55 protein-coding genes (2 of these 55 running past the window's edge) are annotated in these 56,310 nt (G+C 62.5%); 19 read left to right on the top strand and 36 right to left on the bottom strand.

What is annotated here, in order from left to right:
• The 10 genes from DKW65_RS13420 to DKW65_RS13375 form a co-directional block, all read right to left on the bottom strand.
• On the bottom strand, window positions 1–2,019 hold the 5' portion of the coding sequence (locus DKW65_RS13420) for an OsmC domain/YcaO domain-containing protein (protein WP_111657924.1). Its footprint begins 165 nt before the window's first position; the window shows 2,019 of its 2,184 coding nt (coding positions 1–2,019); the start codon lies at window positions 2,017–2,019; the stop codon falls past the left edge of the window.
• A 99-nt stretch (window positions 2,020–2,118) separates the two neighbouring features.
• Window positions 2,119–2,484, bottom strand: coding sequence for a DoxX family protein (locus DKW65_RS13415; RefSeq protein ID WP_111657923.1), 366 nt, complete (start codon window positions 2,482–2,484; stop codon window positions 2,119–2,121).
• The gene (locus DKW65_RS13410) at window positions 2,481–2,927 is read right to left on the bottom strand and encodes an SRPBCC family protein (RefSeq protein ID WP_111657922.1); all 447 of its coding nucleotides are present in this window, start codon (window positions 2,925–2,927) and stop codon (window positions 2,481–2,483) included. The genes DKW65_RS13415 and DKW65_RS13410 overlap by 4 nt, the downstream gene beginning before the upstream one ends.
• Window positions 2,924–3,247, bottom strand: coding sequence for an ArsR/SmtB family transcription factor (locus tag DKW65_RS13405; protein WP_111657921.1), 324 nt, complete (start codon window positions 3,245–3,247; stop codon window positions 2,924–2,926). The genes DKW65_RS13410 and DKW65_RS13405 overlap by 4 nt, the downstream gene beginning before the upstream one ends.
• 88 nt (window positions 3,248–3,335) lie before the next feature.
• Window positions 3,336–4,103 (bottom strand): phosphodiesterase, encoded by a 768-nt coding sequence (locus DKW65_RS13400; protein WP_162925870.1) that lies wholly within the window; start codon window positions 4,101–4,103, stop codon window positions 3,336–3,338.
• Window positions 4,103–5,290 (bottom strand): MFS transporter, encoded by a 1,188-nt coding sequence (locus DKW65_RS13395; protein ID WP_111657946.1) that lies wholly within the window; start codon window positions 5,288–5,290, stop codon window positions 4,103–4,105. Before DKW65_RS13395 ends, DKW65_RS13400 begins: the two co-directional genes overlap by 1 nt.
• 115 nt (window positions 5,291–5,405) lie before the next feature.
• A complete protein-coding gene (locus DKW65_RS13390) occupies window positions 5,406–5,807 on the bottom strand; it encodes a PadR family transcriptional regulator (RefSeq protein ID WP_211315806.1) in 402 nt (133 codons plus the stop codon).
• Window positions 5,808–5,864: 57 nt separating this feature from the next.
• Window positions 5,865–6,146: a type II toxin-antitoxin system RelE/ParE family toxin gene (locus tag DKW65_RS13385; protein ID WP_111657919.1), complete on the bottom strand. Its 282-nt coding sequence runs from the start codon at window positions 6,144–6,146 to the stop codon at window positions 5,865–5,867.
• Window positions 6,143–6,415: a CopG family ribbon-helix-helix protein gene (locus tag DKW65_RS13380; protein WP_111657918.1), complete on the bottom strand. Its 273-nt coding sequence runs from the start codon at window positions 6,413–6,415 to the stop codon at window positions 6,143–6,145. Before DKW65_RS13380 ends, DKW65_RS13385 begins: the two co-directional genes overlap by 4 nt.
• A gap of 120 nt (window positions 6,416–6,535) precedes the next feature.
• On the bottom strand, window positions 6,536–9,151 hold the full coding sequence (locus DKW65_RS13375) for a DUF6351 family protein (RefSeq protein ID WP_111657917.1): 2,616 nt from the start codon (window positions 9,149–9,151) through the stop codon (window positions 6,536–6,538).
• 222 nt (window positions 9,152–9,373) lie between these two features.
• On the opposite strand from DKW65_RS13375, the gene DKW65_RS13370 reads away from it, so the two are divergent.
• Window positions 9,374–9,952, top strand: coding sequence for a hypothetical protein (locus DKW65_RS13370; RefSeq protein ID WP_111657916.1), 579 nt, complete (start codon window positions 9,374–9,376; stop codon window positions 9,950–9,952).
• Window positions 9,953–10,005: 53 nt separating this feature from the next.
• The gene (trmY, locus tag DKW65_RS13365) at window positions 10,006–10,602 is read left to right on the top strand and encodes a tRNA (pseudouridine(54)-N(1))-methyltransferase TrmY (RefSeq protein WP_111657915.1); all 597 of its coding nucleotides are present in this window, start codon (window positions 10,006–10,008) and stop codon (window positions 10,600–10,602) included.
• 15 nt (window positions 10,603–10,617) lie between these two features.
• Here trmY and DKW65_RS13360 read toward each other — a convergent pair whose 3' ends face one another.
• Window positions 10,618–11,103, bottom strand: coding sequence for a MarR family winged helix-turn-helix transcriptional regulator (locus DKW65_RS13360; RefSeq protein ID WP_111657944.1), 486 nt, complete (start codon window positions 11,101–11,103; stop codon window positions 10,618–10,620).
• Window positions 11,104–11,192: 89 nt separating this feature from the next.
• Here DKW65_RS13360 and DKW65_RS13355 point away from each other — a divergent pair, with 89 nt between their 5' ends.
• Together DKW65_RS13355 and DKW65_RS13350 are read left to right on the top strand one after the other, a co-directional pair.
• On the top strand, window positions 11,193–12,092 hold the full coding sequence (locus DKW65_RS13355; protein ID WP_245932518.1) for a DMT family transporter: 900 nt from the start codon (window positions 11,193–11,195) through the stop codon (window positions 12,090–12,092).
• Window positions 12,093–12,120: 28 nt separating this feature from the next.
• Window positions 12,121–12,762, top strand: coding sequence for an NAD(P)-dependent oxidoreductase (locus DKW65_RS13350; RefSeq protein ID WP_111657913.1), 642 nt, complete (start codon window positions 12,121–12,123; stop codon window positions 12,760–12,762).
• A gap of 13 nt (window positions 12,763–12,775) precedes the next feature.
• Here the strand turns inward: DKW65_RS13350 and DKW65_RS13345 are convergent, their stop codons facing one another.
• From DKW65_RS13345 to DKW65_RS13335, 3 genes are all read right to left on the bottom strand, one after another.
• A complete protein-coding gene (locus tag DKW65_RS13345) occupies window positions 12,776–13,690 on the bottom strand; it encodes a pirin family protein (RefSeq protein ID WP_111657912.1) in 915 nt (304 codons plus the stop codon).
• A gap of 31 nt (window positions 13,691–13,721) precedes the next feature.
• Entirely contained in the window at window positions 13,722–14,174 is a 453-nt protein-coding gene (locus tag DKW65_RS13340) for a DoxX family protein (RefSeq protein ID WP_111657911.1), read from the bottom strand.
• 131 nt (window positions 14,175–14,305) lie between these two features.
• Entirely contained in the window at window positions 14,306–14,857 is a 552-nt protein-coding gene (locus DKW65_RS13335; protein ID WP_111657910.1) for a dihydrofolate reductase family protein, read from the bottom strand.
• A gap of 142 nt (window positions 14,858–14,999) precedes the next feature.
• Here DKW65_RS13335 and DKW65_RS13330 point away from each other — a divergent pair, with 142 nt between their 5' ends.
• Complete coding sequence (locus DKW65_RS13330) at window positions 15,000–15,275, top strand: YebG family protein (RefSeq protein ID WP_111657909.1); 276 nt, start codon at window positions 15,000–15,002, stop codon at window positions 15,273–15,275.
• On the opposite strand, the gene DKW65_RS13325 is transcribed toward DKW65_RS13330, so the two are convergent.
• The 12 genes from DKW65_RS13325 to pilG form a co-directional block, all read right to left on the bottom strand.
• Window positions 15,268–15,807 carry a cytochrome b gene (locus tag DKW65_RS13325; RefSeq protein ID WP_111657908.1) on the bottom strand — a complete coding sequence of 180 codons (540 nt, stop codon included), beginning with the start codon at window positions 15,805–15,807 and terminating at the stop codon, window positions 15,268–15,270. The genes DKW65_RS13330 and DKW65_RS13325 overlap by 8 nt on opposite strands.
• A gap of 132 nt (window positions 15,808–15,939) precedes the next feature.
• Window positions 15,940–16,857: an SEL1-like repeat protein gene (locus DKW65_RS15940; protein ID WP_162925869.1), complete on the bottom strand. Its 918-nt coding sequence runs from the start codon at window positions 16,855–16,857 to the stop codon at window positions 15,940–15,942.
• Window positions 16,858–16,878: 21 nt separating this feature from the next.
• Window positions 16,879–17,865 (bottom strand): lysophospholipid acyltransferase family protein, encoded by a 987-nt coding sequence (locus DKW65_RS13315; protein ID WP_111657906.1) that lies wholly within the window; start codon window positions 17,863–17,865, stop codon window positions 16,879–16,881.
• Window positions 17,866–17,903: 38 nt separating this feature from the next.
• Window positions 17,904–18,893: an MBL fold metallo-hydrolase gene (locus DKW65_RS13310; RefSeq protein WP_111657905.1), complete on the bottom strand. Its 990-nt coding sequence runs from the start codon at window positions 18,891–18,893 to the stop codon at window positions 17,904–17,906.
• Window positions 18,890–19,345, bottom strand: a complete 456-nt coding sequence (locus DKW65_RS13305) for a chemotaxis protein CheW (RefSeq protein ID WP_245932516.1) — start codon at window positions 19,343–19,345, stop codon at window positions 18,890–18,892. Before DKW65_RS13305 ends, DKW65_RS13310 begins: the two co-directional genes overlap by 4 nt.
• Window positions 19,342–20,382, bottom strand: coding sequence for a chemotaxis protein CheB (locus DKW65_RS13300; protein WP_111657903.1), 1,041 nt, complete (start codon window positions 20,380–20,382; stop codon window positions 19,342–19,344). Before DKW65_RS13300 ends, DKW65_RS13305 begins: the two co-directional genes overlap by 4 nt.
• Window positions 20,383–20,400: 18 nt before the next feature.
• Window positions 20,401–27,126 (bottom strand): hybrid sensor histidine kinase/response regulator, encoded by a 6,726-nt coding sequence (locus DKW65_RS13295; RefSeq protein WP_111657902.1) that lies wholly within the window; start codon window positions 27,124–27,126, stop codon window positions 20,401–20,403.
• A gap of 12 nt (window positions 27,127–27,138) precedes the next feature.
• Window positions 27,139–28,020, bottom strand: coding sequence for a CheR family methyltransferase (locus tag DKW65_RS13290; RefSeq protein WP_111657901.1), 882 nt, complete (start codon window positions 28,018–28,020; stop codon window positions 27,139–27,141).
• 32 nt (window positions 28,021–28,052) lie between these two features.
• On the bottom strand, window positions 28,053–30,077 hold the full coding sequence (locus tag DKW65_RS13285; protein ID WP_111657900.1) for a methyl-accepting chemotaxis protein: 2,025 nt from the start codon (window positions 30,075–30,077) through the stop codon (window positions 28,053–28,055).
• 76 nt (window positions 30,078–30,153) lie between these two features.
• On the bottom strand, window positions 30,154–30,699 hold the full coding sequence (locus tag DKW65_RS13280) for a chemotaxis protein CheW (RefSeq protein ID WP_111657899.1): 546 nt from the start codon (window positions 30,697–30,699) through the stop codon (window positions 30,154–30,156).
• Window positions 30,700–30,721: 22 nt separating this feature from the next.
• Window positions 30,722–31,090, bottom strand: coding sequence for a twitching motility response regulator PilH (gene pilH / locus DKW65_RS13275; protein WP_111657898.1), 369 nt, complete (start codon window positions 31,088–31,090; stop codon window positions 30,722–30,724).
• A gap of 41 nt (window positions 31,091–31,131) precedes the next feature.
• On the bottom strand, window positions 31,132–31,515 hold the full coding sequence (gene pilG, locus DKW65_RS13270) for a twitching motility response regulator PilG (RefSeq protein WP_111657897.1): 384 nt from the start codon (window positions 31,513–31,515) through the stop codon (window positions 31,132–31,134).
• A 225-nt stretch (window positions 31,516–31,740) separates the two neighbouring features.
• Between pilG and gshB the strand changes: the two genes are divergently transcribed.
• From gshB to DKW65_RS13235, 7 genes are all read left to right on the top strand, one after another.
• Window positions 31,741–32,706 carry a glutathione synthase gene (gene gshB, locus DKW65_RS13265; RefSeq protein ID WP_111657896.1) on the top strand — a complete coding sequence of 322 codons (966 nt, stop codon included), beginning with the start codon at window positions 31,741–31,743 and terminating at the stop codon, window positions 32,704–32,706.
• 94 nt (window positions 32,707–32,800) lie between these two features.
• Window positions 32,801–33,679: an energy transducer TonB gene (locus tag DKW65_RS13260; RefSeq protein ID WP_111657895.1), complete on the top strand. Its 879-nt coding sequence runs from the start codon at window positions 32,801–32,803 to the stop codon at window positions 33,677–33,679.
• Window positions 33,680–33,726: 47 nt separating this feature from the next.
• The gene (locus tag DKW65_RS13255) at window positions 33,727–34,299 is read left to right on the top strand and encodes a YqgE/AlgH family protein (RefSeq protein ID WP_111657894.1); all 573 of its coding nucleotides are present in this window, start codon (window positions 33,727–33,729) and stop codon (window positions 34,297–34,299) included.
• A gap of 4 nt (window positions 34,300–34,303) precedes the next feature.
• Window positions 34,304–34,732 (top strand): Holliday junction resolvase RuvX, encoded by a 429-nt coding sequence (ruvX, locus tag DKW65_RS13250; RefSeq protein ID WP_111657893.1) that lies wholly within the window; start codon window positions 34,304–34,306, stop codon window positions 34,730–34,732.
• Window positions 34,729–35,283 carry a bifunctional pyr operon transcriptional regulator/uracil phosphoribosyltransferase PyrR gene (pyrR, locus tag DKW65_RS13245; RefSeq protein ID WP_281271669.1) on the top strand — a complete coding sequence of 185 codons (555 nt, stop codon included), beginning with the start codon at window positions 34,729–34,731 and terminating at the stop codon, window positions 35,281–35,283. The genes ruvX and pyrR overlap by 4 nt, the downstream gene beginning before the upstream one ends.
• Entirely contained in the window at window positions 35,280–36,293 is a 1,014-nt protein-coding gene (locus tag DKW65_RS13240) for an aspartate carbamoyltransferase catalytic subunit (protein WP_111657892.1), read from the top strand. The genes pyrR and DKW65_RS13240 overlap by 4 nt, the downstream gene beginning before the upstream one ends.
• Entirely contained in the window at window positions 36,277–37,560 is a 1,284-nt protein-coding gene (locus DKW65_RS13235; RefSeq protein ID WP_111657891.1) for a dihydroorotase, read from the top strand. The genes DKW65_RS13240 and DKW65_RS13235 overlap by 17 nt, the downstream gene beginning before the upstream one ends.
• Here the strand turns inward: DKW65_RS13235 and DKW65_RS13230 are convergent, their stop codons facing one another.
• A complete protein-coding gene (locus tag DKW65_RS13230; protein ID WP_111657890.1) occupies window positions 37,561–38,598 on the bottom strand; it encodes an NAD(P)H-dependent flavin oxidoreductase in 1,038 nt (345 codons plus the stop codon).
• A gap of 182 nt (window positions 38,599–38,780) precedes the next feature.
• Between DKW65_RS13230 and DKW65_RS13225 the strand changes: the two genes are divergently transcribed.
• Entirely contained in the window at window positions 38,781–40,715 is a 1,935-nt protein-coding gene (locus tag DKW65_RS13225) for a metallophosphoesterase family protein (RefSeq protein ID WP_111657889.1), read from the top strand.
• Between the two features lie 132 nt (window positions 40,716–40,847).
• A complete protein-coding gene (locus tag DKW65_RS13220; protein ID WP_111657888.1) occupies window positions 40,848–43,691 on the top strand; it encodes a PAS domain-containing protein in 2,844 nt (947 codons plus the stop codon).
• Here the strand turns inward: DKW65_RS13220 and DKW65_RS13215 are convergent.
• The 3 genes from DKW65_RS13215 to DKW65_RS13205 are packed head-to-tail and all read right to left on the bottom strand — an operon-like array spanning window position 43,657 to window position 45,440.
• Complete coding sequence (locus DKW65_RS13215; RefSeq protein ID WP_111657887.1) at window positions 43,657–44,199, bottom strand: DUF4136 domain-containing protein; 543 nt, start codon at window positions 44,197–44,199, stop codon at window positions 43,657–43,659. The two genes, DKW65_RS13220 and DKW65_RS13215, sit on opposite strands and share 35 nt — an antisense overlap.
• 55 nt (window positions 44,200–44,254) lie before the next feature.
• On the bottom strand, window positions 44,255–44,533 hold the full coding sequence (locus DKW65_RS13210; protein WP_111657886.1) for a DUF1653 domain-containing protein: 279 nt from the start codon (window positions 44,531–44,533) through the stop codon (window positions 44,255–44,257).
• Complete coding sequence (locus DKW65_RS13205) at window positions 44,520–45,440, bottom strand: LysR family transcriptional regulator (protein WP_111657885.1); 921 nt, start codon at window positions 45,438–45,440, stop codon at window positions 44,520–44,522. The genes DKW65_RS13210 and DKW65_RS13205 overlap by 14 nt, the downstream gene beginning before the upstream one ends.
• A 165-nt stretch (window positions 45,441–45,605) precedes the next feature.
• On the opposite strand from DKW65_RS13205, the gene DKW65_RS13200 reads away from it, so the two are divergent.
• Both DKW65_RS13200 and DKW65_RS13195 read left to right on the top strand, forming a co-directional pair.
• On the top strand, window positions 45,606–46,601 hold the full coding sequence (locus DKW65_RS13200) for a glutathione S-transferase family protein (RefSeq protein WP_111657884.1): 996 nt from the start codon (window positions 45,606–45,608) through the stop codon (window positions 46,599–46,601).
• 29 nt (window positions 46,602–46,630) lie between these two features.
• On the top strand, window positions 46,631–47,491 hold the full coding sequence (locus DKW65_RS13195) for a pirin family protein (protein ID WP_111657883.1): 861 nt from the start codon (window positions 46,631–46,633) through the stop codon (window positions 47,489–47,491).
• Between the two features lie 30 nt (window positions 47,492–47,521).
• On the opposite strand, the gene DKW65_RS13190 is transcribed toward DKW65_RS13195, so the two are convergent.
• From DKW65_RS13190 to DKW65_RS13180, 4 genes are all read right to left on the bottom strand, one after another.
• Window positions 47,522–48,274, bottom strand: coding sequence for a hypothetical protein (locus DKW65_RS13190; protein ID WP_111657882.1), 753 nt, complete (start codon window positions 48,272–48,274; stop codon window positions 47,522–47,524).
• A 30-nt stretch (window positions 48,275–48,304) separates the two neighbouring features.
• The gene (locus DKW65_RS15935; protein ID WP_162925868.1) at window positions 48,305–48,496 is read right to left on the bottom strand and encodes a hypothetical protein; all 192 of its coding nucleotides are present in this window, start codon (window positions 48,494–48,496) and stop codon (window positions 48,305–48,307) included.
• A gap of 110 nt (window positions 48,497–48,606) precedes the next feature.
• Entirely contained in the window at window positions 48,607–49,728 is a 1,122-nt protein-coding gene (locus DKW65_RS13185) for a PilT/PilU family type 4a pilus ATPase (RefSeq protein ID WP_111657881.1), read from the bottom strand.
• 11 nt (window positions 49,729–49,739) lie between these two features.
• Window positions 49,740–50,774 (bottom strand): type IV pilus twitching motility protein PilT, encoded by a 1,035-nt coding sequence (locus DKW65_RS13180; RefSeq protein ID WP_111657880.1) that lies wholly within the window; start codon window positions 50,772–50,774, stop codon window positions 49,740–49,742.
• A 148-nt stretch (window positions 50,775–50,922) separates the two neighbouring features.
• Between DKW65_RS13180 and DKW65_RS13175 the strand changes: the two genes are divergently transcribed.
• The 3 genes from DKW65_RS13175 (at window position 50,923) to DKW65_RS13165 (ending at window position 53,123) form a co-directional block, all read left to right on the top strand.
• Window positions 50,923–51,603, top strand: coding sequence for a YggS family pyridoxal phosphate-dependent enzyme (locus tag DKW65_RS13175; RefSeq protein WP_111657879.1), 681 nt, complete (start codon window positions 50,923–50,925; stop codon window positions 51,601–51,603).
• Window positions 51,604–51,663: 60 nt separating this feature from the next.
• The gene (gene proC / locus DKW65_RS13170; protein ID WP_111657878.1) at window positions 51,664–52,473 is read left to right on the top strand and encodes a pyrroline-5-carboxylate reductase; all 810 of its coding nucleotides are present in this window, start codon (window positions 51,664–51,666) and stop codon (window positions 52,471–52,473) included.
• A gap of 110 nt (window positions 52,474–52,583) precedes the next feature.
• A complete protein-coding gene (locus tag DKW65_RS13165; RefSeq protein WP_111657877.1) occupies window positions 52,584–53,123 on the top strand; it encodes a YggT family protein in 540 nt (179 codons plus the stop codon).
• Between the two features lie 10 nt (window positions 53,124–53,133).
• On the opposite strand, the gene DKW65_RS13160 is transcribed toward DKW65_RS13165, so the two are convergent.
• On the bottom strand, window positions 53,134–54,243 hold the full coding sequence (locus DKW65_RS13160; RefSeq protein ID WP_111657876.1) for a TRAP transporter substrate-binding protein: 1,110 nt from the start codon (window positions 54,241–54,243) through the stop codon (window positions 53,134–53,136).
• Between the two features lie 59 nt (window positions 54,244–54,302).
• A protein-coding gene (gene uvrD / locus DKW65_RS13155; protein ID WP_111657875.1) for a DNA helicase II crosses the window boundary here: on the bottom strand, window positions 54,303–56,310 show its 3' portion. The gene runs 149 nt beyond the window's last position; 2,008 of the gene's 2,157 nt are visible here — the last part of the coding sequence; the start codon falls outside the window, past its right edge; its stop codon occupies window positions 54,303–54,305.

Here is a 56,310-nt window from a genome sequence, read left to right as displayed (position 1 = left end):
CATGCGGGTCAGGTTGTGCAGGTAATCGTCCAGCGCCAGTTCGTCGTCCAGGAGAATGGTGAGCACGGCCTGCATGGCCTGGTAGAAGCGGCCGCGTTCCACGGTGTTGTCGTTGTATTGCAGGAACATTTCGACGTGTTCCAGCGCTGCGTCGTGGTCGCCCAGTGCCAGGTGGATGAGGAGTTTCAGCTCCAGGATGGTGAGCTGGCCCCATACGGTGTTTTCGTCAAACTCGATACCGATCAGGGTGATGATATCCATGTGTTCGTCGAGCTGGCTTTCTTCCAGGCGGTCGAGCAGTGCGGTGAGTTGCCGTTTGTTCAGGCTGTGCAGGTTCAGGATGTCTTCGCGGAACAGCAGGGCCTTGTTGGTGTTGTCCCACACCAGGTCTTCCACCGGATAGACCTCGGAATAGCCGGGCACCAGGATGCGGCACACGGGGGCGCCCAGGTCGGTGTGCACGGCCATGTAGCATTCCAGGTCCTGCTCTTCCAGCAAGCCGAACAGGGTGGCGGCTTCTTCCTCGGTGCTGCCGGCAAAGTTCCAGTGCACAAAGTCGACATCGGCCTTGCTGCTGAAAAAGCGCCATGAGATCAGGCCGGAGGAGTCGATAAAGTGTTCCACAAAGTTGTTCGGCTCGGTCACGGCCAGGCTGTTGAAGGTAGGCGCCATGAAGTCATTCAAACCTTCGAAGCTGCGGCCTTGCAGCAGCTCGGTCAGGCTGCGTTCCAGTGCTACTTCAAAGCTGGGATGGGCGCCGAAGGAGGCAAACACGCCGCCGGTGCGGGGGTTCATCAGGGTTACGCACATCACCGGGTACTGGCCGCCCAGGGAGGCATCTTTCACCAGCACGGGGAAGCCCTGGGCTTCCAGGGCCTGCACGCCTTCGAGAATGGCGGGGTATTGTTCCAGCACGCTCTGCGGTACATCCGGAAGGGTGATTTCCTCTTCGATGATCTGGCGCTTCACGGCGCGCTCGAAAATTTCGGAGAGACATTGCACCTGGGCTTCCTGCAGGGTGTTGCCGGCGCTCATGCCGTTGCTCAGGTAGAGATTTTCGATCAGGTTCGAGGGGAAATAGACGGTGTCGCCGTCAGACCGACGCTCAAACGGGAGCGCCACGATGCCGCGCTCGCTGTTCCCGGAGTTGGTGTCGATCAGGTTCGAGGCACGCAGTTCGCCGTCGGGGTCATAGATGTCGCGGCAGTAGTCGTCCAGCAGGCCGTCGGGCAGGGCGTCGTCCGGGCCGGGCTGGAACCATTTTTCATTCGGGTAGTGGACGAATGTGCTGTTGGCGATCTCGGGGCCGAAGAACTGGTCGTTGTAGAAAAAGTTGCAGCTCAGGCGCTCGATAAACTCGCCCAACGCGGAGCACAGGGCGCTTTCTTTGGTGGCGCCCTTGCCGTTGGTAAAGCACATGGGTGAGGCGGCATCGCGGATATGCAGTGACCAGACGTGCGGCACAATATTGCGCCAGGAGGCAATCTCGATCTTCATGCCGAGGTCGGCCAGCATCGCGGTCATGTTGGCGATGGTCTGCTCCAGGGGCAGGTCCTTGCCTTCGATCCAGGTCTGTTGCGCCGGGTCGGGCACGGCCATCAGCAGGGCCTGGGCGTCTTCGTCGATACTCTCGACGGTTTCGATCTGGAAATCCGGCCCGGCCTGCACCACTTTCTTGACGGTGCAGCGGTCAATGGCGCGCAGGATGCCCTGGCGATCCTTGTCGGAAAGGCCTTCCGGCAGCTCCACCTGAATGCGGAAGATCTGCTTGTAGCGATTTTCCGGGTCGACGATGTTGTTCTGCGACAGGCGGATATTGTCGGTGGGGATATCGCGGGTGTTGCAGTACACCTTGACGAAATAGGCCGCGCACAGCGCCGAGGACGCGAGGAAGTAATCGAACGGCCCGGGCGCCGAGCCGTCGCCCTTGTAGCGAATCGGCTGGTCGGAAATCACCTTGAAGTCGTCGAACAGGGCCTCCAGGCGGAGGTTGTCGAGATAATTGACCTTGATTTCCATGAGCGGGCACCGGGGTATTTCAGGGCCGCACATTATCCGGGTTTTAGGTGCTGCCGTCTTGCCCCCTGCCCCTGCTGCTGCCCTGCTGCTGCCCTTCTGTTAAAGCGGCTTGAGCACAAACCTGCCATAGGCAATGAACGCGCACACGGCGGCCACCACCAGCCAGTAGATCATCTGACCGTGATTCGCATCACCGGAGGCCAGGTGCAGGCCGCAGTACAGCAACATGACAGCGGCGATGCAGAGCGCCGCCATGGGCGCCAGCAGCGCTGCCGGTTTGTACAGGGCTGGCAGAATCAGCGCCACGCTCAGAAACAGTTCGAATACGCCAAGCCCGAGCCAGGCGCCTTGCGGAATGGCCTGTAATGAGGGCACGGTTTGCACCGAGTTGGAGAATTTCCAGACGGCGCCCATCACGGTGTGAAACGCGAGCAGACCTTGCAAGATCCAAAGTGTGATATTCACTGTTGTACGCCCTCTTCCTCGTTTTCCAGAACTCGCTCCAGTGCCGCCATGAATCGCGGCCACCCGGCTTTGGCGCCCATGTAGTACCGCGCCTGCTGCGGGTAGTCCGGCGAATCCGCCGATGCAAAGCCCGCTTGCTCCATGCGCAGCAGGGTGCCTTTGGCGGTAGGCGTCAGGGTCCAGTGGACCACGCTCTTCAGCGCGCCCGATTCCCAGGTGTACGACAGCGCCTGGTGTTGCGCGAGCTCCAGAACGCGGCACTCGACGGCGCCCCAATCAAACTGCAATGCGAAGCAGTGCCCCACTGCCGCGCTGAAGTCTGTCTTGGTCAGCCAGGCCTCCATCAGGTGGGGCTGGGTCAGCGCGCGCCAGACTTTTTCTGGCGGATGCAGCAGCTCTCGCTCGACCACCACAGACTGAGTGTCTTCAGCACGTTTATTCATTGGTCCATCCCCTGTAGCACCCGTTCGAGGTCGTCAAAGCGCGCCAGCCAGAACGCGGTCATCTGCTGGGTCCACTCTTTCAGCGGGTTCAGCGCGGCTGGCTGGGCGCGGTAGTGCGTTTGCCGTCCCTCATGGCGGTCGCTGACCAGCCCGGCCTGCTTCAGTATCCCGAGGTGCTTCGACACCGCCGGTTGCGACACGCCGGCCTCGGCGGTCAGCGCGCCGACAGTCAGGTCGCCGTGACGACACAACCGCTCAAAAATGGCGCGCCGGGTCGGGTCAGCCAGGGCCTTGAAGAGTGTTTCGTGAGCTTGCAGCATTGCGGAAACCCATAACCATGAAGTTATGGATGAAATCATAATCATCGGGTTATGAATTGGTCAAGTCATCTGTGTCCGGCATTACTCGTCAAAGCTGCTGGACCGCATTGATCACCACGCTGTCGCCGTCCAGCAGGATAACGCCGTACGTCGGCGCGCCCGGATAACGCGTCAAACGGTCGCTGACCATATCGAAGCGCAACGGCAGATGGGTGCTGTCCAGCACCGTGAAGGGGTGGCCCGCCCAGCGTCCGCTGACATTGCGATGCAGATGGCCGCACAGCAGCTGGGTCGGTGCGGCGCGGGCGCGCAGTAGTCGCGAAAACGCATTATCCGGATCGCGCAGGCGCAACCGGTCCAGGGGCGGCATGCCGATGGCCACGGGGGGATGGTGCATGAAGATCAACACCGGGCTTGCGCCGGCGCGTTGCAATTGCGCCGCCAGCCACGCCAGTCGGGCAGGACAAAGTTCGCCGTGATGGCCAGTCTCTGCCTGAGTATCCAGGTAGATAAGGTGGGTGCCATCCAGTTCCTCGGCGAATTGCAGGAAGCCTTCGGTCACAGGCACCCGGGGGAACACTTCCCGAAGGTTGTCGCGCTTGTCGTGATTGCCCACCAGCAAGCGCCAGGGAATCGGGAAATCCTGCAGCACGTCCCGCAGCACCTGATAGCTTTGCACACTGCCGGATTGCACCAGATCGCCGGTAAGAATCAGGCGGTCTGCATCCTCGTGCTGATCTCGCAGTTCATTTAATACTGCGTGGAGTCGCGGTAAGGGATCGACGTGCTGTGGCCAGGGGTGACCGGGTTCTACCAGATGCAGGTCGGTAATCCAGAGCAGTTTGTGTGTGTTCATCATTGCGCTCCCTGTCGCAAATCAGTGGCGAGGGCTTGCCTCATCAAATAGTGCAGCAAGGTGAGTGCGCCCAGGGCCACCAGCCCGAGCGCGGCGGACACAGCGAGCGCCCCGCTGCCAAGACGTTCGATCAGCAAGGCAAACAGAAAAGGTGAAAACGCCTGGCCAAAGCGCGCCGGTGCCATCAGCCAGCCCTGACGCCGGCCATAGCCCCGGGGGCCGAAAATGGCCAGCGGCAAGGTGCCTTTGGCAATGGTGAGAATGCCGTTGCCGGCGCCGTGCAGCAGGGTGAACAGCGCTGCCGCCGGTGCACCGAAGAGCAGCATGGCCATGGCGCCCAGAGGATGGGCGGCGCTGGCCAGCCGGGCGGAGACCAGGGGGTGAAAACGCCGCAGCAGGGAAAATTCCAGAAACCGGGCCGCCACCTGCGCCGGGCCGACCAATGCGGCCAGCGCAATGGCGGTCGTGGCGGTGTGCCCGGCTTCTTGCAGCAGACGCGGCAGATGCGCCGCCATGGCGGTACTGAGTATCCACGTAATGGCGAAAACAAGCGCCAGCAGCGGCATGGCGAAGCGTACCGATGCCGCCCGGGCAGGCGGGGCTATGCTGTGAGGTGTTGCAGCCCGGATGCCCCCGGGGAGCAGCACGCGGTTCAGCGGCAGGCCGATAAGCAGATGCGCAGCGCCCCAGATAATGCAGGCCGTCCGCCAGCCGAACTCTGCCTCCAGCCAGCCGGTGATCGGCCAGCATACGGTGCTGGCAAATCCGGCCATCAATGTAATGCCGGTAATGGCGCGGCGCGCCTGGTGACCATAAAGCGCTGTCAGGGTGGCAAAGGCGGCGTCATAGAGACCCACGGCCATGCCGACGCCGATGATCGCCCACGCGCACCAGAGGGAGACCGGCCCCTGAGCCAGCGCCAAGGAGAGAAGCCCCGCCGCAAACAGCAGGCTGGAACTCGCCAGCACACCACGGCCGCCGTGGGTATCAATACGATGCCCCGCCGGGGGGCCGAGGATCGCGGTCAGGATCAGCGCCAAGGAGAAGGCGCCAAAGACATTGCCCGTGGAAACGCCGAGGTCCCGCGCCATGGGCTCGGCGAGAATGGCGGGCAGATAGTAGGTAGAGCCCCAGGCCAGGGTTTGCGTCAGACCCAATGTCACTACGACTCGTCGGCGTGCGCTCATCCGCGGCACACCCTTGATGCGCGCCGCGCGGGCGGGAGGATGCACCGGCGAAGGCATCCATGATCAAGGCATCGAACATCGAGGCTTTTGGGCAAAAAAAACGACACAACGAAAGTCATGCCCCCTGCCCCTCTTCCGCCGCCAGCTTGCTCGCAACGATGCAATCCGTCGCATCCAGCCAGGCCTCAACGGCCACCTGGAATGCTTCGCGGCCTTTGTCGGTCAGGGTGTAGACTTTTCTGGCGCGGCCCTGCACCACCTCGGCGGCGGAAGACAGATAGCCCCCGGCTTCAAACTCATTCAGCACCGGGTACACGGTGCCCTCGGACGGGCTGCAGCAGCCGTTGGTGCTTTGCTCCACGGCATGCACCACTTCATAGCCATGCATGGGCTTGCGGTGCAGCACACTGAGCACAAAGAACTTGGACAACGACATCTTGATGGTCCCCTGCCAGTAGCGGGGATCACTGTAATCCGGTGTCTGCCGGGTGCGTGTTTGTTTGTCCGATGGGCTCATGGTGTCGGACTTTATGCCTCGATGCTCGATGCGTCAAGCCGAGTTGTCACTCGTGCCTTACCGCTCACCCTCCAGCCCATGCCATATCCGCAGAATGATGATGACACTGGAGTGGACGGCATAGCGCACCACATACCGGCCAAACGCCATGTCCCGCACCGTGTCAGGATCGGGAGCCATTTCAACCGGCACACCCATACGCGGGAACTGGCGCAGCGCCTCGACCCGGCTGATCAGTTCCCTGGCGACGCTCATGGCCGCCTGAGGGTTGTGTTCTGCTATGAAGGCTCTGAGGCGCTTTAGATCGGAGATAGCGTCATCGGTATAAACCAGCTTCACCGGCCAGACTCCGGGGCGTCCTGCTCGTTGTCCGTGCCCCAGCTGCTGAGCCAGTCATGCACATCCGAGGCCTCCGCGACTTTGCCCTGGGCAGCTGACGCCATGGCCTCCAGGGTTTGCTGCCAGCGCGCCTGCTCCAGCGCCTGCTTCTGGATGTACTCGGAAAGTGCCTCGTTGATCACCCAGCCTTTGCTGCGCTGGAGTCGGCTGGCGATGGCTTCCAGCTGTTGTTCAACCTCGGCCTGAAGGCGAACCGTTGTCACGCCCATGATTTGCTCCTCGCTCGGATTGACTACAGTGTATTACATCATAGTCACCTGAACGGCGGCCATAAAAAAACGCGCAAGGTGCCGGGCGCGCCGGCAGCCTTGCGCGTTCAGGCGCGCGGGTCAGAGGGCGACGTCGAATGCCGGTGACGCCCAGCCCTGGCGAGAGCCGCGGGCACGGCGTTCGTCCAGCGGCTCACCGCCGAAGATCACCTGTTCGCTGTCGCCGTAGTGCAGCCAGGTTTCTGTAGGCAGTACGCCCTCGCCCGGTTGGCTGTAGTCGCAGACGCCTTCGGGGAAGATCTCTTCCACCTGTTGCAGGAAGCTGGCGTTGGCCACCAGTGCGGGATAATCCGCCGGGTCCACGGGTTTGAGTTGGCACTTGTTGGTCAGGGTGCGGATGTCGTCCCCCGCCACGGTGCGCGGGGTGCCAAAGCGGGTCTGCACCACGGTCTGTTGCAGGGTCACGATGGGCTCGAGGATCGGGTTGAGGATGCCCGTGATAATGCCCAGCAGGTCGCTGATTACCGGCAGGTCATTCACCACTGGCAGGGTCTGCGGGTCGAGGCCGCACACCTGGCCGGTCAGGGCGTCGGCGATCACGCCGAGTTCTGCCGGGGCCGAGGGCAGCAGCGACAGGTCCAGCAGTGGCAACAGGGGATCGGGGTACAGCAGGTTGCCGGTCAGCGGCACGATGGGGCCATCCGGGCCACCGAGCAGGCCGGACAAGGACAGGCAGCGGTCGCGGGCGAAGGTGGGTTTGTTGTCCACCACGCGCTGGGCGATGCTCACTTCGCGGTCGTCCTGTTCGATTTCCGAAAGCCACAGGTCCATCACCAGCAGGGCTTCGGTGGTGAAGACCGAATCACCGAACAAGGGCGCGGGGCCGTACCAGATGACATGGTTATCCGCGTGGCCCTGGGTGGCTTCCAGGCGGGCGCGCATCTGCCAGGAATGGAAGGCGTCGTGGGCGATGCCGGGGTCGGGGCCGCGCAGGTCGATAATCGGCACGTTGGCCAGATGCTCGGCGGTATTGATACCGCCGGTGCGGTAGACGTTGCGCAGCGTCGCCATGTCGGCGCGGGTGCGTTCAGGCTGCGGGCGGATGTCCAGGCTCAGGCCGCCGATGTCACGGTTTACTGCCAGGAACTGGTCCGGGGTGATCAGGCCCTGGTTGAGCGCACCCAGGCCGTACTGCACACCGATATTGTCCAGAGGAATGCCGGCAAAGCCGCGCGACAGCAGTGCTTCGTTCGGGGTCCAGACTTCCGAGGGGCGCGGGCCGAACTGGTTGATCATGTAATCCAGCAAGCCACAGCGCAGGCCGTCCGGGGCGGTATCCGGGTCATACACCTGGACGCCGTCCTGCAAGCGGGGGCAGCTCGCCTGATCCGGCGCGGCCGAGGGGAAGAAAGCCAGATCAGACACCACCGGGTTGAGGGGCAGATGGCCATAGAAAGCAGCCCATTGCAGCAGCAACACGTCGCCCGTCAGCGCTGAGCTCAGCAGGTCGGGCACGCCTTCAGGACCTTCCGGCACTTGCAGGCCGAAGTAGTTGCTGAGCAGGTGGTAGTCCGCGAACTGGGTCGCGGTGGTCCACACATCCGGGTAGGAGCACTGCACGATCAGGCCCTGGTAGATGCCCGGATAGGCGTTGGCCACATGCTGCTGGGTGATGGAGCCGCCGGAGCAGCCGGTGCCGATGGTGTAACGGATTTCGCCGTACTGCTCGATGATGCGTTCCTTGGCCATCATCAGTGATTCAGCCGCCGTCACCAGGTTGGCGTTGTGGCCCAGGTTGCCCTGGGCGGTGGACAGGGTCATGAAGCCACGAGCCAGGGCTGTGGTGATGCTGTCGCCCAGCAGCACCTCGGCGCCGTCGGGGGCGGTGCCAGCGATATCGCCTTCAGGCGGATTGCCCATGCCATAGCTCACGCCGACATTGCCACCGTGGTGGATCAGCAGTTTGCGGTTCCATTGCGGCTGCGGCGCCACGGCGCTCCACGGTTCGCCGGGCTGAAACAGGGTCATGATCAGGTAGCGGTCACGGTTCTGCACGCCGCGCTCCTGGCGCACGATGAACGGGACCTCGACGCCCTCATCGGTGGTGATCCGGGCAATGTCACCGTCGGCGGGCGGGTTCTCGGGATCAAAGGGCCGGAAGGCGGCGGGCAAGCCGGGGTTCTGCGGATCAAAATCCGTGAGCAGGGCTTGCAGCCGGTCGGCCGGTACGTATTTGAAGCTGTATTCGGGCGGTTGATTGCACTGCGCGTCCACCGCGTTGGCGTTGGTGCATTGCCAGGGCTGGATCTGTGGGCCGGAGAAGACGGGGCCGCCGTGGGGGTGGTTGATGATCTGCTGTTCCAGCACCGTGTTGCCGCCCAGTACCGCTCGCAGGGTGTTGGGGCCCAGCGCCAGGCCCTCCACCAGACCCTTGAGGGTGCCCTCGTCAGTGCGGATCAGCTGATCGGAGATGTCGGTGCTGCCCAGCAGCACGCGGGCGCCGTCCAGCTGGTCGGGGGAGCCTGGCACCACTTCCACCAGGGCATCGCCGCCGCTGATCAGGTCCGCACGGTTGGACAGCACGCGGATTTCGCCTTGCCCGGCACCGGGGCCACCCGGATCACCCGGTCCGCCCGGCGGGCTGCCGGGCCCCGCGCCGTTGATGGACGATGAGCCGCCGCAGGCGGCAAGCAAACACAGGGTTCCTGCTGCGATCAGCAGTCTTGTTGTTGTCATAGGGCTCTCCTGAAGACTTCCCGTCGCGGACGGGCACTTTGCAATAGCGCACCTTGAAGTCTAGGAGGGCGCCGCCGACAGGTCGGTTGGTGAGCGGTAGCAAAATCGTTACGGGCGTGCCATCTCTGTTCTCGGCGTGTATCCGGCCCCCCTGCCCAAGCGGCCCGGTTGCAGGCAGAATCAGGCGATAACAAAGACCAACATGGCACGGGGGAGCGGACCATGAACGAAGAACCGGACGATCGCTGGAAAGCACCTGAAGCACCACTGCTGGACAATACCGAATCGATACCGGCCATCGTGATGGTGATTACCGTCATCACCCTGATGCTGGCACTGGGCTTTCCGTTTTACGGCGAAGCACTGCTGGGGGATACGCCGCTGCCCGCTCTGCTCAAGGCCCAGGCACCGGTTATCCTGCTGATGGCCTGGGGGGTTGCCATGAGTTTTATGGGGGTCTGCTATCTGGATATCCGCCGCTTTACCGGGCGCTATCCGGCCATCGACAGTCTGGCTGCGTGGCGTGCCTTTACGGCCATGGTGGCGCGCAATATGTGGCTGGCGCTGGTGCAGATCGGCGTGCTGCTGGTGCTGTTTACCGCGGGGGTCATGGCCATCCTGCATGACGGCCTGACAGGTGTCGCGCTGGTGGGGGTGACCCTCGGCATCTTCACACTCAGCAGCCGCCGTTTTCAGGTCCTGGAACAATCATTGCGGCAGTATCCGGTGGATGCCCATTTCGAGGCCGTCTATCAGCGCGTCTGCCACCGCTGGCTGCATGATGCGTTGCCGCGCTTCTGAGGCAGGCCCACCGATCAGCTATACTGCGTCCGCCTTTTGCCAGAGCGATTGCCATGCGTACCTTCGTGCTTCGCGCCCGTGCGGCGCCCACCGACAGTCAGGCCCTGCTGGCCCAGGTGGGCGGCGAGGCGCATACGGAAATACTGGCCCATACGCTGATGAACAGCCTGTTTGTGGCACAGTCGCACCGGGACGATGTGGTGGTGCATCTGGTGCTGGAAAGCACCCGGGATTTTTCTCGCACCATCACCTTTGCGGCCGCCGAGATGCAGCATATCGGCGGCTTTCATGAGCAGGCCCTGTTGGCCAAGGTGGCGCGGGCGCTGGACGCCTCGCAGGGTCTGGGCAAGGAACAGGAACGTGCGGTGGAGCCGGGCATCCGGGTGCGCACGGTCAGCTTCGAGAAGCTGGTAAAAGATCTGGCGGAAGACCATCAGCTCTATGTGATGGACAAGAAAGGCGACCCCATTCGTGACGTCACCTTCGCTGGCAACCCCTGCTTCGTGCTCACCGATCATATCCCCATGCCGAAAAAGACCTTCGGCAGCCTGAAACGCCTCGGCGCAGAAAAGATCAGCCTGGGACCGACCATGCTGTTTGCGTCACAGTGCGTGGTGCTGATTCACAACGAGCTGGACCTGGCCGGGTAGCGATGATGGGCGTGGTCATTGTTCGAATCCGCTCAGGAACTGCCTGAGCAAATCGTCCAGTTGGGCACGCTGGTCATCCGTCAGGACGGCAACCAGCTTCGCCTGTGTCTCCACATGGGCGGTCACCGCCGCCTCGATCAGATCAAGCCCCGCTGACGAAAGCGCAATCAGCCAACCCCGACCATCCTCGGGATTCCGGGTCCTGACCACCAGTCCGGCTTTCTCCAACTGGTCGACACGATGCGTCATGGTACCGGACGTCACCATGGTCGCCTCGATCAACTCCCCCGGCGATAACGCGTAGGGCGCGCCCGCGCGGCGCAATGTGGCCAGCACATCAAAACTCGCGCCATTCAACCCGTGCTCGGACCAGGTCTTCTCCATGCTGCGCATCAGGTACTGATTGAGCTTCTTGATCCGCCCTATCGTGCCCATGGGCGCAACCTGAAGATCGGGGCGCGCCCGGCGCCACTGCTCGAGAATGCCGTCTACTTTATCCATGGGAAGCGAGTGTCCCATGGGTTTATCTTGACATCAAGATTTATGGCCATGTATCTTGATATCAAGATAAATAGCAAGGAGTGATGGTCATGCAGAACCTGCAAGGAGCGAAGCTGGTCCCGCTGCTAAGCCTTCTATCTGGCGGGGCCCTGCTGGGGCTATCCACCAATCTGGCAAAACTCGCAGCCGAGGCCCACCTGTCGCCGCTGGCGTTCCTGACCTGGTCCGTCGTCGGCGCAGCGCTGTTGTTAATGGTGGTCGCCGCTGTGCGCCGAGACCTGCCGCCCGTTCACATTCGAGCGCTGGAATACTATGGCGTTTCTGCGCTGGTGGGCGTGGCGGGCTCCAATCTGATCTTCTTTTCAGCTGTCCCCCATGTGGGCGCGGGGTTTGTTGCGTTAATCATTTCACTGCCGCCACTGTTGACCTATGTCGGCGCCCTGATCTGGAAGCTGGAGCGTTTCCGGATGATGCGCGCCCTGGGCGTAGCCGTGGCGCTGGGCGGTGCCGGCGTGCTGGCGTTACGCCAATACTCGGCGCCCGATGCGGACGGGCTATGGATATTCATTGCCCTGCTCGGGCCGATCCTGCTGGCCATCGGCAATCTTTATCGCACCCTGCGCTGGCCCAGAGGCGTATCGGCCGATGCGCTGGCTCCAGGGATGCTGGTGGCTGCCGCAGTGATGCTACTCGGGACAGGACTCTTGCCCGGTTTCTCGCTTGCGGTTCCTCTGGACCGGAGCCTGCCGCTCATCCTCATCGTCGTGCAGGCTGTGGTGTTCTCCGGGATGTTCCTGCTGCTGCTTATGCTCCAGAAAACGAGCGGCCCGGTTCTGCTGAGTCTGCTGGGCTCTGTCGGTGCGGTGGTGGGCGTCCCGGTGGCTATTTTCTTGCTCGGCGAGACCGCACCCGACGGGCTGCTCCTGAGTGCCGCCCTGATCATCGTTGGCGTTGCCCTGCTCTCGCTCGGCAAAGCTAGGTCCGCATAACCCGATATCACTTCAAAGGAGATCCCTGATGAATATCATTATTTTTGGCGCGGCCGGAAACGTCGGCAGACGCATCGCCCATGAAGCACTGCGGCGCGGACATACCGTCACCGGTGTGGTCCGGAACAAGGAACAGTTCGGCTCGTTACCCGAGCACGTCCAGCCCTGCGCTGCAGAGGTATCAGACCCTGCGCAACTGAGCCGGACGCTTGACGGTCAGGACTTGATTATCAGTGCACTTCGCCCACCCGAAGGGCATGAAGATGCCCTGGTCACATTGACCCGCTCGGTTCTCGACGGCGCCATAGCACACCGTCTGCGCGCCCTTTTTGTTGGCGGTGCAGCGCGCTTGCGTCTTCCTGGCCGTGGCGAGGAAACCGTGCTGAGTGCGCCAGACTTCCTGCCCGCATCAACGCGGCAGATCGCTCGTGCCTGCCAAGCGCAGTACCACCTTTGCCTGAACGAACATCGCGCCGATTGGACCTACCTTTCACCCGCCGCCATGCTGCAACCGGGAACGCGCACCAGGCAGTATCGTCTTGATACCGACACGTTGGTGGTCGATGCGAACGGCACCTCGCGTATTTCAATGGAGGATTTTGCGGTAGCCATGCTGGATGAAGCGGAGATGCCACAGCATATTCGACGTGCTTTCACCCTCGGCTACTGAGTTTGCCACCGGGTCATGGCAGCGGAATAAACTCCTCCTCGTCACCCGGCACCAGAGGAAAACGTTGCGCACGCCAGTCTTCCCTGGCCTGCTTGAGGCGTTCGCGACGGCTGGACACAAAATTCCAGTCGATAAAACGCTCCCCCACCGGCGCGCCGCCAATCAGTGCGATGCGCGCATCCGTCTTGGCGGTAATGCGGATTCCCGGTTGTTCGGCAAAGACGGTCATCGACCACTCCGGCAGGGTGGTGCCCTCTGCCTGCAAGCTGCCGCTGACCACGTAGACGGCCCGCTCCGGTGCCTCCGGCAGCAACAGGCTTTGTCCGGCACGCAGGTGGGCCTCGAAGTAGAGCGTTTCGGAAAAGGTCTCGACCGGCGACGTCACACCATAAGCGCTGCCCATGATCACGCGCACCGCCACGCCGTCGACCTCCTGCTGTGGCACGTCGCTGTCAGGGTGGTGGTAGAACGCCGGCGCGATCTCTTCCTGTTCAGCCGGCAGCGCCAGCCACAACTGAAGCCCGTTGAGGGTGTGATTCACTGCGGTCACTTCCGGGCGTTCACGCTCCGAGTGCACCATGCCGCGCCCGGTCACCATCAGATTGACGTCGCCGGGCCGAATCGGCTGCACGCTGCCCAACGAATCCCGATGCAGGATTTCGCCCTCGAAAAGATAGGTCACGGTGGCAATGCCGATGTGCGGGTGCGGGCGAACATTGATGCCGGTGCCGGCGGGAAAGTGCGCCGGCCCCATGTGGTCGAAAAAAATCCACGGCCCCACCATGCGACGCCTTGCTGTGGGCAGCAGGCGCCGCACGGAGAAACCACCAAGGTCGGTGTCCTTGGGCGTCAGGATCAGCTGTATAGCGCTGCACGGCGCTGCAAGGCTGTCGCAGTGCTGCTCAGCGTGATCAAGAACATTGCTCATGGCGCATCCCTTCCCTGTAGGTGAATCAACGTCAGACTGCTGCAAGCCGCTGGCTGATCAACCGGTCGACCGAGGCCCGGCCACCACCACTGATGGCCAGCGCCACCGAGATCGCCAGCAACGACAGGCCAAACTCGTAACCATTGTTACTCATAAAGAGGCCGTTGCCGATATGTACCGCGAAGATCGCCACCAGCATGGTGAACGCCAGCACGACCGCCGCCGGGCGGGTTAACAGGCCCAGCAGCAAGGCAATACCGCCGAAGAACTCCGCGCTGCCAGCGGCCAGAGCCATCAGGTAACCGGGCTGCAGGCCGATCGAAGCCATCCATTGCCCGGTGCCTTCCAGCCCGTGGCCGCCAAAGCTGCCGAACAGCTTCTGGGCGCCGTGGGCGATAAAGATGATGCCGGTGGGGATGCGCAGTGCCAGGCCAGCAAGGCTGGCGTCGGTGCCGATAACGCGATTGATCAGGGTGGTATTCATGGTCAGATCTCCAGAAGTAAGCGAACCAGTGACGTTCACTTTAGCCATCAACAGAGCTGATATGAATATATTGGACTAGCGGTTATTTATCTAATTTATTGATCTTGGAGGGTGTCTGATCTTGGAGGATGTCAGCCCACCTTGTAGCGCAGCAGGACAACACCTGACGGGAAGGGCCTGGCCTCTGCCAATGTGAGGTCGACCCGTTGGCTCAAACCGGTATACGCCTGAGGCCCCTCTACGCCAATGAGGGGCTGGGCCAGCAGGTGCACGTCATGGATCAGCCCGTCATTCATCATGGCGGCGGCCAGGCCGGGGCTGCCGAAAAGCACGGCGACGCCTGGCACCTCGCTCAAGGTTTTCGCGAGGTTGGTGAGGCCCGGGCCAGGCACATGCACTGTGTTTTCCCAGCTCGTCTCTACGGGCCTGGCGGACACCACATACTTGCGGGTCTGCGTAAAGGCCCGTGCAAGCGCGACCGTGTGCTCCGGCAGATCCTGCCGGTTTGCGGCCGCAGGCCAGAACGCCTCGAACAGGGCAAAGGTGCGGGCACCTAGAATCAGGGCATCAGCGGCGGTCACCAGGTCGATCGCATACTGGTGATGTGTATCATCAATCAGGCTGTCCAGGTGGTGGCAGCGCCCACTCAGCGTCGCGTTGATGGAATGAATCACATGGGCCATACCGAATCTCCCGGGTTCTCAACAAGGCCTGTCGTTCCGGCTGCGCAGATTTCGACACAGATGGCCTGTTCAAGCGCGGCACATTCGTCTATTCTCTGCGCACTGACCATATGTACAGTACAACAAGACGCAGAGGTAATGAATGGCCGTCGAAGTGGTATATCGCAGCAGCCGGGATCTGGAGCAATTATTCATGGATAAAGCCGAAGCCGACCGCCATGACAAGATGCTGGAGCTGGCCGAACGGCTCACCAGTGTGTTGCAACAGGCCGAGCCGTCGCTGAGCGAGGAACAGGGGGAGAATCTGGGCATCTTTATGGCCCGTCACCGGACCATCTTTGCCAAGGCGTTCAAGAGCCAGGCGGATGCGCTGGACGAGCTGGACTCGTCCGGCACCACGCCGCCCGACGTCACTTGAGCATGCGCTTGAGGGTATTGTCCTTGTCCAGGAAGTGATGCCACAGGGCGCCGCCGATGTGCAGCAGGATCAGCACGAAAATCAGCGGCGCGGCCACCTTGGTGTGGGCGTCGTAGATCATCGAGGACAGGTCGCGGTTCTCCCCCAGCACCACCGGGATGGCGAACCAGCCGAATACGCTGACTTCGCGCTGGGCAAACTGGGACATCAGCAGCCCGGCGATGGGCATGCCGATCACCAGCAGCATCAGGCCCCAGTGCACCACGGTGGACAGGTGCGATTGCCACAGGGCGCCGTGCTGATAGGGGCGGCCGGTCCAGGGGCGCAGCACCAGGTAGATCACCATCAGCAGCATGGCGGTCAGCCCGAAGCTGCGGTGCATCACCATCCACCAGGCGCGTTCGTCGGTGTCGCGATCATAAGTGCCAGCCACATTAACGGCCACAAAGGTGGCCAGTACGGCCAGAAACAGCGCCCAGTGCAGCAGTTTGTTGGTGGCGCCCCATTGGGTATCCGTGCTGCGAAGTCCCATGTCCTGTCTCCTTGTCCTAACGGCATTCAAACATTAGATGAAAAGACTATTGCAAGCATATCGAGCCCCTCAAGCTCTTATCATCTGGCGAGCGAGATCAAAGTGTAGTCGTGAATGAGCAGCAAACCTCGGCTAGTCAATATCAGGGGCTTCTTCCATCACCCCGAATGCTTTCTCCATAAGTTCTTCAGCATATCGAAGCTCAGCGCTTCTAGCGGCTTCCACCCCCCTCGCTGTAAGGCCCCTATACCTATGAACAGCTGCCTCGGCGTCCCAGTAAGAAGCCATTTCCTGATTCGCCACAACACCCAACCCTCTCCTATACATCTGAGCCACTCTCCTCTGAGCCCTAACATTGCCACCGAGCGCCGCCTGATGATAGAAATTAAATGCTGAACCAAAGTCTTTGACGCTTTCTTTCCGTAGTTTCGCCGATGAAGATGCCGCCATGTTTGATAAATGATAGTTCCAGGAATCTGAAACTATCATCTTAATTATTTTCCTGCTTATCCCATCGGACTCTGTTCTATATGATACAAGAAGGGGGGACTCAGGGTCATATATTTCCCCGATATGGTAACTTATATCACCGTAACTTAGAGAGCTGGATTGAATTAGATATTCGAGCGCTTCAGCATTACTAATCTGTGGCACATAGCCCAGAGAGTGCGCATATGCCAAGTATAAAGCTGCATACCTATTACCCAATCTGGATTTTATAGTAAGCTGCTCTAGAAGATGCCTCCGATTATTTTCACTGTCAACATCATTACCTATAACCTCAACCTGACTAAGATATTGGTGCGCCCAAATAATGAAAACGTCTTTTTCATCAACAACAACGTCATCATCGTCATAAAGTAATTCATAAATTGGATTCTTGATGTCATGCAACAGCACTGGATAGACGATCTCTCCCGACGCAGAGGAATCTTCCCCAACACCGCAAGCCGCTATAATCAAAGAGGCTCCTATTAATAAAACGAGAAAAAATAAGCGGCCTTGATTACAAAATGATACTGCGAACCCGTTCTTGTTCTCGTTGTACATTTTCATCCTCACGACATGCCCTTACCGTAGATCGCTCAGCCGCAGGCCTCGACCCTCGCGGCGTGCTTGCTTGAGGTAAGGTACCACACCCGTTTGATATATCGTCTGCTTGCCCGTGTCCATATAACGCAGGCGTTTGTACACCCAGTGGTACTGGGTCGGGTAGCGGCTGATCAGGGTTGCCAGGGTGTCATTGATGGCGGTCAGGCAGGTGGTTTCGTCGGCGCTGTAGGCGGCCTCGGGGGCGGGCTCGATGTAGACCTCGATATCGCGCGGGCCGTTACGGCGGTGGCAGCCGACAAAGAAGATATGCGGCTGGTAGCGCTTGATCAGCTTGTGCGGCAGGTTCGAGGTGCGTACCGAGTAGCCGAACAGGGGGATGATCGGGTTGTTGCGGCCTTTCGGGGTGTGGTCGGAGAGGATGGCCACGGCTTCGCCGCGGCCCATGGCGGCCACGGCGGCCTTGATGCCGCGGGCGTCGGCGGGCACCAGGGTGCTGCCGGTGCTTTCCCGGGCGCGGGTCACGATCTCATTGAGCGCCGTGCTGTCGCCGGGCTGATAGAACACCTGCATGGGGCCTTCGGGACCAAGCAGCAGGTTGGGCAGTTCCCAGCTGGACTGATGCAGGGTCAGCAACAGCACCGGGCGCTCGCTGGCGTAGGCGGTGCGCAGGCGATCCAGCCCCTTGACGGAAGTGATGCGCGCCAGGCTTTCGGCGGCGGGGCGACCCCAGGCGTGGGAAAACTCCGCCAGGGTACGGCCAGTTTCGGTCAGCGCAGCCCGCGCTCGCTTTGCCGCCTCACGGTAACTGAGCTCCGGGTAGCACAGCATGATGTTCACCAGGGTCACACGATAGGCGCTGGCGTAGCGCAGGGGGAACCAGGTGATCAGCCAGGCGATCCCCGCACCCAGTCGGGTGACCAGCCCCAGCGGCAAACGGCTGAACAGGCGCAGTGCGAACAGAGTGGCGCGTTCCTCAAGGCTGGCGCGTTGTGAAGCTTCGGGCATTGCAGGTACCGTTGAATTCAGGGGTTTAAAGGGTCGGGTTACAGGGTCAGGGTGTCACCGTGGCCGAGCACGCGAAAGGCCTCATCCGGCAACCCGGCGGCGGCACGCGCCTGCGCCAACCGGCGGGGCGGTTCGTCCATGGGTTCGTCGGTGAGCACGAAGGTGCCCCAGTGCATGGCTACCGACGTGCGGGCGCACACATCCTGGTGAATCTGCACGGCGTCATCGGGGTCCACATGCACCGGTCCCATGAACCAGCGCGGCGCATAGGCGCCGATGGGAATCAGGGCCAGGTCTATCTCGCCAAACACCTCGCCAATCTCGGCGAAGCAGCTGCCGTAACCGGTGTCCCCGGCAAAATAGAGGCGAACGTCGTGGATGTCCATCACCCAGCCACCCCACAGGGTGCGGTTGCTGTCATGGGCACCCCGGCCGCTGAAGTGCTGGGCCGGCACAAAGAAAGCTTCGCCGGCCTGATGCGGGGCGCTTTGCCACCAGCCGCGCTCCACCAGGTTGTCGATGCCCCGGCGGCGGAACCAGGCGCCTACGCCTTCCGGCACGAACCAGGTGATGTCGCGGCCAAAACGTCGATGCAGGGCGAGCACGGTATCGCGGTCCAGATGGTCGTAATGGTTGTGCGAAATCAGCACCTGATTGATCGGCGGCACGGTTTCGGCGGTCAGGGCGGGCGGGGTGAAGCGTTTCGGGCCGGCCCATTGCACCGGACTGGCGCGGCGCGCAAAGACCGGGTCGGTGAGCAGGCTGATATCGCGATACTGGAACAGGAAACTGGCGTGGCCGATCCAGGTCAGCCGCGGGCGCGTGGCCGGGCTGGTCAGCAGGGCGCTGTCCGGCATGGCCAGGGGAAAGGGCTGCCCGGGCGGGAAGCGCCCGCCGGTTTCCCGCTGCCAGCGCAGAAATGAGCGCAAACCATGACGCGGTGTGCGATCCGGGTTGCGGTAGCGGCCCTTGTGGAATGACGGCCGCGCCGCCAGCGTGGCCAGCCGCGCTCGGTCTACCGGGGTCATGGCTGCTGCAGGCCGCCCACCGCCTGTTCCATGGCATCCAGATCCGGGATCACTGCCAGATCGCCACCCAGCTGGATATACATGGCTTCGGCCGGGCCGGTATCCACGGGCTCCTCCACCAGGTCCTGGCGGCTGACCTTGAGCTGGCGCGGAATGCCCTGCACCACCACGGCATAGAAACCGACCTTGCCGGTGACGCTGTTGAGCACGGCAATGCGCGCTTCGGCGCCTATGGTCACCTGACCGGATTCATTCAGGCGCTCAAAGGACAGCAGCGGCACATCCTGATCGCGCCAGTTGATCCAGCCGAGCAGCCATTCCGAGCCGTGGCCCGGACGATCGGGCTGGCGCAGGGGAATCACTTCCGCCACGGCGATGTTGGGCAGCAGCCAGGGCCGTCCCTGCATGGGGATCAGCAGGCTTGCAATGTCGTTGGGCAGTTCCGCCATCATGCCTTCCTCGATATGCCGTCGGGGGTTACGGGGCGCAGGGTGCGCCGCACGTGCTCGACCAGTTGCCGCGCCAGCTGTTCGGGATCACCACTGTAGCTCACACAGCCGGTGTCGCGCGCGGCATCCGGCTGACTGCTGACGGCGCAACTTTCTGCGTTCTGCGCCCACACTGGCGCGCCGCGCCGCGCCATGCCCGGGGCTGCGATACTGCCATCATTGCCCATCCCGGAAAACAGGATGGCGCCGCAGCGCTGGCCGAAGGTCTGGCTGGTGTTCTGGATCGCCTGGTCAATGGAGGGCGAATAAGGCCCCTCCCAGGGTTTGCCCGCCGAACACACCTGCCCGGCAGCGGTAAAGGTCACTTCATAATCCACCGGCGCGAGCAGGACACTGCCGCGTCGCAGGGTGGCGCCATCGCGGCCCACCTGGCAGTCGAAGCTGTTGTCACGGCACAGCACCTTGGCCAGCGTATCCAGAAAGCCGCCGTCGATATGCTGGGCCAGAAAGAAGGCCACCGGCAGCGCGGCGGGCAGGCAGTCCAGAAACTGCTTGACCGCCGCTGGCCCGCCCAGGGAGGCACCCAGCACCCATACCTGCTCTGGTGCTTCCGATGACGCCAGCCCCTCGAATTCACGCGGCGGGGTAATCGGCTTGCGGGCCGCGGGTCGGGCGGGCACCAGGGTTTCCAGTTCTTCGCGAATGCGCGGCTTGCCGACGTAATCCACCAACTTGCCCAGCAGGCGCCGTTCCCAGCGCGGGTAGTCGGCGGCAATGCGTGCCGGAGCCTGACCATCGCAGAACAACACGGGTGCCTGGGTGTCTTCCAGCAACTGGTCCAGCAGGGCCTGCCAGCGATCTTCCTGGGTCAGGTCCACCACCCACAGATCCGGCGCCTGGGTCAGCCAGTCGGCGTCCAGTTGTGTCGGGTCCGTATTCAGCAGCACCACATCGTACCCCTGGCCTTTCACGGCCGAGGCCAGCAGGTGCCCCTGGAGTATGGTGTCGGCGATGATGCCGATGCGCGGGTTGGCAGGCATCCTCAGCTCCGCGCGCCGTCAGTCGGACGGCGCACTGGCCGTCTCCCGCGACTGGGCCAGCAACTCGGCAATGGCCGAGAGCAGTTCGTTCTCCTGGAACGGTTTGCCCATATAGGCGTTGACGCCGATATCGAAAGCACGGTCGCGGTGTTTTTCGCCAGTACGCGAGGTAATCATGATGATCGGCACGTCTTGCAGACGTGCGTCGTGGCGCACATGGGTGGCCACTTCGAAACCGTCCATGCGCGGCATTTCGATATCCAGCAGCATCAGATCCGGCTTGTGATCTTCCAGGGTGGCGATGGCGTCCATGCCGTCTTTGGCGGTAATGACTTCGTAGCCATTGCGCTCGAGCAGGCGCGTGGTCACCTTGCGCACCGTCACCGAGTCGTCGGTTACCATGATCACCGGGTTGGCCGCCGCTCGCTCGGCTTCCACCGCCTTCTGACGTTCGTGTTCGATCTGCTGCGCGGCGCGGCGCTCCTCTGCCGCCAGATGCTGGCGCTGCATGTGGGCCGCACGGATCAGTGAGTGAATATCGAGAATGATGACCACCGAGCCGTCACCCAGAATGGTGGCGCCGCTGATACCAGCCACGGTGGCCAACTGCGGGCCTACGGATTTCACCACCACTTCGCGCGAGCCGACCAGGGCATCCACCAGCACGGCCACCGTATGCTCGGAGCTGCGCACCAGCAGCACCGGCATCGGCAGCACCTGGCTTTCCAGATGCTGGGGTTTCAGTGAGCCGTGCACAAAGCTGCCCAGGTATTCGAAATCGTATTGCTGGCCCGCGTAGGTAAACGGGGTTTCTTCGGTGCCGAAATAGGCCTCCAGTTCGTACGGGCTTATGCGCACGATACCTTCGATCTGGTTCAACGGGATGGCGTAGCTGTCGTCGCCCACGCGCACCATCAGTGCGCGGTTCATCGCCAGGGTAAACGGCAGGCGAATGGTGAAGCGCGTGCCTTCGCCGCGCCGCGAGTCAATGCTCACGGAGCCGCCCATCTGCTTGATTTCGGAGGCCACCACGTCCATGCCGACGCCACGGCCGGAGATCTGCGTGACTTCCGTGGCAGTGGAGAAGCCGGCATTGAAAATGAACTGCTGGACTTCCTGATCGGTGAGCACCGCATCGTCGTCGATCAGGCCGCGCTCGACCGCTTTGCGGCGCACCGCATCCGTGTCGATGCCTTTGCCATCGTCCGTCAGCACGATGACCACTTCGCCGCCTTCACGCCCCAGGTCCAGGGTCACGCGGCCGGTATCCTGCTTGCCACTGGCCACACGCGCATCCGGGCTTTCGATACCGTGATCCACGGCATTACGCAGCATATGTTCCAGCGGCGCCACGACCCGTTCCAGCAGCGTCCGGTCCAGCTCGCCTTCGGGGTTCATGACATCGAATTCGACCCGTTTGCCGATCTCGCCGGACACCTGGCGCACCACGCGACGCAAGCGTGGCACCAGCCGCGCAAAGGGCACCATGCGCGTGCGCATGAGCTTTTCCTGCAACTCGGTGTTGATGCGCGCCTGCTGCAACAGCAGGGTTTCCGTGTCTTTGGTCCGATCCAGCAGCGTGGATTTCAGATCGAGCAAGTCAGACGCAGATTCCGACAACTGCTTGGTAATCTGATGCAGTTCGGAATACTGGTCCATTTCCAGCGGATCGAAATCTTCGGAATACTGGCCCGCTTCCACGCCCTGCTTGTAGTTGGAAAGAATCTGCGCTTCGGTTTCTGCGTCCAGACGGCGGAGCTGTTCATAAAGACGCTCTACCGTGTTGCCCATTTCTTCCACATGGGCATTGAATTCGGAAATGCCCTGTTCCACCCGGCCACGGTTGATACTGGTTTCCCCGGCCAGGTTGACCAGTGATTCCAGCAGTTCGGACGCCACGCGCACCATTTCCTGCGGTTGTTGCTGGCGCCGCTGGCGCTCTTCGCGGATAACGCCGGCATCGGGCGCCTGGGGCGTCATGCCGGTACCGGCGGCCTGGGCAGCGGCCTCGGCGGGCTCGGGCTGCACCGGGCGCACGGGCGGCCGGGGCACGGCCGCGCGGATATCCGTCATCAGCGCATTGATGCGCTCCTGCCAGCCGGTCAGGGTATTGAAGTAGGCCTCGTTCGGAATCTGCCCGCGGGGCGTGTCCAGCAGGAATTGCTCGAAGTCATGGCTGACGTCACCCAGAGAACGCAGGCCCGCCAGTCGCGCGCCGCCTTTCAGGGTATGCAGCGCGCGCTTTATCTCGTCCCCATGGGTGGGCACCTCGGGCGTCTCACGCCAGGCACCAATATGCTCTTCGATCAGTTCGCTCAGCTCGGCAGACTCTTCGATAAAGATCTGCAGGATCTCGACATCCGCATCAGCGGCAATCAGATCGGGACTGACCGGCTCCGGCGGAGGCGGCGGTGTCCAGGCTGGCGTGTCGTCGGCGGTGCCACCAAGATTTTCCAGCGTAAAACTGCCCGGGGCCGCCATATATTCACTGATGGCGGACAGCAGTTCCGTAGCCGGTGCCGGCACCTTGTGCACCTTCACCGCTTCGACCATTTCTGCCAGGCGGTCGTGGCAACGCTGAAGCAGATCGAACAGGATCGGTTCGGCCTGCAAGCGGCTCTGGGCCAAGCCCTCGTAGAGGTTTTCCAGTTCGTGCCCGAGATCGCCCAGCGCGCTGATCTCCGCCATGCGGGCGCCACCCTTCAGGGTGTGCAGGTCGCGTTGCAGCGACTGGACTTCGATCAGGTTGTCCGGCGCGGCCATCCAGGCTTCAAGCCGCGCGGTGATGGATTCGAGAATTTCGTCAGCTTCTTCCAGGAAAATGTCCACCAGCTCGCTGTCGACCTCAGCGCTGGCGGCCATATCCTGGTCTTGATCGTGGTCTTGCACAGGGGCGGGCACAGGTGCCGGTGCCGGCACGGGGGCAGGCTCTGGCGATGCCACCGCGTCCAGCTCGACGCTGCTGGCGTCGGCATCCGTGTCGGTATCCGGGAAGGCCAGAATCGCCCGAATCAGCTCGGGGGCCGGGGCGCAGGGGCGACCGGCATTGAGGGCGTCCACCATGTCCGCCAGGCGGTCGTGGCACCGATGCAGCAGCACAAACAGCGCCGGTGACGCCTCGAGTTTTTCCTGGGTAGCCGCTTCGTACAGATTTTCCAGTTCGTGGGCCAGGTCGCCCACCGGCGTAATGCCGGCCATGAAGGCGCCGCCCTTGAGGGTGTGCAGTTCGCGTTGCAGTACCGCCACGGCACTGATATCGGCGCCCTGCTCCCAGCCATCCAGGCTCTCGCCGGCGGCTTCCAGAATTTCGCCAGCTTCCTCAAGGAACAGGGCCACCAGCTCGGGATCCGGGTCATCCACACTGGCGCGGGTGTCGACATCTTCACTCGGCGAGAGGATCGACGAATCGTGGTCTGGCGAGGGAGCCGACTCACCCTGTATGTCTGGCGCGCGCGTGCCCGACGGCGGCGGAGGCTCATCGCCGCCGGTGTTTTCCACCAGATCACGCAGTGCCTGAACCAGCTCGGGTTCCGAGCGCACCGTTTGCCCGGCGGCCAGGAAGTCCATCATGGTCATCAATGCTTCGTGCGCACGCTGTGCCAGCTCGGCAAAGTAATCGTCGCAGGGCATGCGTGATTCGATGATCGCGGTGTAACCGTCGGCCAGCACGTTCGCCAGAGCGCTGATTTCCACCAGCCCTGCGGTCTCGGCGCTGCCGCCCAGCAACGACAGTTCATCGCGCAGCGGCATCAGCGCAGCGGGGTCACGATGGCCCGCCATCCAGTCTTCCAGCAAACGGTCGGCATCGACAATCAGGTCCATGCCTTCAGACAGGAATACCGACAGGATATGCTGGTCACCTTTCTCGCCGCTGTGGCTGAGTTGGTCGTGGGCAATCACAATGCGCGCTTGCAGCGCTTCGGTACCGGCCAGCGGTGCCATGCGCGGATGCGCGTCGCGCACGCCACCGGCGATCACGGCCACCACATCTTCCAGCAGCGTGACCACTTCGCGGTCTGCCGGAATACCGTTGTTGATCATCTCCTTGATGAACTTCTCGGCAGGCTCGGCCACCTGTGCCACGGCCTCGATCTCGGCCATGCGGGCACTGCCTTTCAGGGTGTGCAGTGCACGGTGCACGCTATCGTCTACCGGATGCTCGGAGATATCCTGATCCAGGCCTGCCAGCCAGTCGCGCACCAGCGCCAGGTTGGCTTCACTTTCATTGCGGAAAATTTCCAGCAGCACCGGATCAACGTCATCGGCACCCGGCGACAGACCTGAATCCGGAAGGGTGCCGCTGCCTTGATCAAGCAGCCAGTCCGGCGTCTCGTCTTCAGCTTCTGTTTCGATTTCGATTTCGGTTTCAACTTCAGGCGCAGGTGCCGCCGTTGCCGCGCCGGTCACATCAGGCACGCTGTCGATCTGACCGCCGGCGGCCAGCGCGTCGGCCGCTTCACGCAGGGCCGTGACGTCCCACGGGTCCGGTTGCTGCGCGGCAAAGGCATTGACCAGGTCCGGAATCAGGCCATGCACGGTGCGCACCAGATCAATCAGAATCGGCGACGGTTCGATGGTCTGGTCGATCACCCGGTTGAGCATGTTCTCGATCGACCAGGCCAGTTCACCCACCGTGCTGGCGCCCACCATCCGACCCGAGCCTTTCAGGGTGTGGAAGGCACGACGAAACTCTACCAGTGCCTCCTGGTCCTGCTGGTTGGCCACCCAGCGCGGAAAATAGATGTTCAGCGCTTCGAGTACTTCACCGGCTTCTTCAACAAAAATCTCGATGATTTCGTCGTCGATCAGATCGTCGCTGTCCCGTTCCGGCGAGACCGCCGCAGGCGGCTGCTCGGGTGCCGGTTCGAGCTCGACCTCCGGAAGGCTGATGTCGTCATCATCCAACCCGGCCAGTGACGGCTCTTCGAGCGGCGCCAGCTCCAGCGTGAGTTCCTCGTCGTCCGACGCGTCCTCTTCTGTATCGTATTCGCGCTCATCCATCGGCAAGCCGATGACCACCTCGTCGATTTCTTCCAGATCGTTGCGACCGAATTCGCTGTCTTCGAGGGGATAGCCCAGGGAAGCCACACTGTCGCGCGCCAGATCAAGAATGTCATCGCTGGTGTCCGGATCGTCCGTAAGGCGCTCCAGGAAATATTCGACACTGGTAATGGCGTCGGCCAGGGTATCCATGCTGCGCCAGTCGGGCTGCACGGCCTCGCTGCCGAGCAATCGCTCACTGATGTACTGAATGCACTGACGCAGGATCAGCGCAGGCCGCTGCAACTGGATCAGCTGCAAACCACCCCGCACGGCATCCAGTCGCGCCGGCACCTTCTGCAGGTGCGACTGATCCCATTGCGAGGCAATGAATTCGACAATGCCGTCCTTTGCTTCTTCCAGGCCGGCACGGCATTCGCGGATGACCGCTTCCTGTGCCTTGCTCACATGGTCCGGCACCTGATGCAGTTCGCCACTGCGGCCCATGTTCCGGCCAGACGCGTTTGCCAGTGTGGCCTCCACGTAGAGCAGCGCACCGGCCACCTCCATCAGGTCATCGCGGTGCGCCGGTCGCTCGCCGGCAATCATGGCGTTGAGCACCACAAGCTGCTCTTCAACCAGTTTGCGCGGTTGGCCCATGCCCAGCACGGCCACGGTATCCGCGACTTGCTTCAGGGTCTGGGTTTGCGGTTGCAGAACGGCGGGGTCGCTCTGTTCTTCAACGACATAGCGCTCGAGCGCGTCCTTGACCTTGGTCAGTTCTTCCGACAGCGCGGTGACCACGGAACCCATGGCTTCCTGGTCCGGGCCGCTCATGCGTTCGCGCTCGGCATTCACCAGTTCTTCGGACGGCAGGGCCTCGTCGAGACGGAAGCTGGCACGCACCGCGCTGATTCGCGGCGACTCGGCATTGCTGCGCGCAACGTAATACAGGAGATTCTTGAGCAGTTCGCGCGGGGCAGGCACATTGAAGCGCGCACCACCTTCTACCACCATTTCACGTAATTCACGATCAAGCTGGCCCAGCACCATCTTCACTGAGGTGCCGATCTCCACCGTCTCGTTGCCGACGCCTTCGATCAGTGCATCGGCCACCTGCCAGAGCGGCACCTGAGGCGCCTGGCCGCCCAGCTGGATCAGCTTGCCGAACACCTTGTGCATGTAGTCGAGCTGTTGCGGCACCTGCTCGTTGCGCAGGACGCCAAGCAGGGCAATCTGGTACATCTGCCGGATCTTGCGCATCAGCTCGCCGAACCGGGGATCACTCACGGCGGCTGCCGGGGCACCGGTCTGGCCAACCCCGGCGTCGATATCCGGTTTGAACAGTGCCGTCTCGGACAGCAGGGACTCACCGCGTGCAGCACGCAGATCGTTCAGCAACGGCAGCAGCACCAGCGGCAAATCGCGGCGGCTGGACTGAATACGTGCCAGATAGGGCGGCAATTGCAGGATGGCGCGCATCAGGGTTTCCAGCGCGTCATTCAGCTGAGCGGCGGCAACCTGATCATTGAGCAGCGCCTGCACCAGCTTTTCCATTTCTTCGGCCAGCAGCGCGGCGCCATAGAATTCCACCATCTGCAAGGTGCCAAACACCTGATGCAGATAGGTCTGGCAGAAGCGCATGCGCGAGGAATCCTCCGGATTCTCCACATAGGCTTCCAGTGCCTGTTGGGCCTGGTTCAGCGTCTCCTGGATCTCCCCCTTGACCCAGTCGAGCGCCAGATAGTCGTGCCGGTCAGACATGAATGCTCCCCATCACCTGCAACGCCGGAATGCCAGGGCATCGGCGAAATGGACCCGTTCCAGATCCGGGTGATGCCAGTCAGTAATCTCGCCCGCGCCGAGCACCAGGATGCCACCCGGGGCCAGTCGTTCAGCCAGCCGGGTCACAATCTGGCGCTTCCGCCAGCGACGAAAATAAATCAGCATGTTCTGGCAAAAAATGATGTCCATATCGCGGATCGGCGCCTGCTGCAGGTCCAGCACATTAAGCCGTGCAAAGCAGATGCGATCTCTCAGTCCGTCGACCACCTGATATTCGCGCTCGTTAAGCTGGCGGAAATAGCGCTCGCGCAATTGCGGGTCTATCCGCTCCACTTTCCGGGCGTTGTATACCGCCTTGCGCGCCTTCCCCAGCGTCGGCAGGCTGATATCGGTGGCTGTAATACCGTAATAGTCCGATGACTGGCGTGCCTGGAACTGCTCGCTGATCACCATGGCCAGTGAATAGGGCTCTTCGCCCGTAGAGCAGCCCACGCTCCAGACATCCAGCGAGGATTTCGGCGGGCGTTCATCAATAAAGCGCTGAACGTATTCTTCCACCAGGGCAAAGGACCCCGGGTGGCGGAAGAAACTGGTCTCCTGCACGGTCAGGCGATCCACCAGCACCGACCACTCCATGGCCTTGGCTTCCGTGGAGCCGGCCACCAGTTGCTCGTAATAACGCTCGTAATCGTCGAGCCCCAATTCGCGCATACGCACGGCGAGACTGTTCTCCAGGAACGACTTGCGCTCCGGGCTCAGGGTCATCCCGGTGCGCTCCTCAAGGAGCGCCTGCCAGAGTTCAAACTGCTCTGAACTCATCGCCGGGGTGTTTCGGATCGACCAGCTTTCTGTCACTGCGAGGCTCGGTCTCATGGTCCCGTCTCCGGAACCGGCTTACACCGGAATCAGCTATGTTCGGGCAGGCGGAAACCTGCCACCGAATTACGCATTTCCTGCGCCATCTCAGCAAGGTTACCAATCGAACGCGCCGTGGCGGTGGTACCGGCGGACGTCTGCGAGGTAATTTCCTGAATAACGTTCATGGTGTTGGAAATGTGGCCTGCGGACGCCGCCTGCTGGCGCGCCGCGTTGGAAATGTTCTGGATCAGGTCAGCCAGGTTCTTGGATACCGATTCGATTTCTTCCAGGGCCACACCGGCGTCCTGCGCCAGGCGCGCCCCTTTCACCACTTCTGCGGTGGTGTGTTCCATGGAAATAACCGCTTCGTTGGTATCCGTCTGAATCGTTTTTACCAGTGTTTCAATCTGCTTGGTTGCCGCCGCAGAACGTTCAGCAAGGCGCTGTACTTCGTCCGCAACCACCGCGAAGCCGCGGCCCGCTTCACCGGCCATGGACGCCTGAATCGCCGCGTTAAGTGCCAGAATGTTGGTCTGGTCGGCAATGTCGTTAATCAACGATACGATGTCACCAATCTCCTGGGACGATTCACCCAGACGCTTGATCCGCTTCGAGGTTTCCTGAATCTGCTCGCGAATGGTGTCCATGCCGTGGATGGTCGCCTGTACCACTTCAGCGCCCTTGTTGGCGATGGCTACCGCGCGTTCTGCTACCGCGGCCGATTCGGCGGCGTTGGCCGATACCTGGTCAATGGACACCGCCATTTCGTTCACCGCCGCCGAGGCGCCGGCAATTTCCTGCGCCTGGTGCTCGGACGCTTCCGCAAGATGCATGGCCGTCGACTGGGTTTCCTGGGCCGCCGAGGCCACCTGCACCGCGGTCTGGTTAATCGTTTGTACCAGAGAACGCAGCTGGTCAATGGAGTAGTTGATGGAGTCAGCGATGGCCCCGGTGAAGTCTTCGGTCACCGTGGCCTGTACCGTCAGGTCACCGTCAGCGAGGTCACCCAGCTCATCCAGCAGACGCAGAATGGCGGCCTGGTTTCGCTGGTTCTCGGATTCCAGTTCATCCCGCTGGGACTGTTGCTGGCGCTGGCGCAGTGCGACGATCATGCCGATCAGCACCAGGGCGAGGGCGGCAAAGCCCAGACCGACCGGCACCGACGGGAATACGCCACCGGTGGAGGCTTCAAACTGGTCGTTCAGTTCGGTGGCTTCTGCCAGCAGATCCTGGGTACGACGGAAGATGTTGTCGGCCGCCGCACGCACTTCGAACAGCTCGGGGGCGGTTTCCAGAATTTCGTCGACAGACTGGTTGATGAACTCGTCAAACAGGTCGGCAATCTCGGCCAGGAAGTCCAGGGCTTCCGGATCGTCCACCTGCTCGATACCCAGGGCCTGGTCGCCTTCAATCATGCCATTCAGTACGCGGGCAAACAGGGCCGCGTCACGGCCGAAGGCATCCGCGGCCACCACTGAGCCGTCACCCCCTTCGAGTACCCGGGCGATGGAACGCACGATACGTTCCGCCAGCCAGGACTGGCGCTGGGCAAACGCCACCTGATCGGGGGCAGCGTTGAAGCCGACCATGATTTCCACAACACCTTCGTATTCTGCCTGCAGTGCCGGGATGGTCTGTGCCAGGGTATCGGCCACTTCGTGCAGGTCGAGCACGGTGTCCTCACCCTGGAGGATCACTTCCGCGTTGCGACGCACATCCCGCCAGGTGGCATCCAGCCGCTGGCGCAGCGCCGCCCCTGCCGTGGTGGCATCGCGCACTTCATCCCAGGCCACCTGGAATTCATCGCGCGCGGCCTCGAGCAGATCGAAGGCCTCAGCATTACCGGCGGCGGCTTCCAGAGCGCTCTTGGCAATCTGCTGGGAGATAACCCGCATGTCGGACGCGTAGGTTACTTGCTCCTTGGCCACACCCGCCTGGACCGCCAGCAGCGCGAAGGTGAACACCGCCGCTACCGTGGCCACCACCGCCCCGATGATCAGGGCAAGGCTCAGCGGGCCTGCGCCCGCGCCGCCGCGCAGCTTGGCTAACAGATCTCCCGAATTGAACTTCATAACTCTGGCTCCCGGCCTGGCTTTTCGCTCGTATGTTGTTGTGGGCCCCCGCGGAATCCCCCCGCCGGTCCCCCGATCACCCTGTGCGGGCTACCTGCAGAAAACGCGGATCATCCGCAAGCTGAAACAGGCTGAAGACAGCCCAATGGCCGTCATCCCGCGTATAACTTCCCCGGATATACGGCGCCACCGCCTCATCCGCTTCCGCTGTCCCGGCACTGAAGCCGTCCACCGGAAAATGCTGCATGCCCAGCACATCATCCACCGCCAGGCCGGTATACAGCTCACCTTCATCAATCACCAGCAGGCGACGGCGTCGTTCCTGCAAGGTGGTGGCCTTGTTCAGGAAGCCGGTCAGATCCATCACCGTCATCAGGCGACCGCGCACATTGGCCACCCCCTTCATCCAGCTCAGCACACCGGGAACCCGGGTGTAGGGGGGCACCTTGAGAATTTCGGAAACCTCATCCAGAGGCGCTACATAACGCACGCCATCCAGCATGAAGCCAATGCCACTCCAGTAGCTGACCAGGTCTTCTTTCGACGGCAACTCCGCAGCCTTCTCCCGGCAGCGGACGTAATACTCCGCCAGCTTGATGTAGGCTGCTGATGCTGCACTCATCCCCGATCGCTCCCCGCCATCTTCAGTCGCCCGCGAGCAGTCTGTCCACCGTGCGGATCAGCACATCCTCGTCCACCGGCTTGGTCAGGTAGTCACGCGCCCCCTGGCGCTTGCCCCAGACGCGGTCGGTTTCCTGATCTTTTGTCGTCACGATGACAATCGGGATCTCCGCCGTATCGGCACCCTTGGTCAGTTGGCGAGTCGCCTGGAACCCGTTCAGGCCCGGCATCACCACGTCCATCAGCACCAGGTCCGGGTGTTCGGCGCGGGCCACTGCCACGCCGTCGGCGCCATTGGCGGCCTCCAGCACTTCGTGCCCATGTTTCTCGAGGATCTCCCGGAACTTGTAGGTCTCGGTGGGAGAATCATCCACGATCAGAATGCGTGCCATAATATCCTCTTGCTTCTGCTGTCCGGTGATCCCGGAGAGCCCTAGTTAGCCATATGCGCGCGTATGGCGCCAAGCAGCTCCTCCTTCGAGAACGGCTTGGTCAGGTATTCGTCTGAACCCACAATGCGTCCCTTGGCCTTGTCAAACAGGCCATCCTTGCTCGACAGCATGATGACTGGCGTGCTCTTGAACGCGCTGTTGTTCTTGATCAGCGCGCAGGTCTGATAGCCATCCAGGCGCGGCATCATGATATCCACGAAGATGATGTTGGGCCGGGTGTCGGCGATCTTGGCCAGCGCATCGAAACCGTCCGTGGCCGTGATGACTGTGCAGCCAGCCTTTTGCAACAAGGTTTCAGCGGTGCGACGGATCGTCTTCGAGTCGTCGATCACCATTACCTTGAGATCCTGGAAATTGTCAGTCATGGAAACTGCCTTTAACCGTGAGCCAATTTTGGAGGCTAACTTTTTGTTTTATATGCCTTTTATTGTCAATTCGGACGGCACCGCCCGGTTCTGTGCACCCTGGCAGAGTTTTTTAACATAGATTCCACATTCAATCTATAAAACCCTGGTAGCGTTGAGAAAAGGCTCCCATCCGGCGCCGCCCATTGCTACCATCGGCGAGACGCTCCAGCCTCGGAAGACAGCATGTCAGTGACCATCGGGGTCGTAATGGACCCTATTGCCCGGATCAAGCCCTGGAAAGACAGCACCTTCGCCATGCTGCTGGAGGCCCAGCGCCGTGACTGGACCGTGCTCTACATGGAGCCGGGGGACCTGTATGTCCGCGATGGCCGCACCTGGGGCATCGCCCGCCCGGTCACCGTCACCGACGCTCTGGAGAGCTTCTTCACGCTGGGCGAGCCGCGCAACCTGGACCTCGCTGACCTGGACATGGTGCTGATGCGCCAGGACCCACCCTTCAACAACGAGTACATCTACGCCACCTACCTGCTCGAGAAGGCCGAACGCGAGGGCGTGCTGGTGGTGAACCGCCCCGGCAGCGTGCGCGACTGCAACGAGAAGCTGTTTGCCACCGAGTTCCCGCAGTGCTGCGTACCCACGCTGGTGACCAGCCGCGCCGACCTGCTGCGTGACTTTGTGCAGGAATACGGTGACACCGTGATGAAGCCGCTCGACGGCATGGGCGGCAGCAACATCTTCCGGGTGCAGCGCGAGAGCCCCAATATCAGCGTCGTGATCGAGGTACTGACCCAGCAGGGCCGCACGCCGATCATGGTGCAGCGCTATATTCCGGAGATCACCCAGGGTGACAAGCGCATCCTGATGATCAATGGCGAACCGATTCCCTATGCCCTGGCCCGCATCCCCCGTGAGGGCGAGTTCCGCGGCAATCTGGCGGCCGGGGGCACCGGCGAAGGCCGCGAGCTGACCGACCGCGACCGCTGGATCTGCGAGCAGGTGGGCCCGACCCTGAAGCGCAAGGGCCTCTACTTCGTCGGCCTGGACGTGATCGGCGACTACCTCACCGAGATCAATGTCACCAGCCCGACCTGTATTCGCGAGCTGGACAAGCACTTCGGCATCAACATTGCCGGCGATCTGTTCGATGTGTTGCTGGATCTGCGTGCCGCCCAGCGCAGCAAGGCATGAACAGGCCGCAAAACGGGCGCTGATGCATGGACACCGCAACCCTGGCGCGGCAGACTGCGGCACACGCTCCGCCCGCGTTACCGGTATCTGACTAGTGGCACAGACCAGCACATCCGTATCCTCCGCCGACCGGCTCAGCTTCACGCTGTTCCTGGCCGTGGCCATTCATGCCACGGTGATTTTCGGCGTCGGCTTCGCCCCGGAGCGCCCGGGCGAGGGCACCCGCACCCTCGACGTCACCCTGGCCCACCATCAGAGCGATACCGCCCCGGAAGAGGCCGACTTCATTGCCCAGGCCAATCAGGAAGGCTCTGGCGACCTGTCTGACAAGGCTGAGTTGACCACCACCGAGTTGACCGATTTCGCCGATCAGCAGATCGAGCGCGTGCAGCTTCAGGCCCCCTCTGTCATCGAGCGCAGCGAACGGGTGCCACAGCAACTGGTCATCACGACCCAGGGGCTGTCGGACTGGCAGGTGAACGCCGCCCCCGAGCAACCCGAAACGCCACAAAACCTGCCCCAGGCTGAAACGGAATCCCTGGACGCCCTGAGCCAGGAAATCGCCAGCCTTCAGGCACGGCTGGACAACCAGCGGCAGGCCTACGCCAAACGACCGCGCATTCACCGGCTGACCTCGGTGTCCACCAAGGCGCATTTCGAAGCGCTGTACATCGACGCCTTCCGCCGCGATGTCGAAGAGGCTGGCACGCGCAACTTCCCGCGCCAGGCCCTGAGCCAGCAGACCTTCGGCAATGTGCGTCTGATGGTGGCCATCAATGCCGACGGTAGCGTGCGTGATGTGGAAGTCCTGCAATCTTCCGGCCATGGATTCCTTGATCAGGCCGCCGTGCAGAGTGTGCGCCTGGCCGCGCCCTTCGCCCCCTTCACCCGGGAGATGCGCGAAAAAGCGGACATTCTGGAGATTATCCGGACCTGGCGCTTCGACCCGGACCAGATCGTCACCAGCCACTGAGGCGGACTTCACTTGCCCATGACCGGGCCGCCGCCGATACTGCATCCATGTCATCCTCTCTCGCACATCAGTTACTGATCGCCATGCCGCAGTTGGCCGACCCGGGCTTCCAGCACACCGTGACCTATATCGTCGAGCACAACGATGACGGGGCCATGGGGCTGATCATCAATCGTCCGCTCGATTTCTCGCTCACGCGCCTGTTCGACGATCTGGGCATCACCCCGCGCGCCCACCTGCGAGAAGCGATGGAGCGCCATCACCCGGTGATCCACGGCGGGCCGGTGCAAACCGATACCGGCTTTGTCCTGCACCCGGCCACCGAGCGCGCCTGGGATTCGTCGGCGTTACTCCCTGATGGCCTGCGCATGACGACCTCCCGCGATGTGCTGGAGGCGATCGCCCTGGGCGAAGGCCCGCCCCACGCGCTGATCGCGCTGGGCTATGCGGGCTGGGACGCCGGCCAGCTGGAAACCGAACTGGCCGAGAATGCCTGGCTGAGCACGCCGGTGGATGCGCGACTGCTGTTCGAGGTGCCGTTTGCCGAGCGCTGGCAGGCGGCGGCCCGGCAACTGGGTGTCGACCTGCATCTGCTGTCCACCCAGGCCGGGCACGCCTGACACCATGACCTCACCACGCACCCTGCTGGGCTTTGATTTCGGCACCCGCAAGATCGGTCTGGCCACCGGCCAGTCGCTCACGGGCAGCGCCTCGCCATTGACCGCTCTGCCCTGCCGCGACGGCGTACCGGACTGGCAGCAGGTGGGCGCCTTGCTGGCGGAATGGCAACCGGACTTGCTGGTGGTAGGATTGCCGCTCAACATGGACGGCAGCGAAAGCGAACTGAGCCGCCGGGCGCGGCGCTTTGCCGGCCGCCTGAAGGGCCGCTTCGGCACGCCGGTGGTGCTGGTGGACGAACGCCTTTCCACCCGCGAAGCCCGCGACCGCATGGGCGACCGCTGGCGCGGCGGACCCGACCCGCGCGTGGACAGCATGGCCGCCGCCATATTGATTGAAGCCTATCTCGCCGATGGCGCAGGAGAACCGGTGTGACCGAACAGGCCCCGCAAACCCACTACACCGCCGCCCAGATCGACGCCCTGCTGGAAAGCATGGCCGCACAGCTGCGCCGCCACCTGGCTGAGCGTGGCATCAGCGACTATGCGTTGATCGGCATCCATTCCGGCGGCGCCTGGGTGGCCGATGCGCTGCATCAGCGGCTGCAACCGGCCGCCGAGCTGGGCACGCTGGATATCAGCTTCTACCGCGATGACTTTTCTCACCGTGGTCTGCAATCCCGGGTCCGCCCCACGGCCCTGCCTTTCGATGTGGACGCAGCGCATCTGGTGCTGGTGGACGACGCCCTGATGAGCGGGCGCACGGCCCGCGCCGCGCTGAATGAATTGTTCGATTACGGGCGCCCCGCCAGCGTTACCCTGGCCGTGCTGTTCGATATCGGCCGCCGCGAACTGCCCATCAGTGCGGATATTTGTGGCGCGCACGTGGCATTGCCCCCCGGACAGCGGGTAGAATTACGCGGACCCGCGCCATTGACTGCGGATGTCATCGAATACACACAGCGCGGAAATCAAGGTCGAACATGATCGCAGAGCCTGCCACGGACCCGCTGCAACTCACTGGCGACGGCCAGTTGCGCAACTTCCTTTCCATTGAAGGCCTGCCCCGCTCCGTTCTGGAACAGATCCTCGACAATGCCGCCTCCTTCGTTGATGTGGGCGACCGCGCCATCAAGAAGGTGCCGCTGCTGCGCGGCAAGACCGTGGTCAACCTGTTCTTCGAGGCCAGCACCCGCACCCGCACCACCTTCGAACTCGCCGCCAAACGCCTGTCTGCCGATGTGCTGAATATCGATATCGCCCGCTCGGCCACCAGCAAGGGCGAGTCACTGATGGACATGCTGCGCAACCTGGAAGCCATGGCCAGCGACATGTTCGTGGTACGTCACGCCGATTCGGGGGCGCCGCACTACATCGCCCGCCACGCCACCCCCGAGGTCGCCATCATCAATGCCGGCGACGGTCGCCATGCGCACCCGACCCAGGCGATGCTGGACATGTACACCATCCGCCACTACAAGGGCGGTTTCGCCGGGCTCAAAGTAGCCATCATCGGTGACATCCTGCACTCCCGCGTGGCCCGCTCGCAGATTCATGCCCTGAATATTCTCGGCGCTGAGGAGGTCCGGGTGATCGGCCCGCGCACCCTGCTGCCCGCCGACATCGAGCGCCTGGGTGTCAGCGTGTATCACGACCTCAGCCAGGGGCTGCGCGATGTGGATGTGGTGATTGCCCTGCGCCTGCAGAAAGAACGCATGGATTCCGCCCTGCTGCCGTCCGAATCTGAATTCTTCCGCCTCTACGGCCTGAACAACGAGCGCCTGCGCCACGCCCACCCGGAGGCCATCATCATGCATCCCGGGCCGATCAACCGCGGCGTGGAAATCGCCTCGGAAGTGGCCGACGGCAAGCGCTCGGTCATCCTGCATCAGGTGACCTTCGGCATCGCCGTGCGCATGGCGGTCATGTCCATGTGCATGAGCGGCCGGGAAACCGAACAACGCGGCCGTGGAGGCGACCATGCAACCGCGCGCTGACCTGCTGATCCGCAAGGCGCGGGTCATCGACCCTGCCAGTGGCCGCGATGAGGTGGCCGACCTGTTGCTGGAAGGCGGTCGCCTGGTGCGCATCGGCGCCAGCCTGGATGCCCCCGGCGCCGAACTGGTGGACGCCGACGGCCTGTGGCTGCTGCCCGGCCTGGTGGACACCTGCGTGCGCCTGCCCGAACCGGGCAACCACCGCACCGGCAGCCTGCACAGCGAAACCCGCGCCGCCGCGGCCGGTGGCATCACCCATCTGTGCGCCACCCCGGACACCGATCCGGTCGTGGACAGCACCGCCGTTGTGCGCCTGATTCGCGAACGCGCCATGAGAGCCGGCTTTGCCCGGGTGCTGCCGATGGCCGCGCTGACCCAGGGGCTGGCGGGCCAGCAACTGGCCGAGCTGGCCACCCTGCGCGACGCGGGCTGCATCGCCGTCAGCAATGCTGGCCACCGCGTGCAGGACGCGCTGATTCTGAAACGCAGTCTGGAATACGCCGCCACCTTTGACCTGCCGGTGGTCTTCCGGCCCCAGGACGCCGCCCTGAGCAGCGGTGGCTGCGCCCATGAAGGTCCGGTAGCCACACGCCTGGGCCTGCCCGGCATCCCCGCCGTGGCAGAAACCGTGGACCTGGCCCGCGCCCTGCTGCTGGTGGAAGCCACCGGCGTGCGCGCCCATTTTCATCAACTCAGTTGTGCCGCCAGCGTCGGCCTGCTGCGCCATGCCAAGGCCCAGGGGCTGAACGTCACAGCGGATGTGAGCATTCACCATCTGCTGCTGGATGAAAGTGCCATCGAAGGCTTCAACAGCCTCTGTCATATCAGCCCGCCCCTGCGCAGCCGTGCCGACCGCGATGCCCTGATGCAGGGGGTGATTGATGGCACCGTGGACGCCATCAGCAGCCAGCACATCCCGCTGGGCGGCTCCGCCAAACTGGCGCCGTTCCCGTCCACCCGGCCCGGAATTTCCGGCCTGGACACCCTGCTGTCACTGGTGCTTGAACTGGTGCAACGCGATCAGCTGCCCCTGCGCCGGGCGCTGGATGCCATCACTGCGGCCCCGGCCCGTTGCCTGGGCGTCAGCGCCGGGCGCCTGGAAGAAGGTCGGCTGGCCAGCCTCTGCCTGCTTGATCCTGCCGCCACCCGACTGCCCGGCGAGGACTGGCTCTCCGCCGGACGCAATTCCCCCTGGCTCGACACCGAACTGCCCGGCACCGTGCGCCTGACCGTATGCGAAGGCAAGGTCACCTGGCTGTCGGATTGATCACGCCGTCCAGACCCTTTCGCACAAACGTCTGGTAAGCGACTCCGCACCCTCCGGCGGCTCTCCGCACACATTCTGCCCTGCCCACAGCGGTGAGAAATCTCCGCTGCCGGCGGCTTCCGCCGCCTGGCGCAGCGGGGCAATGGCTGTACTGGCCAACGGAAACGGCGGTGGCATGGCGCTGAGCGGACCAAGTTCGCGCATCAGGCGATTGACGATGCCACGCGCCGGGCGGCCGCTGAACAGATTGGTGATGGCGGTCTGCTGTGCGGCCGGACTGCCGAGCGCCTCCCGGTGCACCGCGCTGGTGGTCGCTTCCGGGCAGCGCAGGTAGGCCGTGCCCACCTGCACGGCGCTGGCACCCTGATCCAGCGCGGCCCGCACCCCGGCGGCATCGGCAATGCCACCAGCAGCGATGACCGGAATATCGACCGCATCAAGCACCGCCTGCAGCAACGTCATGGTGTTCTGCTGCGTGCCAAGATCATCGGTGAGGAACATGCCGCGATGCCCGCCGGCCTCCAGACCCTGGGCGATCACGGCATCCGCACCATGTGCCTGTAACCAGCGTGCCTCGTCTACCGTGGTGGCCGTAGACAGCACCAGGCTGCCCCATCGCTTTACGCGGGCCAGCAGGGCGGGCGCCGGCAAACCGAAGTGAAAGCTCACCACCGGCGGCGCATACGGTTCGACGATATCGGCAATAGCGTCACTGAAAGGCTGCCGCAGGGGCTGCTCGGGGATGGCACCCGGATTGAGGCCGAGTTCGAGGTAGTAAGGCGCAAGGGCCGCTCGCCAGGCCGTTTCATCCGTGGCTGGCGGCGGAGTATGGCAGAAGAAGTTGACGTTGAAGCGCCCCGGCGCCTCGCGCAGCTGGCGCAGGTTCTGCTGCAGCAACTCGGCGGAGAGCATGGCGCAGGGCAGTGACCCGAGACCTCCGGCACGCATCACCGCCACGGCCAGCCGCGCATCCTGTGATCCGGCCATGGGTGCCTGCACGAGGGGCAACTCACACCCGGCAAAGCCCGCTCTGCTCATTCTGCTACCTCCCCTCAGGCGCCCGGACGGACGCCTGAACATTGTCACAAACCCGCGCCCCTTACCGCCACAGATTCTTAATCCGCCGTTCATCACCAGATCAGAACAGCACCCCAGAATCAGGCCGGGCGTGAGAAGCGCGCCACACGGGATTGCTTACTCTGACTTCGGGGATATTCATCATGCGTTACCTATGTTTTTCGCTGGCGGCCGCAACGGCCGTCGCGCTAGTACTCAGTGGCTGCGGTGGCAGCTCCTCCAGCAACAATAACGAGACACCTCCCGGCGCAGCGGCACCGGCGCCGCTGCGCCTGGGCCTGCTGCCCGACACCCAGGGGGACGGCCCCAATGTCGCGGTCTATGCCATGGATGCGGTGCTGGCCAAACACAAGGCGCTGGGCGCCGACGTGGTCATTGCGGTGGGGGATCTGACCAATAACGGTACGCCGGAAGAGTTTGCCCAGTGGCTGTCGGTGGCCGACAAGTACAAGGCCGAGGGCATCGAGATTCTGCCGCTGATGGGTAACCATGAAGACAGCTGGGCGCATACGGTGCGCTGGATTGATGCGATGCGCCCTTACATTCCGAAAGACGCGCAACATATGCCCTATGCCGAGTTTCTGAATTACTCGGTGATCCGCAGCAATGTGCTGATTATCAATATCCGTTACTGGGGCCTGGCCGGGGCTTTCCCGTGGATTCGCGAGACCATCGAACGGCACCGGGATGAGGTGGATCACATCGTTATCGGCAGCCACGACGGCCTGATTGGTGCCAAGTACGGACAGGTGCGCGAACAGATCGTCAGCGGCCAGCGAGGCGAGAACAGCCTGCAGGACCAGTATGACGAAATCCGCCGCGTCTTTATCGATAATGACGTCATCTGGGTACAGGGGCATGAGCACCAGTATCAGCGCAGCGTCGTGCACGGACCTTTCACGGCCATCAACAAATCCTGGACCGAAACCGGGGGCAATTATCGCCTGCCCTATTTCACCCAGATCATGTCAGGCAATGCTTCTTACAAGGGTTATGAGCTTCGCTGGGGTGAAAGCGAGCTGGTGCAGCGCATCATCCAGCACAAGTCCAATTCCATGAGTAATGGCTCGCCCGCCTATGACATCAATGCGGCACTGCTCAGCTTCAATGGCCCGCGCGTGGACTACGAAGCCTGGTATGCCGAGCACACCGTCCAGAATGATCTGGGCGAGCGTGGCGCGCTGGCCGACCCGAACTGGATTCTGTTCGACCGCTTCAGCCGCACCACGGACCGCTGCGAGAAGATGGTTTACCCGAACAGTATTCCCGCTGGCACGCGGCCGGTGCTGGACCACGACGTCACCTATCGCACGCCGGAATGCCGCGGGCCGGACGGTGCCATTGCACGCCTGGAAGCCGGCATCAACAACACCTTCAACCGCGTGGATTCCGTGACCCGGACCATGGGCTATACCCCGGACTGGAGCCGCGCCACATCGAGCATGGATCTGCTGCGCCTGACCTATCAGTACCTGTATCAGTATCACCAGGCCTGGACGCCGAACCTCAATGGCAACCAGCGTGCTGTGGTAGACGGTGAGCAGGTGCGCGTGCCGGAAACCACCATCGACATGAAAAAACATGTCACGCTGAGCTGGCTGCCTGCCGAGGCAGAGACGGCCTCCAGCATTCTCGTGATCAGCGGCACCGGCGGCCAGAATGGTATCTACAACAACGCCTGGGGCGGCCGTCGTGACATGACCGCTGATGCGGGTCGGCCGGGCAGCCAGCCGGACGGTTCCGCCAAGGCACCGCACGCCCTGCCCGCTCACGCCACCGGCGAATGGGATATCCGCGACGCCCCCACCGATGCCTTTGCCCTGAGTTTCCGCGTGCCCCAGGCGCTTGCCGGGCGTGCGTTGATGCCGGGCATCCGCACGGCAACCGGCTGGGCGGCGGCCGGTTCGGCTGACTGCATCATCGAAGGGGCCTTCCATGAGAGCTGGCTTGACGGGGGCGCCCCGCGCGATCCGGGCTGCGCCAGTGAGCCGGTCATCGGCTTCGACGCCAGCCAGGGCCACGGGCTCTGGTGGATGATCACTGACCGCGATCTGGAAATAGCCCTGCTGCCCCACTGACCCGCCCTTGCCTGCTGCCGGGGTTTCCCGGCAGCACGGCACTGTTTACCCGCCTGATGCCCGCTTATATGATGCGTGAACCGGTTCACATTGGACGGACGCCGGTACCCTGTTTGCTTGCGGAGCCCGCTGATGCTGGGCATGTACCTATTATCGGGATCGCTGCTGGCTGCGCTGGTGGCACTGTGGCTTATCTATCGTCGACGAGCGAACGCGTTGCGGCGCCAGCATGCTGCCCTGCTGACCCTCAATCGTATCAGCAGCCTCGGCGCCGATGACCTTGATGCGCGGCTGCGCAATGCGCTGGATATCGGCCGCCGCTATCTTGATCTTGATAACGGCATCATCAGCCATGTGCACAACGGCGAGTATCGCCTGGTCACGCATTCCTCCGACCAGGCACTCTGGCCTTCCGGTCAGATGTTTCCGCTGTCGGAAACCTATTGCAGCATCATTCTGGAACAGCGGGGAATCTGGGATGTGTCGCATACCCGACGCTCCCGCTACGCCTCGCATCCCGCCTATGCCGCCTTTGGTCTGGAGGCCTATATCGGCATTCCGGTGATTATCGAGGGGCGCGCCTACGGCACACTGGCATTCTTTTCACGCGGGCCGCGCCGACGCTTCACCAAGCAGGAACGCGAGTTCGTGTCACTGATGGCCAACTGGGTCGCCGCCGCCATGGCATTGCGCCTGGCCGATGAAAAGCACCGTGGCGCCACCGGCAAGCTGGAAAAGATGGCCAACAATGTGCCCGGGCTGGTGTACCAGTATGTGATCGAAGCCGATGGCAGTGGCCATTTTCCTTATGTGAGCTCCGGCCTCTACGACACCTGCGGCCTGACTCCCGATGCGCTGCGCCTCAGCGATCAGGCCGGGCTGGGACGGATACATCCGGACGACCTTGATTTTGTCCGCACCTCCACAGAAGCGTCGCGGAAATCACTGACGCCGATGCGACATGAGTTCCGCTTCTTTCATCCGCGCAAGGGCATGATCTGGCTGGAGGATCATGCCAACCCCGAGCCACTGAGCAACGGTGCCGTACTCTGGCACGGCTTCATCACCGATGTCTCCGAACGCAAGCGGATGGAGCTGGCGCTGCAGGAGGAAACCCGGCGACTGCAGAGCATTATCGACGGCACGGCCATCGGCACCTGGGAGTGGCATATACAGGCCAACACGCTGCAGCTCAACGCACGCTGGGCGGAAATGCTCGGCCACGATCTCAGCGAACTGTCTCCCATGAGCCGCGAGCGCTGGATGTCCCTGATTCATCCGGAGGACCAGGGCGCCTGCGAGGCGGCATTGAACCATCATGTGCGCGGACAGACGCAGCGCTACGAGTTCCAGTATCGTATGCGCCACAAGGCCGGGCACTGGATATGGGTGCATGACCGCGGGCAGATCATGACGCGCTCTTCAAACGGCGAGCCGGTGGTCATGTTCGGCACCCACGCGGACATCACCAAATCCATCGCCACACAGGAAGCGCTGGCGGAGAGTGAAGCGCGTTTCCGCAGCATCCTGTCCCGTCTGCCAGGCACCGTCTATCGTTGCCGTCATGACCGGGCTCGCACGCTGCATTATGTCAGCGAGCGCATCAGCGACCTCTCCGGCTTCAAGGCGGACGAACTGGAACGCGGTCATCGCGGCTCCCTGAACCAGCTCATCGTGCCGGAAGACACCGGCGCCCTGGAAGGCATCAACGAAGCCCTGCTGCGCAAACGCCCCTACGAAATCTTCTATCGCATCCGCCACAAGGACGGCAGCCTGGTCTGGATTCAGGACAAGGGCTCTCTGACGCTGGATACACGCGACGGCACCCAGTGGCTGGATGGCTTCATGTGGGATGTTACCGACAAGCGACTGCTGACCGAGCAATTGGCCGAGAGCGAGCAGCGCTTTGAAGGTGCTTTCGAAACGGCTCCGCAAGGCATGGCGATCATCCGCGCCAGCGGGGAGTGGCTGGACATGAATACCGCGCTGTGCCGCCTGCTCGGCTTCAAGCGTTCTGAACTCATGGGCCACGACTGCCGGAATATCACTCACCCCGAGGATCGTGACGAAGAACAGGCACGCACCGAAGCCCTGCTGCGTGGCGATCTGACCGCGTTCCAGATCAAGAAACGCATGCTGCACAAGTTCGGGCACGAAATCTGGGTACTGCAAAGCATGTCGCTGGTGTACGACGCCGAGGATCAGCCCAGCTATATGGTGTCCATCATCCAGGACATTTCCGAGGAGATGCGCTCGGATATTCTCAAACGCAATTTCGTCTCCACCGTCAGCCACGAGCTGCGCACGCCACTGACCGCCATCTTCGGCTCACTGGGCCTGGTCACCCAGGGCGCGCTCGGCGAGGTGCCCGCAGAGATGCGCCGCGTTCTGACCATTGCCTACAACAACAGTGAGCGCCTTATCCTGCTGATCAACGATTTGCTCGATATGGAAAAACTGATTTCCGGCAAGATGGACATTACCGGCAAGCCACTACCCCTGGCCCCGATGCTGCGCGAAGCTGTCGAAGCCAACAAGAGCTATGCTGACAAATATTCGGTCCACTTCACGCTGGAGCACATCGAACCCGCGACCGTGCAGGCTGACGGTGCGCGCTTCCAGCAAGTCATGGCCAACCTGCTGTCCAACGCGGCGAAATTTTCGCACGCCGGACGCGACGTTGTGATTCGCGCGCAATGCCGGGGCCATGAGGCCATCATTTCGGTACAGGATTCGGGCGAAGGCATACCCTCCGCCTTCCACGCCCGCGTGTTCGACAAATTCACCCAGGCCGACAGTTCGGACATCAAGCACAAGGGCGGCACAGGGCTGGGGCTGGCGATTTCGCGGGAGCTGGTGGAGAAGATGGACGGCAGAATCTGGTTCGACAGTACGCCGGGGCAAGGCAGCACGTTTTATGTGGCCCTGCCCCTGGCAAAGGTCAACCCGGCGGATACTTCGCCAGCATCTCCGTAATCAGGCTGTCGATCAGACGCTCACGACGCTCCGAACTCATGCCTTCTGTCAGGTTGCGGCGCCCGGCGCCGCGCCAGATGGCACGACGTTCTTCCGGGGTCACGAACTCCACCACCAGCTTGCCTTCCTTGATCTGACGGGAATCCGGCGCTGTGGCCAACCCCAGACCGAGGTTGTTGCGGCCGAAGCCGAAGCCATAGCTGAAGCCTGACGACTGGTTGCGAATCTCTTCGACAATATCGTAACGCACCAGGATGTCGGCCTCCTCCAGCGCCACACGCTGGTAGCCGCGTGCATCCAGCTCACGGACCAGACTACGCTCGATACGCGAGGCATCCAGTGACAGATACCCCTGATCCTCACCGTGCGGCATGATGGCGTAGGTATTCTGCCCTGCAAAACTGGCACCACGATCATGGTCCACGGTGACGGTGGAACAACCCGCCAGCAGGGCCGTTATGGCCAGCCACAGAATGAAAAATGGCCGGTGTACGCTAAGCTGTTTCATGAAGCCTCCCGAATGCGGCAGACGAAGGGGTATCCTTCTTTGAGTATAACAACGGTCATTTTCTCCCCGGCGTGAAGCCTTCCGTGGCGGCCTGATCCGACTCGACCGGCGCAAAGCGGGGTATACGTACTCCTTCACGTTCTATCTGTTCCGTGAACATGGCCAACGGACGCACCCACAGCCCGCCCCCCCCGTACAGGGCACGGTATACCACCTGTGCCGTCAGGGTTTCGCTGTCCCGGGCAACGCCCAGCACCTCGTACAGCCCCCCCTTGAAATGCCGATAGCGGCCGGGGCGCAGCACTGGCAGTGGCTGCAGGTCATCGTCCTTCATGGGTCTTGTCCTCTTGTTCGCACAACGTGCGCGTGCGCCGGGTCAGGATATCACCCAGCCGCCGCGTCGCAGGGCCGGCATAATCGCGATCCCCGTAAACCAGATAAAGGTCCGCGAAGCGCTCGCCGCCCTCACGCAGCGGCAACAGCTTCAGCTCACCGCTGGCCAGTTCACGACGAATCTTTTCCTCCGGATACCAGGCGAAGCCCTGCCCGCGGCAGGCCGCCTGGATCGACGACGACACGTGGCTTACCGTCCAGCGCTGCTCGGCACCCAGCCAGCCCGCGTCCACCCGCCGCTGGCCCGAATCACGGACCACCAGCTGCCGGTGTCGACGCAGGTCGTTGAAGTCCAGCAACCGGTTCAACTGGTGCAAGGGGTGGTCCGGGTGGGCGACGGGCACAAAGCGCACTCGCATCAGATGGTCCCCGAGGAAACCGGGCGGAATCCGGCCGGCAATGGCCAGATCGACCCGCCGTTCCAGCAGGGCCTCGTCGGTGCCGGTGAGCACCGTCTCGAACAACTCGATACGGGTGTCAGGAAAGGCATCACCGAGTTCCGCCAGGCAGTCGAGCATCAGCCAGTGGGGAAACAGCGCCTCAACCGCCACCTGAATCGCCGCTTCATGGCGCAGGCTGAGGTGGGCCGCCGCCTGCTCCAGGGCCTCGGCCTCCGCCAGCAGGGCACGCGCCCGCCGGTAGAGCAGTTCACCGGCGGGCGTCAGGGCGGCCTTGCGGCCTTTCAGCGTGAAGGCGCGCAGATCCAGAGTGGTTTCCAGCTTCTGAATGGCGTAACTCACCGCCGACTGGCTCTTGCCCAGGGCCTCGGCCGCCGGGGCATAGCCGCCCGCATCCACCACCGCCAGCAGGGCACGCCATTGCTCAAGGGTGATTCTGGGTTCTGACATTGCCGCATCCCGGTTTCGGATAAAACATCAGTGATTTCGATAGAATAGCACCACATTATGGTCTTTTTAATTAAATCTTCCGATGTATCCTTTAACAAATAGCGTGGCGCACTGGCCACACCACTCACCGACAACCGGCCCCCAGGGTCGGCAGGGAGCGACATCATGGGACTTCTGGTAGACGGCGTCTGGCACGACAAGTGGTATGACACGGACAAGACCGGCGGGCGTTTCGAGCGCAGCGAAGCACAGTTTCGCAACTGGGTCACCGCTGACGGCAGCCCCGGCCCGGACGGTGAAGGCGGCTTCAGAGCCGAAGCCGACCGCTATCACCTGTATGTGTCCCTGGCCTGCCCCTGGGCCCACCGCACGCTGATCTTTCGTGCGCTCAAGGGCCTGGACAAGATGATCGGCGTGTCCGTCGTCAACCCGCTGATGCTCAGCGAGGGCTGGCCGCTGGATACCGGCTTCCCCGGCGCCACCGGCGACCGGCTGTACGGACTCCAGCGAATGTATGAGCTGTACCTCAAGGCCGACCCGCATTACTCAGGCCGGGTCACCGTGCCGGTACTGTGGGACCGCCAGCGCGAGACCATTGCCAGCAACGAGTCTGCGGACATCATCCGCATGTTCAACAGCGCATTTGATGGCGTGGGTGCCGCGCCCGGTGATTTCTATCCCGAAGCCCTGCGCGGCGACATCGACGAGGTGAACAGCTGGATCTATGACCAGGTGAACAACGGGGTCTACAAAGCGGGTTTTGCCACCAGCCAGGACGCTTATGATGAAGCGGTCACCACACTGTTTGCGGCGCTGGACCGCCTGGAGCAGCGCCTGAGCACGCAGCGCTTCCTGGTCGGCAACCGGGTGACCGAAGCCGACTGGCGGCTGTTCACCACCCTGGTGCGCTTTGATCCGGTGTATGCCACCCACTTCAAGTGCGATCACCGGCGTATCGCGGACTACCCGAACCTGTCGAACTATGTTCGCGATCTGTACCAGACACCCGGCGTGGCCGAGACCGTGAATATTGCGCATATCCGCAATCACTATTTCCGCAGCCACCCGACCATCAACCCGTACGGCATTGTTTCCATGGGGCCTGCCCTGACGTTCGATCAGCCACACGATCGTGATCGTCTCGGCCCCCGGGAAGCGTAACAAAGCGGGCCCAGCCCGAGGAGGTCATCATGCAAGCCAGAGCCCTGCATTTTCTGATTCCCGGCCGCGACACCAGCGACGGCGCCGGTGTGCGCCTGAAGCGCAGCCTCGGCCAGTCCGCCCATGTGCGTCTGGACCCATTCCTGATGCTGGATGAATTTTCTTCCGACGATGCCGCTGACTACATCGCAGGATTTCCGTCCCATCCGCATCGCGGCTTTGAGACCGTCACCTACATGCTTGATGGGCATATGTTGCACGAGGATCATCTCGGCAACCGGGGCGATCTGAAATCCGGCGGGGTGCAGTGGATGACCGCCGGGCGCGGCATCATTCACTCGGAAATGCCGCAACAGAATGAAGGGCGCATGCGCGGCTTCCAGTTGTGGCTGAATCTGCCGGCGAAGGAAAAAATGAAGCCGGCGGGTTATCGGGATATCCAGCCCGACGAGATTCCCGTAACGGCGCTCGACGACGGCGTTTCGGTACGCGTGATTGCCGGAGAAGTGGCCACCGCGCAGGGGCCGGTGCAAGGGCCGATACATGGCCCCAGCCAGGGCATCACCACTGATCCGCAATACTGGGATGTCAGCATGGATGCGGGCACCGCAGCAACACTGCCGGTGCCCGAAACGCATAATGCCTTCATCTATGTGTTCGAAGGTGATGCCGCCATCGGTGGTCGCGAGGTGCCGCGCCACCATGCCGCGATATTGCGCGACGGCGATACCCTGCACATCCATGCAGGCCAGGATGGCACCCGCTTCCTGCTGATCGCCGGCAAACCGATCAAGGAACCGATTGTGCAGTACGGCCCCTTCGTCATGAACACGGCGGAGGAAATCGAGCAAGCCTTGCGGGATTACCGCGATGGACGGCTCACCGCCTGACACACCGGGGCGCCTCTGGCGCCCCGATCATTACTGCAAATCCAGCACAGATGACACCACGGGTTCCTCACCGAGCCGTTTGTAAATCTCGGGATTAAAGACGTGGGATGAGACGATGTCAGAAAGCGGAGCCACAACATAGAAATCCTTGATTCCGTCAGACTGCCTTTCTTCACTGGACTCACGCTCGAAGTAATCAAACACCTCTTCGTATCGGTTGGTCAGCTGAAGCTTCAGGTCGCTTTCTCGTCGAAATCCACTGTAGAGCGGCAGTACCGTGATATGCGAGCACTCCCAATGGGGCTCATTGGTGCGCGCTACCAGCCCCACGTAAACCTTACGCGACCTCAAGGTCACAGCAACCAACTTCCTGTGGCTTGTTGCGTACGCCAACAGGGCTGAAAAATCGTCTTTCTGCCACACCTTTCGAATGTTTGTATACTTCACACCCTCGAGACTGTTGTAGATCTTCGCACCAGAATAGGCGATCAGGACGTTAAACGCGCTCACAACAGGAAACAGAAGTTCCCATGACGAGGCATGGTCCAGTAATACCCTGGGGTGTTGGTGCGAAAAGAGACAGAAAAGCAGTGCGACCGCGAACAGAAACAGCAGGCTGATCAACGTGAGACCGACACCCAGCGTTGCGCATGTCAGATATAGTCGGTGCCCTGACTCACGCGCGGTACGATACCTGAAGGCATAACAATAGCCTGCCAGGATGTACCCCGAGGTAACAACAGAAAGAACAAAAATAACAGTAGATGAGGGATCCGTCCCCATAGAGATATTCCTTGAATCTGGAGGGCGCGATTAATTATTCCCAGTAGCAACCTTCTCAAGAATATCGTACCCACGCATCTTGCGAATTTTCTCAACGAACTCCCGATCCTCTCTCAGCCGGCCCGGCTGCAGCACTGCCACGCCATCGCCTTGTATGGCGTACGCGCTTTCAAGAGAATCGGTATGCTTCTTGTTGCGCACGGCTTTTCTCCGTTTTTCCATGACAACCTCCGACTAACCAATCCGCCTTCCGACACCTCATCCTTGCTGGCGGCAAGCTCGTATAGTGTAGCATAGTTCACCGGCTCGCCCGCCTTGCTATGTCATTGTTTTTATTCGGTATCCTCGATGGACAATCCGCGGGTGGCTGTGTCCAGGGAACTGGCGCTGGTTTCTGCACCCAGCTTGATCATCAGACGCAGGTCGTTGGGCGCATCCGCGTGGGACATGGCGTCTTCGTAGGTGATCTCGCCCTGGGTGTAGAGGTCATAAAGTGCCTGGTCAAAGGTCTGCATGCCCAGATCGCGGGATTTTTTCATCAGCTCCTTGAGCAGGTGCACCTCGCCCTTGCGGATATGATCGGCCATCAGCGGCGTGTTCAGCAGGACTTCGATCACCGCACGGCGGCCCTTGCCGTCCGGTGTCGGAATCAACTGCTGTGCCACGATGCCACGCAAGTTCAGTGACAAATCCATATACAACTGGCCGTGACGATCCGCCGGGAAGAAATGGATGATGCGATCCAGAGCCTGGTTCGCATTGTTGGCGTGCAGGGTGGCCAGACACAGGTGCCCGGTTTCCGCAAAGGCGATGGCGTAATCCATTACTTCGCGGGTCCGGATCTCGCCAATCAGGATGACGTCCGGAGCCTGACGCAGGGTGTTTTTCAGCGCGATCTCGAATGAATCCGTGTCCAGACCAACCTCGCGCTGCGTCACGATACAGCCCTGGTGCTGGTGAATGAATTCGATCGGGTCTTCAATGGAGATGATATGGCCCTTGGAGTTCTTGTTGCGGTGGCCAATCATCGACGCCAGCGAGGTGGACTTACCCGTGCCGGTAGCGCCGACGAAAATAACCAGACCGCGCTTGGTCATGGCCAGATCCTTGATCACCGGCGGCAGACGCAGCTCATCTACCGTCGGAATCTTCACTTCGATGCGGCGAATGACCATGCCCACCAGGTTACGCTGGTAGAAAGCACTGACCCGGAAGCGGCCGATGCCGCGCGCGGAAATGGCGAAATTGCATTCCTTGGAATCAATGAATTCCTTGCGCTGCTTCTCGGTCATCACGCCAAACACGATGTCCCGGGTCATGTCCGGGGTCAACGCCGTTTTGGTGACCGGCAACACCTTGCCATGGATCTTCATTGACGGCGGCACGCCCGCTGTAATGAACAGATCCGAGCCGCCCTTCTGCACCATAATTTTCAGTAGTTCTTCGAGTTCCATAGCGTGTCTCGTCAGAAGGAATCCGGAATCTTGGCTTTCTCACGGGCGGCTTCGCGCGATACCAACCCTTTCTGCACCAGCCCTTGCAGGCACTGATCCAGGGTCTGCATGCCCAGGCCCGCACCGGTCTGGATGGCGGAATACATCTGCGCCACCTTGTCTTCGCGAATCAGGTTCCGGATGGCGGGCGTACCGATCATGATCTCATGCGCGGCCACCCGGCCACCGCCGTTCTTCTTCATCAGCGTTTGCGAGACCACCGCCTGCAGGGATTCCGACAGCATCGAGCGCACCATGGATTTTTCTTCGGCGGGGAATACATCCACCACCCGGTCAATGGTCTTGGCGGCGCTGGTGGTGTGCAGGGTGCCGAACACCAGGTGACCGGTTTCCGCCGCGGTCAGTGCCAGGCGGATGGTTTCCAGGTCACGCATCTCACCCACCAGAATGATGTCCGGGTCTTCCCGCAATGCGGAGCGCAGCGCCTCAGCGAAGCCGAGGGTGTCGCGGTGCACTTCCCGCTGGTTGACCAGGCACTTTTTCGATTCGTGCACGAATTCGATCGGGTCTTCGATGGTGAGGATATGCTCGTAGCGGGTGTTGTTGATGAAGTCGATCATCGCCGCCAGGGTGGTGGATTTGCCCGAGCCGGTCGGCCCGGTCACCAGCACAATGCCACGCGGTGTTTCGGCAATCTTCTGGAACACCTTGCCCATGCCCAGGTCTTCCATCGTCAGCACTTTCGACGGAATGGTCCGGAACACCGCCCCGGCACCCCGGTTCTGGTTGAAGGCGTTGACCCGGAAGCGGGCCACACCGGGCACCTCGAACGAGAAGTCCGTCTCCAGGAACTCTTCATAGTCCTTGCGCTGCTTGTCGTTCATGATGTCGTAGATCAGCGCATGGACTTCCTTGTGCTCCATGGGCGGCAAGTTGATGCGCCGCACGTCGCCGTCCACCCGGATCATGGGCGGCAAGCCGGCGGACAGGTGCAAGTCAGAGGCGCCGTTCTTGGCGCTGAAGGCGAGCAGCTCGGTGATATCCATGGGCGATTCGTTACCTTGCGGGTTGTGAGGGCAGAACCTGCGTTATTATGTGTCCCCGGAGACCTGACACCGCGCTGGCGGCTCAGAAGAATCTCTTAGGCGTTGCTCCAAGTCAGTAAGGTACCCCGTCACCCCAAGCGGTTCAACGATGACAGATCCCGAAACGCGCCTGTCGGCGCTCCAGCACCGTATCGAACACAGCTGTCGCTCCGCCGGGCGTGACCCGGCCGAGGTGACGTTGCTGGCCGTCAGCAAGACCCGCGATGCCGCGGCCATCCGCGCCCTGCACGGCGCCGGGGCACATCATTTTGGCGAGAACTACCTCCAGGAGGCGCTGGCCAAGCAGCCCGCGCTGGCGGATCTGCCGCTGACCTGGCATTTCATCGGACCGATCCAGTCCAACAAGACCCGGGATATCGCCGCCCATTTCGACTGGGTGCATTCGGTGGACCGGGAGAAGATCGCCCGGCGCCTGAGCGACCAGCGGCCCGAGCATCTGCCGCCGCTGAATCTGTGCCTGCAAGTGAATATCGACACCGAAGCCAGCAAGCAAGGGGTATCGCTGGCCGAGCTGCCCGCACTGGCCGAGGCAGTAGCGACGCTGCCACGGGTGCGGCTGCGCGGCCTGATGGCCATTCCCCGGGCTGACGCCCCGGACAACAACCGGGCGGCCTTTCGCACACTCGCCATGACACTGTCACAATTGCGTCATACCATGACGTCCCTGGATACCCTGTCCATGGGCATGAGCGACGATTTCGAGACCGCCATCGCCGAAGGCGCGACCCTGGTGCGCCTCGGCACCGCCCTGTTCGGCCCGCGCGACTGACGGCGCCGGTATCCGCCCGCAGCTCACAACGCTTGCAGTTCACAACGGGAACCACAGGTTATGGCACAGCAGATCATTGGCTTTATCGGCGCCGGCAACATGGCCACGGCCCTGGCAGGCGGCATGATCGCCAAGGGCATTCGCCCGGCACGCATCTGGATGAGTGACGTCAGCGCGGATCGGCTGGACGAACTCAACCGCCAGCATCGGGTGCATGTCAGCACCCGCAACAGCGATGTCGCCGAGCGCGCTGATGTGCTGGTGCTGGCCGTGAAGCCGCAAGTGATGGCCGAGGTGTGCGCCGCCCTGCGCGACAGCCTGGGTGACCGCCAGCCGCTGATCATCTCGATTGCCGCTGGCATCACGGTGGCCAACCTGCGCGACTGGCTGGGCGATCTGCCAGTGGTCCGCACCATGCCCAACACCCCGGCGCTGGTGCAGGCGGGCGCCACCGGGCTGTTCGCTGGCCCGGGCGTCAGCGACGCCCAGCGCGAACTGGCCGCCCAGATCATCGGCAGTGTCGGCCTGAGCTTCTGGTTCGAGCAGGAAAGCGAGCTTGATGTCGTCACGGCCGTTTCCGGCTCGGGCCCGGCCTACTTTTTCCTGATGATGGAATCCATGATCGACGCGGGCATACAGATGGGACTCGACGAGCGCACTGCGCGGCAACTGGTGTTGCAGACGGCCTGGGGCGCCGCCCAGTTGGCCATCACCAGCGAGAATTCACCGGCGCGCCTGCGCGAGCAGGTCACCTCACCCGGCGGCACCACCGCTGCAGCCCTGGGCGTATTCGAACAGGCGGATTTCCGGGCCCTGGTGAACAAGGCGCTCGAGGCGGCCCGGCAACGTGCCGGAGAGCTTGCAAAATAGGGCGCTGACCCGATACTACACAGGCCGGGGTCAGGCGCTGTCTGCCCCGCCCCTGCACACCTGCCCCGGCGGGTGATGCCGCCTGTTACCGGATACCACGGGAGTCGCCGATGAACCCACAGGGCGCGATGACGTTTCTGATTGATGTCGCCATCAACCTGTTCATTTTCCTGCTGCTGACGCGCTTTATCCTGCAGTTGGTCAGGGCTGACTTCTATAACCCGGTATCGCAGTTCGTGGTCAAGGCGACCAATCCGGTCCTGACGCCGCTACGGCGGATGGTGCCAGGCAGCAGTACGGTGGATGTCGCCTCCCTGGTCATGGTGGTGGTCCTGATTATCCTGAAGACGGTGCTGGTGGTGGTCCTGAACGGCCAGGGCGTACCGCCCGTCCCGGCGCTGGTCATCTATGCGCTACGCTCGCTGGCCAGTCTGATGATCAACTACCTGTTCTTCGCCGTGCTGATCCGGGTGATTCTCAGCTGGGTGGCGCCCGACCCCTACAATCCCTTCACCGCCATCATGACGCAGATCACCGAGCCGGTGATGGCGCCGGTACGCCGCATCCTGCCGCCCATGGGCGGGCTGGACCTGAGTCCGCTGGTGGTTCTGCTGGGGCTGCAGTTCCTGATGATTCTCTTCGCGATCTGAAGCGCTGCCGCTACAGATCGCGGGTCCGGGTGCGGATCTGGTAGTAGGCCTCTTCGGCGATGGCGTGATAGGCCACGGCGCGCTTCTCGAAGGCGCGATAGGAGTCGTACACCGCCTCAGCCTGGGCGTTGCCTGACACCAGCGTTTCCAGCACCTCGTCACTGGCGACTTTCAGGGCATCGATCACGTCGTCCGGCAGGCGTCGCAACTGCACCTTGTGCTTGTCCACCAGCTCTTCCAGGGCCGCGGCATTGCGCTCGGTGTATTCGTCGTACACCTCCTGGTTCACCGCCAGCGCCGCGGCCTCGATGATGGTCTGCAGCCGTGGCGGCAGCGCCTGCCACTTCTCCAGGTTAATGATCAGTTCCAGCAGCGGCCCCGGCTCCTGCCAGCCCGGATAGTAGTAATAGCGGGCAATGCGCTGGAAGCCGAAGGTGATGTCGTTGTAGGGGCCCACCCATTCGGCGGCGTCGATGGCGCCGGTCTGCATGGCGGTATAGACCTCGCCGCCCGGCAGTTGCACCGGTGTCGCGCCGACCTTGCGCATCACCTCGCCGCCCAGACCCGGGATGCGGATGCGCAGGCCGCGCAGGTCCGCCAGCGAATTGATTTCCTTGTTGTACCAGCCCGCCATCTGGGTGCCGGTGCAGCCGGCCCGGAACGGCTTGAGGTTGAAGCCGGCATACAGGTCATCCCAGAGCTTCTGGCCGCCACCACGGCTGATCCAGGCGTTCATTTCCTGGGCGTTCAGGCCGAACGGCACGGCCGTGAAGAAGGGCGTCGCCGGGTGCTTGCCGCGCCAGTAGTAGGAGGCACCATGGCCCATCTCCGCACTGCCCTGGGACACCGCATCGAAGGTTTCGAACGCAGGCACCAGATCACCGGCACCGTAGACACGGATGCGCATCTGGCCGCCAGACATGGCCTCCACCAGCTGCGCAAAGCGCTCCGGACCGGTGCCCACACCGGGGTAGTTCTTCGGCCAGGTGGTGACCATGCGCCAGCGGTACGTCTGGCCGTCACCCTCCGCAGCCGGGCCGCAATCCTGCGGGCTGCACCCGGCCGCCAGCGCGGCGGCCGACCCCAACCCCAGCGTGGATACGAACTTGCGTCTGTCCATGATCAGGCTCCAGGGGCGCTCAGCGCCGTCTTGTTGTGTCTATTTCAGAAGCGGGTATCTCAGATAATATCCAGCCGGGCGTACTGGCTGACCAGCCACTTGCTGCCGGCGTCATCGAAATTGATCTGCAAGCGCGCATTCGGGCCCTGCCCCTCGAAATGCAGAATGGTCCCTTCACCAAACTTGGGGTGCAACACTCGCATACCCAGCTGAAAGCCCTGTACCGTCTCGCCCTCGGTGCCGCGGCTGACCGGACGATTCATGCCACCGCGCAGGCGCACTTCTTCCAGCAGACCCGCCGGAATCTCGCGCAGGAAGCGTGAGGGCGCATTCAGCTGCTCGCTGCCGTACAGGCGGCGGCTCTCGGCATAGGTCATGTAAAGCTGGCGCATGGCCCGGGTGATGCCCACGTAGCAGAGGCGGCGCTCTTCCGCCAGCCGGCCCGGCTCGTCAGCGGACATCTGGTGCGGGAACAGCCCCTCCTCCAGGCCCGCCATGAAGACGACCGGAAACTCCAGTCCCTTGGCGGAATGCAGGGTCATCATCTGCACCGCGTCATCGTATTCGCCCGCCTGGCGTTCACCGGCTTCCAGCGCCGCGTGGTCGAGGAAGGCCAGGAGCACGTCCATGCCCTCCTCCACCTCGTCGTCGCCGAACTGGCGCGTAGCGGTAACCAGTTCGCGCAGGTTCTCGACCCGTTGCTGGCCTTTTTCGCCCTTCTCACTGGCATGGAACTCGATCAGCCCGGAAGTGGCCAGCACATGCTCGGTGCGCTCCCACAGCGCCAGCCCTTCACTGTCGCGGGCCATGCGATTGACCATGTCGATAAAGCTGCCCAGGGCCGAGGCGGCCCGCCCGGGAAGTGAGCCATCGCCAACCATGGCCACGGCGGTTTCCCACAGGCTGGCGCCGCGCAGGCGCGCCTGCTCGCGCACCGTTTCCAGGGTCTTGGCGCCAATGCCCCGGGTCGGGGTGTTCACCACCCGCTCGAAGGCCGGGTCGGCATCGCGGTTCACCAGCAGGCGCAGGTAGCCAAGCGCGTTCTTGATTTCAGCCCGCTCGAAGAAGCGCTGCCCGCCATAGATGCGGTAGGGAATACCGCTCTGCAGGAAGGCCTCTTCCAGCACCCGCGACTGGGCGTTGGAGCGATACAGCACGGCCATGTCGTTACGGCTGAGGCCCTCTTCCTGGAGCTTCTGCACGCGTCCGGCGATAAACCGCGCCTCGTCGACCTCGTTGAAGCCGGCGTACAGGCGGATCGGCTCGCCATCACTGATCTCGGTCCACAGCTCCTTGCCCAGCCGGTCGCTGTTGTTGGCGATCACGGCGTTGGCGGCCTGCAGGATGGTGCCGGTGGAGCGGTAGTTCTGCTCCAGGCGAATGGTGCGCAAGCCGTCGAAATCCCGGCTCAACCGCTGGATGTTCTCGATCCGGGCGCCCCGCCAGCCGTAGATGGACTGGTCATCGTCACCGACGATGGTGACACCGCTGCCGCCTTTCGCCAGCAGTTGCAGCCAGGCGTACTGGATCGCGTTGGTGTCCTGGAACTCGTCCACCAGAATATGGCGGAAGCGGCGCTGATAGTGGCCCAGCAGGTCATCGTTATCGCGGATCAGTTCCAGGGCGCGCAGCAGCAATTCGTTGAAGTCCACCAGCCCGCTGCGGGCACACACGGCCTCATAGGCCGCATAGATCTTCTGCATGGTCTGCAGGAACAGGTCGCCGCCGGGCTCCATGTGCGCCGCGCGCAGGCCTTCGTCTTTCTGGCTGTTGATGAACCACTGCGCCTGACGGGCGGGCCAGCGCTGCTCGTCCAGGCCCAGCTCCCGCAGGACCCGCTTGATGATGCGCTGCTGGTCATCGGCGTCGAGGATCTCGAAGGCCTCGGGCAGCCCGGCCTCCTGCCAGTGCGCGCGCAGCAGCCGGTGGGCAATGCCGTGAAAGGTGCCCACCCACATGCCGGAGGCCGGCATGCCGAGCAACTGCTCGATGCGACCACGCATCTCGGCAGCCGCCTTGTTGGTGAAGGTGACCGCAAGAATGCCGTAGGGGGAGACCTGCTCGGTG

The organism is Isoalcanivorax indicus, assembly GCF_003259185.1.
Classification (GTDB): Bacteria; Pseudomonadota; Gammaproteobacteria; order Pseudomonadales; family Alcanivoracaceae; genus Isoalcanivorax; species Isoalcanivorax indicus.
The sequence above is the reverse complement of the archived record's forward strand: the minus strand, read 5'-3'. Positions and strand labels throughout refer to the sequence as shown.

Coding starts and splice junctions, on each gene's coding strand:
- DKW65_RS13410 (WP_111657922.1), bottom strand. CDS start 2,927: ATGAATAAACGTGCTGAAGACACTCAGTCTGTGGTGGTCGAGCGAGAG.
- DKW65_RS13405 (WP_111657921.1), bottom strand. CDS start 3,247: ATGCTGCAAGCTCACGAAACACTCTTCAAGGCCCTGGCTGACCCGACC.
- DKW65_RS13400 (WP_162925870.1), bottom strand. CDS start 4,103: ATGAACACACACAAACTGCTCTGGATTACCGACCTGCATCTGGTAGAA.
- DKW65_RS13395 (WP_111657946.1), bottom strand. CDS start 5,290: ATGAGCGCACGCCGACGAGTCGTAGTGACATTGGGTCTGACGCAAACC.
- DKW65_RS13390 (WP_211315806.1), bottom strand. CDS start 5,807: ATGAGCCCATCGGACAAACAAACACGCACCCGGCAGACACCGGATTAC.
- DKW65_RS13380 (WP_111657918.1), bottom strand. CDS start 6,415: ATGGGCGTGACAACGGTTCGCCTTCAGGCCGAGGTTGAACAACAGCTG.
- DKW65_RS13375 (WP_111657917.1), bottom strand. CDS start 9,151: ATGACAACAACAAGACTGCTGATCGCAGCAGGAACCCTGTGTTTGCTT.
- DKW65_RS13370 (WP_111657916.1), top strand. CDS start 9,374: ATGAACGAAGAACCGGACGATCGCTGGAAAGCACCTGAAGCACCACTG.
- trmY (WP_111657915.1), top strand. CDS start 10,006: ATGCGTACCTTCGTGCTTCGCGCCCGTGCGGCGCCCACCGACAGTCAG.
- DKW65_RS13360 (WP_111657944.1), bottom strand. CDS start 11,103: ATGGATAAAGTAGACGGCATTCTCGAGCAGTGGCGCCGGGCGCGCCCC.
- DKW65_RS13355 (WP_245932518.1), top strand. CDS start 11,193: ATGCAGAACCTGCAAGGAGCGAAGCTGGTCCCGCTGCTAAGCCTTCTA.
- DKW65_RS13350 (WP_111657913.1), top strand. CDS start 12,121: ATGAATATCATTATTTTTGGCGCGGCCGGAAACGTCGGCAGACGCATC.
- DKW65_RS13345 (WP_111657912.1), bottom strand. CDS start 13,690: ATGAGCAATGTTCTTGATCACGCTGAGCAGCACTGCGACAGCCTTGCA.
- DKW65_RS13340 (WP_111657911.1), bottom strand. CDS start 14,174: ATGAATACCACCCTGATCAATCGCGTTATCGGCACCGACGCCAGCCTT.
- DKW65_RS13335 (WP_111657910.1), bottom strand. CDS start 14,857: ATGGCCCATGTGATTCATTCCATCAACGCGACGCTGAGTGGGCGCTGC.
- DKW65_RS13330 (WP_111657909.1), top strand. CDS start 15,000: ATGGCCGTCGAAGTGGTATATCGCAGCAGCCGGGATCTGGAGCAATTA.
- DKW65_RS13325 (WP_111657908.1), bottom strand. CDS start 15,807: ATGGGACTTCGCAGCACGGATACCCAATGGGGCGCCACCAACAAACTG.
- DKW65_RS15940 (WP_162925869.1), bottom strand. CDS start 16,857: ATGTACAACGAGAACAAGAACGGGTTCGCAGTATCATTTTGTAATCAA.
- DKW65_RS13315 (WP_111657906.1), bottom strand. CDS start 17,865: ATGCCCGAAGCTTCACAACGCGCCAGCCTTGAGGAACGCGCCACTCTG.
- DKW65_RS13310 (WP_111657905.1), bottom strand. CDS start 18,893: ATGACCCCGGTAGACCGAGCGCGGCTGGCCACGCTGGCGGCGCGGCCG.
- DKW65_RS13305 (WP_245932516.1), bottom strand. CDS start 19,345: ATGATGGCGGAACTGCCCAACGACATTGCAAGCCTGCTGATCCCCATG.
- DKW65_RS13300 (WP_111657903.1), bottom strand. CDS start 20,382: ATGCCTGCCAACCCGCGCATCGGCATCATCGCCGACACCATACTCCAG.
- DKW65_RS13295 (WP_111657902.1), bottom strand. CDS start 27,126: ATGTCTGACCGGCACGACTATCTGGCGCTCGACTGGGTCAAGGGGGAG.
- DKW65_RS13290 (WP_111657901.1), bottom strand. CDS start 28,020: ATGAGACCGAGCCTCGCAGTGACAGAAAGCTGGTCGATCCGAAACACC.
- DKW65_RS13285 (WP_111657900.1), bottom strand. CDS start 30,077: ATGAAGTTCAATTCGGGAGATCTGTTAGCCAAGCTGCGCGGCGGCGCG.
- DKW65_RS13280 (WP_111657899.1), bottom strand. CDS start 30,699: ATGAGTGCAGCATCAGCAGCCTACATCAAGCTGGCGGAGTATTACGTC.
- pilH (WP_111657898.1), bottom strand. CDS start 31,090: ATGGCACGCATTCTGATCGTGGATGATTCTCCCACCGAGACCTACAAG.
- pilG (WP_111657897.1), bottom strand. CDS start 31,515: ATGACTGACAATTTCCAGGATCTCAAGGTAATGGTGATCGACGACTCG.
- gshB (WP_111657896.1), top strand. CDS start 31,741: ATGTCAGTGACCATCGGGGTCGTAATGGACCCTATTGCCCGGATCAAG.
- DKW65_RS13255 (WP_111657894.1), top strand. CDS start 33,727: ATGTCATCCTCTCTCGCACATCAGTTACTGATCGCCATGCCGCAGTTG.
- ruvX (WP_111657893.1), top strand. CDS start 34,304: ATGACCTCACCACGCACCCTGCTGGGCTTTGATTTCGGCACCCGCAAG.
- DKW65_RS13240 (WP_111657892.1), top strand. CDS start 35,280: ATGATCGCAGAGCCTGCCACGGACCCGCTGCAACTCACTGGCGACGGC.
- DKW65_RS13235 (WP_111657891.1), top strand. CDS start 36,277: ATGCAACCGCGCGCTGACCTGCTGATCCGCAAGGCGCGGGTCATCGAC.
- DKW65_RS13230 (WP_111657890.1), bottom strand. CDS start 38,598: ATGAGCAGAGCGGGCTTTGCCGGGTGTGAGTTGCCCCTCGTGCAGGCA.
- DKW65_RS13225 (WP_111657889.1), top strand. CDS start 38,781: ATGCGTTACCTATGTTTTTCGCTGGCGGCCGCAACGGCCGTCGCGCTA.
- DKW65_RS13220 (WP_111657888.1), top strand. CDS start 40,848: ATGCTGGGCATGTACCTATTATCGGGATCGCTGCTGGCTGCGCTGGTG.
- DKW65_RS13215 (WP_111657887.1), bottom strand. CDS start 44,199: ATGAAACAGCTTAGCGTACACCGGCCATTTTTCATTCTGTGGCTGGCC.
- DKW65_RS13210 (WP_111657886.1), bottom strand. CDS start 44,533: ATGAAGGACGATGACCTGCAGCCACTGCCAGTGCTGCGCCCCGGCCGC.
- DKW65_RS13205 (WP_111657885.1), bottom strand. CDS start 45,440: ATGTCAGAACCCAGAATCACCCTTGAGCAATGGCGTGCCCTGCTGGCG.
- DKW65_RS13200 (WP_111657884.1), top strand. CDS start 45,606: ATGGGACTTCTGGTAGACGGCGTCTGGCACGACAAGTGGTATGACACG.
- DKW65_RS13195 (WP_111657883.1), top strand. CDS start 46,631: ATGCAAGCCAGAGCCCTGCATTTTCTGATTCCCGGCCGCGACACCAGC.
- DKW65_RS13190 (WP_111657882.1), bottom strand. CDS start 48,274: ATGGGGACGGATCCCTCATCTACTGTTATTTTTGTTCTTTCTGTTGTT.
- DKW65_RS15935 (WP_162925868.1), bottom strand. CDS start 48,496: ATGGAAAAACGGAGAAAAGCCGTGCGCAACAAGAAGCATACCGATTCT.
- DKW65_RS13185 (WP_111657881.1), bottom strand. CDS start 49,728: ATGGAACTCGAAGAACTACTGAAAATTATGGTGCAGAAGGGCGGCTCG.
- DKW65_RS13180 (WP_111657880.1), bottom strand. CDS start 50,774: ATGGATATCACCGAGCTGCTCGCCTTCAGCGCCAAGAACGGCGCCTCT.
- DKW65_RS13175 (WP_111657879.1), top strand. CDS start 50,923: ATGACAGATCCCGAAACGCGCCTGTCGGCGCTCCAGCACCGTATCGAA.
- proC (WP_111657878.1), top strand. CDS start 51,664: ATGGCACAGCAGATCATTGGCTTTATCGGCGCCGGCAACATGGCCACG.
- DKW65_RS13165 (WP_111657877.1), top strand. CDS start 52,584: ATGAACCCACAGGGCGCGATGACGTTTCTGATTGATGTCGCCATCAAC.
- DKW65_RS13160 (WP_111657876.1), bottom strand. CDS start 54,243: ATGGACAGACGCAAGTTCGTATCCACGCTGGGGTTGGGGTCGGCCGCC.